The sequence below is a fragment of the uncultured Bacteroides sp. genome (assembly GCF_937912035.1).
Lineage (GTDB): Bacteria > Bacteroidota > Bacteroidia > Bacteroidales > Bacteroidaceae > Phocaeicola.
In genome coordinates this window covers 1-57,671 of sequence record NZ_CALDPF010000015.1, presented here as the reverse complement: position 1 = coordinate 57,671, position 57,671 = coordinate 1, and the positions used below count along the sequence as shown (strand labels likewise).

Annotated in this window: 51 protein-coding genes, 1 other RNA gene and 1 riboswitch (1 of these 53 running past the window's edge); of the genes, 23 read left to right on the top strand and 29 right to left on the bottom strand. The window is 41.3% G+C overall.

From position 1 onward, the window contains the following. Positions 1–213 carry the final stretch of a flavodoxin gene (locus Q0486_RS02265; protein ID WP_299230080.1) on the top strand. Its footprint begins 345 nt before the window's first position, so 213 of the gene's 558 nt are visible here — the last part of the coding sequence; its start codon lies off the left edge, out of view; the stop codon is at positions 211–213. Positions 214–271: 58 nt separating this feature from the next. Here the strand turns inward: Q0486_RS02265 and Q0486_RS02260 are convergent, their stop codons facing one another. Continuing rightward, the gene (locus Q0486_RS02260; RefSeq protein WP_299230078.1) at positions 272–2,557 is read right to left on the bottom strand and encodes an outer membrane beta-barrel family protein; all 2,286 of its coding nucleotides are present in this window, start codon (positions 2,555–2,557) and stop codon (positions 272–274) included. 150 nt (positions 2,558–2,707) lie between these two features. Here Q0486_RS02260 and Q0486_RS02255 point away from each other — a divergent pair, with 150 nt between their 5' ends. Both Q0486_RS02255 and Q0486_RS02250 read left to right on the top strand, forming a co-directional pair. Then, positions 2,708–4,045 carry a HAMP domain-containing sensor histidine kinase gene (locus Q0486_RS02255; protein ID WP_299230076.1) on the top strand — a complete coding sequence of 446 codons (1,338 nt, stop codon included), beginning with the start codon at positions 2,708–2,710 and terminating at the stop codon, positions 4,043–4,045. Between the two features lie 3 nt (positions 4,046–4,048). Continuing rightward, positions 4,049–4,756, top strand: coding sequence for a response regulator transcription factor (locus tag Q0486_RS02250; RefSeq protein ID WP_299230074.1), 708 nt, complete (start codon positions 4,049–4,051; stop codon positions 4,754–4,756). A gap of 59 nt (positions 4,757–4,815) precedes the next feature. On the opposite strand, the gene Q0486_RS02245 is transcribed toward Q0486_RS02250, so the two are convergent. The 4 genes from Q0486_RS02245 to Q0486_RS02230 form a co-directional block, all read right to left on the bottom strand. Continuing rightward, on the bottom strand, positions 4,816–6,156 hold the full coding sequence (locus Q0486_RS02245; RefSeq protein ID WP_299230072.1) for a citrate/2-methylcitrate synthase: 1,341 nt from the start codon (positions 6,154–6,156) through the stop codon (positions 4,816–4,818). A gap of 21 nt (positions 6,157–6,177) precedes the next feature. After that, positions 6,178–7,437 carry an NADP-dependent isocitrate dehydrogenase gene (gene icd / locus Q0486_RS02240; protein ID WP_299230070.1) on the bottom strand — a complete coding sequence of 420 codons (1,260 nt, stop codon included), beginning with the start codon at positions 7,435–7,437 and terminating at the stop codon, positions 6,178–6,180. A 36-nt stretch (positions 7,438–7,473) separates the two neighbouring features. Beyond that, on the bottom strand, positions 7,474–9,729 hold the full coding sequence (locus Q0486_RS02235) for an aconitate hydratase (protein ID WP_299230069.1): 2,256 nt from the start codon (positions 9,727–9,729) through the stop codon (positions 7,474–7,476). Between the two features lie 268 nt (positions 9,730–9,997). Next, the gene (locus tag Q0486_RS02230; protein ID WP_299230067.1) at positions 9,998–10,702 is read right to left on the bottom strand and encodes a hypothetical protein; all 705 of its coding nucleotides are present in this window, start codon (positions 10,700–10,702) and stop codon (positions 9,998–10,000) included. 422 nt (positions 10,703–11,124) lie between these two features. On the opposite strand from Q0486_RS02230, the gene Q0486_RS02225 reads away from it, so the two are divergent. The 11 genes from Q0486_RS02225 to Q0486_RS02175 all read left to right on the top strand — a co-directional run bounded on the left by Q0486_RS02225 (position 11,125) and on the right by Q0486_RS02175 (position 23,554). After that, positions 11,125–11,940, top strand: coding sequence for a GLPGLI family protein (locus tag Q0486_RS02225; RefSeq protein WP_299230065.1), 816 nt, complete (start codon positions 11,125–11,127; stop codon positions 11,938–11,940). Positions 11,941–11,999: 59 nt separating this feature from the next. Then, positions 12,000–14,567 carry a hypothetical protein gene (locus Q0486_RS02220; protein WP_299230063.1) on the top strand — a complete coding sequence of 856 codons (2,568 nt, stop codon included), beginning with the start codon at positions 12,000–12,002 and terminating at the stop codon, positions 14,565–14,567. Positions 14,568–14,640: 73 nt separating this feature from the next. Then, a riboswitch (TPP riboswitch) is annotated at positions 14,641–14,742 on the top strand. A gap of 84 nt (positions 14,743–14,826) precedes the next feature. Beyond that, complete coding sequence (gene thiS, locus Q0486_RS02215) at positions 14,827–15,027, top strand: sulfur carrier protein ThiS (RefSeq protein ID WP_204390857.1); 201 nt, start codon at positions 14,827–14,829, stop codon at positions 15,025–15,027. A gap of 4 nt (positions 15,028–15,031) precedes the next feature. Further along, positions 15,032–15,682, top strand: a complete 651-nt coding sequence (locus Q0486_RS02210; RefSeq protein WP_299230060.1) for a thiamine phosphate synthase — start codon at positions 15,032–15,034, stop codon at positions 15,680–15,682. A gap of 24 nt (positions 15,683–15,706) precedes the next feature. Beyond that, positions 15,707–16,483, top strand: coding sequence for a thiazole synthase (locus Q0486_RS02205; RefSeq protein WP_299230058.1), 777 nt, complete (start codon positions 15,707–15,709; stop codon positions 16,481–16,483). 14 nt (positions 16,484–16,497) lie between these two features. Then, a complete protein-coding gene (thiC, locus tag Q0486_RS02200) occupies positions 16,498–18,189 on the top strand; it encodes a phosphomethylpyrimidine synthase ThiC (protein WP_204402387.1) in 1,692 nt (563 codons plus the stop codon). Positions 18,190–18,200: 11 nt separating this feature from the next. Further along, a complete protein-coding gene (gene thiH, locus Q0486_RS02195) occupies positions 18,201–19,337 on the top strand; it encodes a 2-iminoacetate synthase ThiH (protein ID WP_299230054.1) in 1,137 nt (378 codons plus the stop codon). An 80-nt stretch (positions 19,338–19,417) separates the two neighbouring features. Beyond that, positions 19,418–20,110 carry a HesA/MoeB/ThiF family protein gene (locus Q0486_RS02190; RefSeq protein WP_299230052.1) on the top strand — a complete coding sequence of 231 codons (693 nt, stop codon included), beginning with the start codon at positions 19,418–19,420 and terminating at the stop codon, positions 20,108–20,110. 58 nt (positions 20,111–20,168) lie between these two features. Next, positions 20,169–20,777 (top strand): thiamine phosphate synthase, encoded by a 609-nt coding sequence (locus Q0486_RS02185; protein WP_299230050.1) that lies wholly within the window; start codon positions 20,169–20,171, stop codon positions 20,775–20,777. 91 nt (positions 20,778–20,868) lie between these two features. Then, a complete protein-coding gene (locus Q0486_RS02180) occupies positions 20,869–21,810 on the top strand; it encodes a ribose-phosphate pyrophosphokinase (RefSeq protein WP_299230048.1) in 942 nt (313 codons plus the stop codon). 112 nt (positions 21,811–21,922) lie between these two features. Beyond that, positions 21,923–23,554 carry a radical SAM protein gene (locus tag Q0486_RS02175; protein WP_299230046.1) on the top strand — a complete coding sequence of 544 codons (1,632 nt, stop codon included), beginning with the start codon at positions 21,923–21,925 and terminating at the stop codon, positions 23,552–23,554. Positions 23,555–23,624: 70 nt separating this feature from the next. On the opposite strand, the gene Q0486_RS02170 is transcribed toward Q0486_RS02175, so the two are convergent. Together Q0486_RS02170 and Q0486_RS02165 are read right to left on the bottom strand one after the other, a co-directional pair. After that, a complete protein-coding gene (locus Q0486_RS02170; protein ID WP_154044396.1) occupies positions 23,625–23,966 on the bottom strand; it encodes a hypothetical protein in 342 nt (113 codons plus the stop codon). Beyond that, complete coding sequence (locus Q0486_RS02165; protein WP_154044395.1) at positions 23,959–24,273, bottom strand: septum formation initiator family protein; 315 nt, start codon at positions 24,271–24,273, stop codon at positions 23,959–23,961. Before Q0486_RS02165 ends, Q0486_RS02170 begins: the two co-directional genes overlap by 8 nt. Positions 24,274–24,409: 136 nt before the next feature. On the opposite strand from Q0486_RS02165, the gene Q0486_RS02160 reads away from it, so the two are divergent. Beyond that, the gene (locus Q0486_RS02160) at positions 24,410–26,233 is read left to right on the top strand and encodes a DNA polymerase III subunit gamma/tau (protein WP_299230041.1); all 1,824 of its coding nucleotides are present in this window, start codon (positions 24,410–24,412) and stop codon (positions 26,231–26,233) included. Between the two features lie 89 nt (positions 26,234–26,322). On the opposite strand, the gene queF is transcribed toward Q0486_RS02160, so the two are convergent. The 4 genes from queF to Q0486_RS02140 all read right to left on the bottom strand — a co-directional run bounded on the left by queF (position 26,323) and on the right by Q0486_RS02140 (position 31,031). Continuing rightward, a complete protein-coding gene (gene queF, locus Q0486_RS02155) occupies positions 26,323–26,778 on the bottom strand; it encodes a preQ(1) synthase (RefSeq protein ID WP_287677485.1) in 456 nt (151 codons plus the stop codon). A gap of 175 nt (positions 26,779–26,953) precedes the next feature. Continuing rightward, a complete protein-coding gene (gene queC / locus Q0486_RS02150) occupies positions 26,954–27,613 on the bottom strand; it encodes a 7-cyano-7-deazaguanine synthase QueC (protein WP_299230125.1) in 660 nt (219 codons plus the stop codon). Positions 27,614–27,621: 8 nt separating this feature from the next. Then, positions 27,622–28,308 carry a queuosine precursor transporter gene (locus Q0486_RS02145; protein ID WP_299230036.1) on the bottom strand — a complete coding sequence of 229 codons (687 nt, stop codon included), beginning with the start codon at positions 28,306–28,308 and terminating at the stop codon, positions 27,622–27,624. Between the two features lie 533 nt (positions 28,309–28,841). Continuing rightward, a complete protein-coding gene (locus Q0486_RS02140) occupies positions 28,842–31,031 on the bottom strand; it encodes an ATP-dependent RecD-like DNA helicase (protein WP_299230034.1) in 2,190 nt (729 codons plus the stop codon). Between the two features lie 258 nt (positions 31,032–31,289). On the opposite strand from Q0486_RS02140, the gene corA reads away from it, so the two are divergent. From corA to Q0486_RS02120, 4 genes are read left to right on the top strand one after another with little or no spacing between them, the layout of a single operon-like run. Next, on the top strand, positions 31,290–32,327 hold the full coding sequence (gene corA / locus Q0486_RS02135) for a magnesium/cobalt transporter CorA (protein WP_299230032.1): 1,038 nt from the start codon (positions 31,290–31,292) through the stop codon (positions 32,325–32,327). Between the two features lie 6 nt (positions 32,328–32,333). After that, positions 32,334–32,981 carry an endonuclease III gene (nth, locus tag Q0486_RS02130; protein ID WP_299230030.1) on the top strand — a complete coding sequence of 216 codons (648 nt, stop codon included), beginning with the start codon at positions 32,334–32,336 and terminating at the stop codon, positions 32,979–32,981. A 40-nt stretch (positions 32,982–33,021) separates the two neighbouring features. Continuing rightward, positions 33,022–34,215 (top strand): esterase, encoded by a 1,194-nt coding sequence (locus Q0486_RS02125; RefSeq protein ID WP_299230028.1) that lies wholly within the window; start codon positions 33,022–33,024, stop codon positions 34,213–34,215. 16 nt (positions 34,216–34,231) lie between these two features. Further along, positions 34,232–35,380 carry a site-2 protease family protein gene (locus tag Q0486_RS02120; protein ID WP_299230026.1) on the top strand — a complete coding sequence of 383 codons (1,149 nt, stop codon included), beginning with the start codon at positions 34,232–34,234 and terminating at the stop codon, positions 35,378–35,380. A gap of 68 nt (positions 35,381–35,448) precedes the next feature. Here Q0486_RS02120 and Q0486_RS02115 read toward each other — a convergent pair whose 3' ends face one another. From Q0486_RS02115 to Q0486_RS02100, 4 genes are read right to left on the bottom strand one after another with little or no spacing between them, the layout of a single operon-like run. Continuing rightward, positions 35,449–36,336 (bottom strand): hypothetical protein, encoded by an 888-nt coding sequence (locus Q0486_RS02115; protein WP_299230025.1) that lies wholly within the window; start codon positions 36,334–36,336, stop codon positions 35,449–35,451. A gap of 28 nt (positions 36,337–36,364) precedes the next feature. Beyond that, on the bottom strand, positions 36,365–36,814 hold the full coding sequence (locus Q0486_RS02110; protein WP_299230024.1) for a DUF6108 family protein: 450 nt from the start codon (positions 36,812–36,814) through the stop codon (positions 36,365–36,367). Positions 36,815–36,828: 14 nt separating this feature from the next. Beyond that, a complete protein-coding gene (locus tag Q0486_RS02105) occupies positions 36,829–37,287 on the bottom strand; it encodes a hypothetical protein (RefSeq protein WP_299230023.1) in 459 nt (152 codons plus the stop codon). Continuing rightward, positions 37,284–37,790, bottom strand: coding sequence for a sigma-70 family RNA polymerase sigma factor (locus Q0486_RS02100; protein ID WP_299230022.1), 507 nt, complete (start codon positions 37,788–37,790; stop codon positions 37,284–37,286). Before Q0486_RS02100 ends, Q0486_RS02105 begins: the two co-directional genes overlap by 4 nt. A gap of 239 nt (positions 37,791–38,029) precedes the next feature. On the opposite strand from Q0486_RS02100, the gene Q0486_RS02095 reads away from it, so the two are divergent. Both Q0486_RS02095 and Q0486_RS02090 read left to right on the top strand, forming a co-directional pair. Continuing rightward, positions 38,030–38,749, top strand: a complete 720-nt coding sequence (locus Q0486_RS02095) for a hypothetical protein (protein WP_299230020.1) — start codon at positions 38,030–38,032, stop codon at positions 38,747–38,749. Between the two features lies 1 nt (position 38,750). Further along, on the top strand, positions 38,751–39,752 hold the full coding sequence (locus Q0486_RS02090) for an agmatine deiminase family protein (RefSeq protein ID WP_299230018.1): 1,002 nt from the start codon (positions 38,751–38,753) through the stop codon (positions 39,750–39,752). 180 nt (positions 39,753–39,932) lie between these two features. Here Q0486_RS02090 and Q0486_RS02085 read toward each other — a convergent pair whose 3' ends face one another. The 12 genes from Q0486_RS02085 to Q0486_RS02030 form a co-directional block, all read right to left on the bottom strand. Beyond that, the gene (locus tag Q0486_RS02085; protein ID WP_299230016.1) at positions 39,933–41,666 is read right to left on the bottom strand and encodes an arylsulfatase; all 1,734 of its coding nucleotides are present in this window, start codon (positions 41,664–41,666) and stop codon (positions 39,933–39,935) included. Positions 41,667–41,898: 232 nt separating this feature from the next. Beyond that, positions 41,899–42,273, bottom strand: coding sequence for a NifB/NifX family molybdenum-iron cluster-binding protein (locus Q0486_RS02080; protein WP_235336535.1), 375 nt, complete (start codon positions 42,271–42,273; stop codon positions 41,899–41,901). A 24-nt stretch (positions 42,274–42,297) separates the two neighbouring features. Continuing rightward, positions 42,298–42,675, bottom strand: a complete 378-nt coding sequence (locus Q0486_RS02075) for a winged helix DNA-binding protein (RefSeq protein ID WP_204404806.1) — start codon at positions 42,673–42,675, stop codon at positions 42,298–42,300. A 3-nt stretch (positions 42,676–42,678) separates the two neighbouring features. Then, a complete protein-coding gene (locus Q0486_RS02070) occupies positions 42,679–45,138 on the bottom strand; it encodes an FAD-dependent oxidoreductase (protein ID WP_299230010.1) in 2,460 nt (819 codons plus the stop codon). A 380-nt stretch (positions 45,139–45,518) separates the two neighbouring features. After that, positions 45,519–47,207, bottom strand: coding sequence for an energy-dependent translational throttle protein EttA (gene ettA / locus Q0486_RS02065; protein ID WP_289089690.1), 1,689 nt, complete (start codon positions 47,205–47,207; stop codon positions 45,519–45,521). A gap of 9 nt (positions 47,208–47,216) precedes the next feature. Then, a complete protein-coding gene (locus Q0486_RS02060) occupies positions 47,217–48,389 on the bottom strand; it encodes an MFS transporter (protein WP_299230006.1) in 1,173 nt (390 codons plus the stop codon). A 107-nt stretch (positions 48,390–48,496) separates the two neighbouring features. Then, on the bottom strand, positions 48,497–49,318 hold the full coding sequence (gene panB / locus Q0486_RS02055) for a 3-methyl-2-oxobutanoate hydroxymethyltransferase (RefSeq protein ID WP_204392692.1): 822 nt from the start codon (positions 49,316–49,318) through the stop codon (positions 48,497–48,499). Between the two features lie 93 nt (positions 49,319–49,411). After that, complete coding sequence (locus Q0486_RS02050) at positions 49,412–50,065, bottom strand: HAD family hydrolase (protein WP_299230001.1); 654 nt, start codon at positions 50,063–50,065, stop codon at positions 49,412–49,414. 36 nt (positions 50,066–50,101) lie between these two features. Next, on the bottom strand, positions 50,102–51,340 hold the full coding sequence (locus tag Q0486_RS02045) for a clostripain-related cysteine peptidase (protein WP_299229999.1): 1,239 nt from the start codon (positions 51,338–51,340) through the stop codon (positions 50,102–50,104). Between the two features lie 82 nt (positions 51,341–51,422). After that, on the bottom strand, positions 51,423–51,830 hold the full coding sequence (locus tag Q0486_RS02040) for a hypothetical protein (RefSeq protein WP_299229997.1): 408 nt from the start codon (positions 51,828–51,830) through the stop codon (positions 51,423–51,425). 148 nt (positions 51,831–51,978) lie between these two features. Then, positions 51,979–52,839 carry an RNA polymerase sigma factor RpoD/SigA gene (locus Q0486_RS02035; RefSeq protein ID WP_289105433.1) on the bottom strand — a complete coding sequence of 287 codons (861 nt, stop codon included), beginning with the start codon at positions 52,837–52,839 and terminating at the stop codon, positions 51,979–51,981. Positions 52,840–53,038: 199 nt separating this feature from the next. Then, on the bottom strand, positions 53,039–54,547 hold the full coding sequence (locus Q0486_RS02030; RefSeq protein WP_299229993.1) for a trypsin-like peptidase domain-containing protein: 1,509 nt from the start codon (positions 54,545–54,547) through the stop codon (positions 53,039–53,041). 260 nt (positions 54,548–54,807) lie between these two features. Between Q0486_RS02030 and rnpB the strand changes: the two genes are divergently transcribed. Next, positions 54,808–55,161, top strand: an RNA gene (gene rnpB, locus Q0486_RS02025) — RNase P RNA component class A. A 36-nt stretch (positions 55,162–55,197) separates the two neighbouring features. Beyond that, positions 55,198–56,514 (top strand): YihY/virulence factor BrkB family protein, encoded by a 1,317-nt coding sequence (locus tag Q0486_RS02020; protein ID WP_299229991.1) that lies wholly within the window; start codon positions 55,198–55,200, stop codon positions 56,512–56,514. Positions 56,515–56,595: 81 nt separating this feature from the next. Here the strand turns inward: Q0486_RS02020 and Q0486_RS02015 are convergent, their stop codons facing one another. After that, on the bottom strand, positions 56,596–57,204 hold the full coding sequence (locus Q0486_RS02015) for a riboflavin synthase (protein ID WP_299229989.1): 609 nt from the start codon (positions 57,202–57,204) through the stop codon (positions 56,596–56,598). Between the two features lie 36 nt (positions 57,205–57,240). Then, entirely contained in the window at positions 57,241–57,444 is a 204-nt protein-coding gene (locus Q0486_RS02010; protein WP_299229987.1) for a hypothetical protein, read from the bottom strand. Between the last annotated feature and the right edge of the window lie 227 nt (positions 57,445–57,671).

Below are 57,671 nucleotides of genomic sequence, written 5' to 3'. Positions count from 1 at the left end.
TTATGTCCGCGTCCGGTAAATACATTCATTGAGAAGTATAATCTTTCCGACAAGACAGTTATTCCTTTTGCTACGTCAGGCGGAAGCTCCATCAACAACAGTGTGAAACAACTGAAGAAGCTGTATCCAGAAGTGGATTGGAAAGAAGGCCGCTTGTTCAACAGAGGAAGCAAACAGGCTGAAGAATGGGCTAAACAGATTATCACAAAATGATATATCCATTATATAGATTTAGGACTGACTTTCTTTTAGGGAAGCCAGTCCTTTTTTATTAATATCCAAACCTTGAAGTGTCAACCTTCTTGCGTTCCTTAGATTTAAATCCGCCAAACCTGTACGTAAACGAGAGCGAAACGTAACGGCTGTCTGCATGCTGTATTATTTCAAAGCGTTGTCCTCTGTCATTTACGGTTGCATTCGGCGTAGCTGTATTAAACAGGTCATTACCTGTCAGACGAAACTCGGCATTCCTGTTTGTAAATTTCCATTTCAAGCCGGCATCCACTTTCCATATTGACGACAGGTCGTAATTGCCTTGAATTGACGGACTGACATACATAGCATTCAGTTCCAGACTCATGGCTGGTTTGGAAGACAAAGTAAATGTATTGTTCATCATAGCCACTCCTCGCCATACAGAGTTGTCGAAGCCTATACCATGATAATCACGACACACATGCCTGAAGTAGGAACCATCAAGTGTGATACGCGAATTCCAAAAACTTCCTATTGTAAATGGTATTATTACAGATATTCCGTAGTTCCTCTGATAGTCATAGTTTACAGACTGATATATCATAACCAGTTCGTCAGGACTCTGATATGCCAACTGTCCGAAAAGGCCCTTTATATGGGTATAATATACACTAAACATATATTTGCTTTTAAGCACATAAGTTAGGTCTGCAATATAATCAGTAGAAGGACGCAATTGCGGATTTCCCAACACTTTTGAATATCCGTTCAGGTAGCTTACAGAATTCTGTATATCCCAGTAATCAGGATATGTCTTGTCGGAAGAGAAAGACAATTGAAAGATGTGTTCAGCAGAAGGAACATAACTTAACTGCATTGTGGGATATACAGACCAGTCTGTATAATCGGCAAGTCTATAGTATTCTCCTGCAAGCGACATAGATAAGGAAAGTTTTTCATTAAATGACTTTTCAAAACCTCCGTAAAAATTATAAGTCTTTTCCTCAAGATTTGATGATGAATTCATATCCGACATATCTGTTCCGTCTGCAGGAGTATATTTCTGTAAGCTTTTTTCATTGGCAAATGAGAAGTTGATACCATAATTTACACTCCATTCCTTTGGTAACGCATGAGTCTGACCTGCATATACATTCCAACGGTTTACATACTGACTGCTGTTGAGAATAAATTTCTGCTCTTTCCGGGATGATTTATCAATAAAGTTCTGCACACTAGGATAAGCATAGTAAGTATAATCCATACCTACATTCGTACCCCACCCTGAAGTATAATCAGCGCTGAAGTTATGCATCTGTTCATCTCCCGTCCTTATATTTGAAGATTCGGAGAGACTCCCATTAGAATTTTCTGTAGATTTACTATTTGGACTTATAGCCGATGTATATGCCACACTCAGATTATCATCATCAGTTATTCTATAATCAATGGAAGCGCGCATATTATGAGTAAGCTTCTGTCGATTACCGGTATTATACTGTGATATATCATACACTCTATCGCCTAATGTATGATGTGAGATAAAATCGTTTGAAGATCTGATTTTTGAATAATCTGCGGAATAAAGTACATCTGCCGACAGTTTCTCACCTGAAAAGGACAGACTCATATTACCTCCACCTCGTGAATATATACCTTGAGTAAAGTTACCTCCTACTTCACCACGCAACAAAGACTCTTCAGACTTATTTTTTTTCAATACGATATTTATAACAGCTCCCCTAACACGATATTTTGCAGGAGCACTGTACATCACTTCCGCTTTCTCTACATTCGAAACAGGAGTATTCTTCAGAAGATTTACCAACTGTTCGGCAGTCATGGACGATGGACGTCCATTCAATATTATGGTTGGTGCACCTGCTCCTATAAGCTGCAATCCGCCATCCTGTTCCATCACTCCGGGTAGACGTGTTACGGCCTCATAGGCATTGCTTACCGATGATTTTTCTGCTATTACAGAAACATCGTATGACAGTAATCCGTTTTCAGCCTTCACCAAAGGACGTTCTCCTTTAATCACTACTTCATCAAGACTATAATTCTGTTCCTCCATTGTTACTACACCGACGTTCGGTTCGTTGAATTCTCTGGAAATTGTTTCGTAAAGAATATGCTGGAATATCAGACGAAACGATTTAAAACCAGTGTCGAACACAAACCGTCCTTGTGCATCAGTTATCACTGCATCCACAAACACCGAGTCTTCAGACTGCATCACTACAGTTACAGCCTCAACCGGTTGCTGATTTCTATTGACCACTTTTCCATTCACATTCTGCGACATGACATTGTTTATGCATATAATCATGCAAGAGATAATAATCACTAAAGTTTTCATAAAGCATATTTATTTGTTTTCGTGATGCAAAGTAAGACCAAACGCTCGTCATAATACGTTATACGGCTGTTATGCTTTTGTTATATTATTGTTATCATATTCAGTATTGTTAATTTATTGTTATATCTTTGTGCGACAAAATATCAATATATGAACGGAAAGTATATCAAAATAATAACATTTCTTGGATTGCTTGTAATTGTGATTATCCAGAGTGTATGGCTGGTAAAAACATATCAGCTGATAGAGCTGCAATTAACCCAATCCGGGAACCGTATATTTCCCAAATCCGTATTGAACGAAGTGTTGGAAAGGCTCAGTATCATAACAGAATCATACGGTGAAGATAAGACCTTAAACCTGTCAACCAACATGGACTATGACGAAACCATCAGCGACAAGACTCTGAAAGAACACCTTATATCCTTTCTGAACAATTATGCCGATTCATTATACCAGTCGCACGTATCCATCCAACTATTGGACTCTATCTTCAAAGCTGACATGAAAGAAGAAGGATATAATGCCGAGTTATACTGCATGAAGGTAGATTCTACAGGAGCTCCTATTGACGGTGAAAAGAAGATTTCCGGAATAAATGCTGTGAGGACTATAAAGACTTCAGTAGTAGCACTTAACAAGGACAAGACAGAATGTGTACAGGCTGTTATCGTAAACCCTTACTGGATAGCAATCCGCGAAATGAGCGTACTGCTCATTGCTACAGCGCTACTTATCTGCTTTGTAGCCGGATGCATAATCTATCAGATAAAAATCATCATAAAACAGAACAAGATAGCCATGCTGCGACAGGACTTCACATATGCCATGATTCACGACATGAAAACGCCGATAAACACTATCACTATGGCCGGACATGTACTTGAAAGCGGTATGATGGACAGTAATCCGGCACTGAAAAAGCAATATTTCTCCATACTGAAAGAAGAGAGTATGCATCTTCTGAATCTTGCAGAAAAAATACTTACAATAGCCAAGATAGAACAGTCAAGGCTCAAACTTGCTGACGAAGAAATAGATGTGAACTCGATGTTTGATGAACTGATACAGAAATTCAGTCTGAAATCGGACAAGAATGTTTCTTTCATAAAAGATGTCAATATCACATCAAGCCTGATGGCAGACAAGGAATATCTGAAAGAAGCAATAAGCAATCTGATAGACAATTCACTGAAATACTCTGACGAAAAAGTAACTGTTAAACTGACAGCCGAAGAACATGGAAATTCAATCCTGATAAAAGTCCGTGATAACGGATGGGGTATTCCACTGAAAGAACAGAAACGAATATTTGAAAAGTTCCAACGTGGCGGACTGGAATTTAGAAAAGACAATAAAGTATCAGGTTTCGGACTTGGCCTGAACTACGTCTATAAAGTCATAACAGCAATGAACGGTAGCGTCTCGCTAAACAGCATAGAAGGAGAATACAGTGAATTCATATTGACTTTACCTATAAAAAACTGATGAATGATGACAAAAGTATTATTGGTGGAAGATGACAAAAATCTGAGTTTCATACTAAAAAGCAGCTTGGAACAGATGATTGGAGGTTATGATGTAGTATCCGTCGCCAACGGTAAGGACGGATTGGATATACTTACAAAGGAAAACTTCGATGTAATAGTTTCGGACGTGGAAATGCCTATAATGGACGGAGTGACTATGGTACAGCATATCAGAAAGAATCATCCGTCGTTGGCAATAATCTTTATTACAGGTCTTACTACGGCCCGCGATGTGATAAACGGATATCAGGCTGGAGCCGATTTCTATATAAAGAAACCTTTCCTTCCAGAGGAACTTGACGCACACATTCAGGCAGTATTAAGAATGAGGCATAATACTCAGGTAGAAAGTCCTACCGATAATGATGAAGATACTATATTTACAATTGGCAAATACAGTTTCGACCCGACTCAAAACCTGTTAATATTCGAAAATGAACAACACAACCTGACAGCCAAAGAGAGTAAAATACTTGAAATGCTTTGTCGCGAAAAAGGAAAAATTGTAAGCAGGGAAAACATCCTTAATGGAATCTGGGGTAATTCTGATTTCTACTCATCCAGAAGCCTTGATGTTTTCATTACGAAACTCAGAAAATATCTATCTAAAGACACTGATATATCACTGAATGTACTGAAGGGTGTAGGGATATGCCTTAAAGTTCAATAATAACCAAACAGCCGACTGTTCACACCACGAACCAGCCGGCTGTTTTATATTATCAACTCTTATCTTTCTGATATAGGTTTATAAGGTACTTCATTAAGTACATTCTTGTATGCAGGACGTATGATACGGCGACCGTCGAAATGCAATTCCTCGATACGATGAGCCGTCCAGCCGACAATTCTGGCCATAGCAAACAGAGGAGTATATATCTCATGAGGCAATCCCATCATCTCATATATGAATCCTGAATAGAAGTCAACATTAGAGCATACCTTCTTCTTGTCTCCCTTAACTTTCTTGAAACAAGCGATTGCACGTTTTTCTATCAACTCCAAAAAGGCAAATTCTTTTTCACAGCCTTTTTCAGCAACAAGTTCACTTGCCAACTCTTTCAGAAGAACTGCACGCGGATCGGAAATGGTATATACTGCATGGCCTATACCATAGATAAGACCACTCTTATCGTAAGCCTCTTTATTCAGCATGCGAGTGAGGTAAGTATCTATCTCATCTACATTTGTCCAGTCTGAAATGACTTCCTTCAAGTGATGAAACATATTTACAACCTGTATATTTGCTCCACCATGCAATGAACCTTTTAGCGAACCGATTCCCGCTGCGATACTTGAATATGTATCTGTGCGTGTAGAACTTGTAACCCTGACAGTGAATGTAGAGTTGTTACCACCACCGTGCTCAGCCTGAAGGACAAGCAGAAGGTCAAGCATACGTGCCTCAAGAGGAGTGTAATCTTTCTTAATCATGTAAAGAAAATTCTCTGCCAACGAGAGTTTCTCATCCGGATAGCGGATATGCAATGAGCGTCCGTGTGTACTGTGACGGTAGATGCTATATGCGTATGCTATGACTGTTGGGAACTTTGAGATAAGTTCGATAGACTGACGCATAAGATTGTCGCGAGAGATGTCATCCGGATTAGGGTCGAATGTGTACATTTCCAGAACACTACGGGCCAGGATATTCATTATGTTATGACCTTCAAGGTCGATGATATTCATTGTAGTCTTCTTGTCAAGAGGCATATTGTCGTTTATAAGTTCCTTGAAAGAAGCCAGTTGCTCCTTATCAGGAAGCTCGCCCGACAAAAGCAAATATGCAACCTCTTCGAAGCCGAAACGTTTCTCTTTCAAAAGAGCATGAACAATATCATCCAAATCATATCCCCTATAAAAGAGTTTACCCGGAATAGGTTTCAGGCCTTCTTCCGTTTTCTCATATCCCACTACGTTTCCTATCTTGGTTAGTCCTACAAGCACACCTGTTCCGTCTTCATTACGAAGTCCGCGCTTAACATTAAAACTCGTAAATAAACTGTTGTCTATTCTGCACGCCTGTTTAGCACATTCGGAAAGTTTGTAAACTATATATTCTTTTTTCATGTTCAGTTCGTTATAGTTGAATTAAAGACTTTGTATTATTCTTTCAGTAAACTCTTCTGTACTCAATACTTTACCGTCCGGCATAAATCTAGCCAAATCAATAGTTGCCTCAGAATTTTCAAAAACCTGTTCAAGGGCAGATGTTATAAGGTCGGCTGCTTCCTGCCATCCCAAATACTCAAGCATCATTACTGATGACAGAAGAAGAGAACATGGGTTAACCATATTCTTACCTGCAATATCCGGAGCTGTTCCGTGGGTAGCCTCGAAAATGGCATGACCGCTATTGTAGTTTATGTTTGCTCCCGGAGCAATACCTATACCGCCTACCATGGCAGCCAGCTGATCGGAAACATAGTCACCGTTAAGATTCAAAGTTGCAATAACAGAATAGTCTTCCGGTTTCAGCAATGTATTCTGAAGGAAAGCATCTGCAATACAGTCTTTTATTATTACTTTTCCCTTGTTGATAGCCTCAGCCATGGCGGCTTTTGCAGATTCTTCGCCCAAATCTTTCTTCAACTGCTGATAATAGTTCATGGTGAATGTCTGTTCTGCAAACTCAGTTTCAGCCACTTCATATCCCCATTTCTTGAAACCGCCTTCGGTGAACTTCATGATGTTTCCCTTATGAACAAGTGTTACCGACGGAAGCTTATGATCCAAGGCATATTGTATGGCAGAACGAACAAGACGTTTTGTACCTTCTACAGAGACAGGCTTTACTCCAAAAGAAGAAGTTTCAGGGAATCTCACCTTGGTAACTTTCATCTCATTATAAAGGAAATCATAGAATTTCTTTGCTTCAGGAGTGCCCTGTTCCCATTCTATTCCGGCATATATATCTTCTGTATTCTCTCTGAAAATACACATGTCAACTTTCTGAGGCTCTTTCAAAGGAGATACTACACCTTTGAACCATCTTACAGGACGCAGACAAACATACAAGTCCAATGTCTGGCGCAATGCCACGTTGAGTGAACGTATTCCACCTCCTACAGGTGTTGTAAGCGGGCCTTTGATTCCTATCAGATATTCTCTAAATACATCCATTGTAGATTGCGGGAGCCACTCTCCCACCTGTTTATAAGCCTTTTCACCGGCCAGGACTTCCCTCCATTCTATAGAGCGTTCATCTTTATAAGCTAATTTCACTGCTTCGTTTACAATTTTCTGGCAAGCCGGAGTTATCTCAGCTCCTACACCATCTCCTTCAATAAAAGGTATAGTAACATTTGAAGGTACTACAAGTTTACCTTCTTCCATACGAACTTTACTCATTGTCTAGTTTCTCCTATATTAGTTGTATATTGATTGTTATTTTCTAAATGTATTAAGTGCCGAACCGGCCTTGAACCATTCAATCTGCATTTCATTATATGTATGTACAGCCTCGAAAGAATCCTGAGTACCGTCTTCATGAGTTAATACCACTTTCAGATTACGTCCAGGCGCGAATGTTTCAAGCCCAACGATTGAAATCCTGTCATGTTCCTGCACTTTGTCATAGTCATCCTTATCGGCAAAAGTCAGCGCAAGCATACCTTGTTTCTTCAGATTTGTTTCGTGGATACGTGCGAAACTCTTTGCAAGGATAACCTTTACGTTAAGGAATCGAGGTTCCATGGCAGCATGTTCACGGCTTGAACCTTCACCATAGTTTTCTTCTGCCACTACAATTGATGAAATGCCTTTAGCCTTATATCCGCCGGCTACAGCTGATACTTCGCCATAACTGTCGTCCGCTGAGTTCCAAACCTTATTCGTCTCACCATTGAATGCATTCACAGCTCCCATCAGCATATTCTTAGATATATTTTCCAGATGTCCGCGGAATCGAAGCCATGGACCTGCCATTGAGATATGGTCTGTGGTACACTTGCCTTTGGTCTTGATAAGAAGAGGCATGTCCAATAAATCCTTTCCATCCCATGGAGCAAACGGCTGGAGCTTCTGCAGACGTTCTGATTTCGAATCAATGATAACTTCAATATTACATCCGTCAGCCGAAGGAGCTACATAACCATTATCATCAACTGTAAATCCTTTCACAGGGAGCTTGTCACCAGTAGGGGCATCCAGTTTCACCTGCTCGCCTTTATCGTTTATCAGAGTATCTGTCATAGGATTAAAGCACAGATTTCCTGCTATGGCAAATGCTGTAGCAATCTCCGGCGATGCCACAAAAGCATGTGTATTAGGATTGCCATCCGCACGCTTTGCAAAGTTTCTGTTGAACGAAGTCACAATGGAATTAGGTCTTGTAGGATCATCTGTCTCACGTTTCCACTGACCGATGCAAGGACCGCAGGCATTTGTCATTATTACGGCACCTGCTTCTTCAAAATCGGCAATCATACCATCGCGCTTTGATGTGCAGTACACTAGTTCAGAACCCGGATTGACCAGCAATGGTGATTTCATCTTAAGCCCTTTGTCCTTCAATTGTCTTACCAACGAAGCAGCCCTTCCCAAATCCTGATATGAAGAGTTGGTACATGAACCGATAAGTCCTACTTCCATACGTTGAGGATAACCGTTTGCAATGACCTTGTCTTTAAACTCAGACAACGGACATGCAGCATCCGGTGTAAACGGACCATTAAGATACGGTTCCAATGCAGACAAATCTATCTCAATAACTTTGTCGTAATACTTTTCAGGAGATGACAGAACTTCATTATCTGCTTTCAGGTCATCTGCTACTTTTAGAGCCATATCGGCTACTTCCTCACGTCCTGTAGCTCTGAGATATTCAACTATTTCATAATCGAACGGAAATACAGATGTAGTCGCTCCAACCTCGGCTCCCATATTGCAGATAGTAGCCTTTCCTGTAGCCGAAATTGAAGAAGTACCTTCCCCGAAGTACTCTATTATGGCATTTGTACCACCCTTGACAGTCAGTATGCCGGCCAATTTTAGAATAACATCCTTTGGTGCTGCCCATCCGTTCAGTTTTCCTTTAAGGTGTACACCTATTATTCTCGGCATCTTCAATTCCCATTCCATACCGGTCATCACGTCAACGGCATCGGCACCTCCGACACCAATGGCAATCATTCCAAGACCACCGGCATTCGGTGTATGCGAATCCGTACCTACCATCATTCCTCCTGGGAAAGCATAATTTTCCAAAACGACCTGATGTATGATTCCTGCTCCCGGCTTCCAGAAACCGATTCCATATTTCGATGCTACACTCTTCAGAAAATCATATACTTCCTTGTTGGTTGTCTGTGCAACAGGCAAATCAACAGAAGCGCCTTTATATGCCTGTATAAGATGATCGCAATGTACAGTTGCTGGTACAGCAGAAACATTCTTACCGGCATTCATAAACTGAAGCAATGCCATTTGCGCGGTAGCATCCTGCATTGCGACTCTGTCAGGACGAAAGTTCACATAGTCCACACCTCTCTCAAAACACTTGATGGAATTAGCATCGTAGAGATGACTATACAAAATCTTTTCTGCCAAAGTCAATGCCCTACCTAATTTTTTTCGTGTATCCTGTACTTTACCGTTATATGAAACATAAAACTGTTTCATCATTTCCAAATCATACATCATAGTAACTAAATCCTATTTATTGTGTAAATACCTTTTATAATTAAAGCTCAAAACTTTATACAGTCTGTCAGATAAATAAGCATTTCATTATACTATTATCATCTATAGCAGATTTTAACTACCAAAAATCTACCATAGTACTGTTTTTAATTAAAGTTGTGCAATATTCGGTATTAAAATTGAAATATGCAAGCAATATACAATATTTAATTGATAAAAGACATAATTTTTCAGAATACAAGCACAAATAGTTACATAAATATACAATTTAAAAACGAACACCAATTCCAATAAAAACAGAATGCATCATACTGACTTTAGGTAATGATAGTTTACCTCCCTCAACTGTAATATTCCTGCTTCCACCATAAATATCAAAATCAGAGAAAGTATAACCAACCGAAAACACTAATCTTTCATCCATTTCCAATGATATGGCTGTACGGACATTGTAATATACCTTTCTTGCACCAGTGTTTCTCACCTCTTCCCTTTTTATTGCAGACCATTCTCCCTGCTGATTGGGAAAGTAATCAATGGTAAATCTTCTGTCGGAAGGAAGAGGTATTGTCAGTCCGGGCGAAACAGAAAGATATAGGGCATAGTCTTTGTCTTTACCTATCCATAGTTTTGGGGAATTCAAACGCAAAGCTGGACGGAAAGCAAAAAAGTAACTAACCGAATTGTCATTGGTTTCACTCCACCTAAATTGTTTGTTTACAGCAACTCCACCTAAAGATTTCGACGGGTATGGAGAAGTAAACACCAAGCCCGCCGTCAGACCTACATAGTCAATAGGCAGAAAAGTAACCGAAGGTTCAACCTCCCATGAACTTTGACTGGTTAATGCTCCGTTTAGCTCCACTAGCCAAAGTTGCTTCTCTTTTATGTCCTGAGAATTTAGTGAAGCAAAACTATACACAAGAAAAATAGAAATAGTAAATCTTAGAATTTGTGTTCTGAAACGACTCATAAATAAACTGTTTTAACTTTATAATTATAATCAAATGTCAATATATAGATTAAGCTCTAAACACTCCTTTAAAAACGTGCTGTCATTCTCATTAAAACGATACCGCGTTAAAACTTAAACGCGGCCATGTTTTATTTTAAGTTCCAGCAAAGCCTTTTTCTATACTGATTTATTAATGCAAATATATAGAATTGCGATATATCATAAAAAACTTGACAATGTACATTGACACGCAACAGCAACCCTGATTATCAATATATTAGATAAAAATACGATGTACATTTACAATAGGATAAACTAATCTAGCATACTCATGATATTATAAATTAGAGTTTAACAAAAAATTTTCTTTTCTATTCAACACAAATTACAAAGAAAAATATTACTTTTGACACATATTTACTAACATCTAATATATATATATGAGAAAATACTTACTTTTTGCTTTACTTTCCTCCTTTTACGCTATCAGCTTGCATGCACAGTCTTCAAACAATTCTATCCGATGCATATATTTGGAAAACTACATCAAAGATTCAGCTAAGCCCAAGGATATCCGTCAGGATGAATTTGCACTTGATATTTACCAGGATGGGAAATCAGCTTTTTACAGTGTTTATGAGAGAGCTATCCGCACATCGCGCGACAGTATGTTACGTATTGGTATGACTGCCACTGAAATAATAAACCAACAGGCAGATATGCCACGAACACATCAATATTTTGAATATTATAAAAACAGTCCTGACAAAGGTACTTACAAGTGCTATGACAAAGTAGTGAAAATGTATTGTTATGAAGAAAAACTCCCTTCACTGCAATGGAACATTGTTCCGGAAACCAAAAAACTTTTGGGACACACTTGCCAAAAAGCTATCGCAACTATTGACGGTCGTACTTGGGAAGTATGGTTCACACCTCAAATACCTGTTGCCGAAGGTCCATGGCTCCTAGGAGGTTTACCTGGACTGATACTTGAAGCTGTAGATACAGAAGGAATTTTCCACTTCAAGGCAATTGAGCTGAAAAACTTTTCAGAAACCATAAAAGAACCTGATACAAAACAAATCATACGTTGCACCCGCAAAGAATTCCTTACTCTCCGACAGAATTATGAGAAAGATCCCAACAGCGGACTGAAAGCCATAACAGGCAGAAATCTGCAAATCATGGGCGCAGACGGCAAACCGTTGAAAAGCAAAAAGAAACAGATCAACTTCTTTGAGAAACAGCCTTAATAAGTCTTGAATTTCTTTTTGGATCAAAATTGTATAACCATGTAAGCAGGTAGATTTATATGAAAAGATATGCTGTCATTTTCTTTCTGATACTGAGTGTTATTTCCGGTTTCAGCCAAAGCTATGTGGGAACTGTTGTCAATCAGGACTCCGGTAAGACTATTGATGGAGTATCTCTCTGCGTGCTCTCTTCCGACAGTCTGATTATCAGTTATGCCATTACCGACCAGAAAGGACGGTTTGAAATCAAGGCACCGGAAACAAAGATGCAACCTGCTTTACTTTCTTTTCAGGCATTAGGGTTCAAGAGAAAAACAGTGAAAATCGTTCCGGGACAGTCTGAATACAATGTGTCACTTCAGGAAGAGGTGTATCAGCTACAAGCTGTAAAAGTATCTGCACAGAGGATTCAGCAAAAACAGGATACACTGGTATATTCGGTAGCAGGATTTGCCCAACCTCAAGACAGGAGCATAGCCGATGTCCTTGCCAAGATGCCCGGTATCGAAGTGAAACCGGACGGAATGATCAGTTTTCAAGGGAAAAACATCAACAAGTTCTACATCGAAGGTATGGACTTGATGAATGACCGTTACGCTTTGGCTTCGAATAACATATCAAGCAAGAGAGTGAAAGCTGTAGAAGTACTGCAGAACCATCAACCCATTGAACTTTTGAAAGGAAAACTTTTCAGTGAGCAGGCTGCCATAAACCTAATTCTGGAAGATGACAGCAAGATGAATCTAGTAGGTACCGCCGATGTAGGTTTAGGAGCTAATGCTGATGATATGCTCTATAGCAATCGTCTGCTTGCTATGCTCTTCAAGAAAAAATACCAGACTCTTTCACTTTATAAGAACGACAACACTGGTCTCGACCTGTATAACGAGATCAATCCGATACGGCTTTCTGATCTGTTGGAAAAACGTACTACGGAAGAAGATGCTTTGATTTCTTCTGTCACTACACAAAGGCCGGACATAGACCAGAACAGATACCGTTTCAACCGCTCTCATCTGGTGGCTACCAACCATCTTTTCCAACTTGCTCCAAAGAGTACGCTACGTGCACAGGTAAGTTATTTCAATGATGTAGCCGAACGTAACAACTGGGTGGAGACCGACTATCTCCTTGCCGAGAATGCATCCGGTGCCTTGATTGAAAGCCACTCCTTACACGAACGCAGAAACAGGCTGGATGCAAGCCTGAATTTCGAAATAAACCGTAAGGAACTTTATCTGAAAAATGAAAGCAAGGGAGCATTCGACTGGCTGGACTCTAAGAGTAACACTATATGGAATGACAACAGTTTGCAGCTTTCTTCTTCTCCGGACAGAAGATATTTTTCGGATATACTTGATATAAAACTCCCGATTTCCGATGATAAGTATCTGTCTGTTTCTTCCATAAACGGATATAATTATCACCCGCAGGAACTTTCCCTTTACTCCGGTGAGAATCAGAGGGTGGATTATACCTCTTTTCAGACATATACAACGGCTACCTTCCGTCACAAATTCTTCGGTATGTATGCCAACTATCAGGTTGGTTTTCAGGGACTTTTTCAGTCCCTTTCGGCTCAGACAGGAAATAATGAGACTTTGCCGTCGCAGCGTTTCAACCGCTATCTGCCACATATTGGATTAGGGTTGAACTATCAGACATCCGACTTTCAGGTGGAAGCGGAAGCCAAACTCCAAAGAATGGATATAAGGTTCCGACAACCTGAAACTTTGCAGCGCCGGGGTGAGTTCTATCCTGATGCAAAGCTGTTCTTGAAATATACGTTTTCAGGTACTTCCTTTATAAGTATGACTTATCAATACGACAAGCAGTTGGAAGATTTGAGGGATTTATATTCCGGATATCTTTTTACATCTTATCGCACAATAGTAGATAATACACATGCTCCGGAAGCCAACAGCAATCACCGTGTCACGATGAATTATCAGTACAGCCACCCTATCAAGGGACTGTTCTTCTCTGTCTCTGCAACGGCCAGAAGAGCACAAAAGAAAACAGCCTACGAAAGTCGTCTGACGGAAGGTAATGAAGTGCTGGTACGTAGCCTGACTGCTGCACCTCACCATGCCGATATGTATCTGGTTACTTCACGGCTCAGCAAATCATTCAGTGCATGGAAGAGTCTTCTGACACTTTCGGGTACATACATGCGCAATCAGGATGCCCTGCTTTATGGCGGAACGCTTACAGACTATGATATGGACAGCTATTCTGCAGTCATTTCCTATTCAGGCCGTCCGTTATCCTGGCTTTCGGTAGAGTTGTGTTCTTTATGGCAACAGAACCGCATGCACTCACCTTCTACCGATTCACGCGTCAACCAACTGAAGCATAGCATAGACCTTAATTTCCCTGTTACAGAGAAACTGATGTTCAGTGTTTCCAATGCCTGTCACCAATCACTGGAAACCGACGAAAATTCCTGGTTTACTGACTTTGCGGCCAGTTATACTTATAAAAGACTGGAATTTCAACTGAAAGCCAATAACATTTTAGGAAAATCCGTTTACGAACGTGAGTTTGTCTCCTCTATCGAGCGGAATTATTATCGCTTCACGCTTCGTCCGCGTGAATTTCTGGCAGGTGTATCATTTACGTTCTGAATATCAAGAGGTATCGTAAAAAATATAAATTATTGTCAGCTTTTTGAATCTTTTGTTTAACTTTGCGTCCGAAGTAAAGACAAAGGGGTGCCCAAAGAATAAAACCCGGGCTGAGATTATACCCTATGAACCTGATGCGGTTAATACCGACGAAGGGATTGTCCTCAAAAAAGACATCCGTCATAAGATATTCTCTCAAACTGTAATTCTTACATTCTCTTTGTGTTTGCTTTGACTAACATTTTAAAACAAGTCATTTATGAAAATACAAGTAAACAACAAAGAGACAGAGCTCACTCAAGGCAATAATGTTGCATCGCTTGCACAACAGCTTGAACTTCCACAGCAGGGAGTGGCAGTTGCTCTTAATAACCGTATGATTCCCCGTAGCCAGTGGGCTGAACAGGAAATCAAGGAAGGCGACAGTCTTGTCATAATAAAAGCAGCTTGCGGAGGATAATAATATGGATACTAAAGCATTCAAATTACAGCTCATCACTCATTTCACAGAACAGTATTCTTATCTGGATTCGGCACGTATGGCTCTTGAAGGCGGTTGCCGATGGATTCAATTGCGCATGAAGGATGCTTCCGACGAGGAAGTAGAGGCAATTGCCGTAAAGGTTCAGGAATTATGCAGACAGCATAATGCAACCTTCATCATAGACGACCGTGTGGAACTTGTCAAGAAACTGAAGGTAGATGGTGTGCATCTCGGGAAGAACGACATGCCTATAGCTGAAGCAAGAAGAATATTGGGAAATGAATTCATTATAGGTGGAACAGCCAATACTTTCGATGACGTAAAGGCACATTACCTTTCAGGTGCCGACTATATTGGTTGCGGCCCGTTCCGTTTCACAACCACGAAGAAGAAATTAAGCCCGATATTAGGTCTTGAAGGCTACCGTTCAATCACCAGTCAGATGAAAGCTGAAGGAATCAACCTGCCGATAGTCGCAATAGGCGGTATCACGATTGATGATATTCCTGAAATAATGCAAACCGGAGTGACTGGTATTGCGCTGAGCGGAACTATACTAAGAGCTGAAAATCCGGTGGAAGAAACTAGTAGAATTGTAGAAATGGTAGAAAGAAGTAGCCGTCAGATTTAAGAACTCAAAAAACTCATAATATATATGGAAAAACTTATTATTGCGGGTCGTGAATTCGATTCCCGCCTTTTCCTGGGAACAGGAAAATTCAACTCAAACCAGCAGATGGAAGAAGCCATCCTGGCATCAGGCACAGAAATGGTGACTGTAGCCATGAAACGTATCGAACTTGATGACAAGGAAGACGACATGTTGCGCCATATCGTTCATCCTCATATACAGCTGTTGCCAAACACTTCAGGTGTGCGTACAGCGGAAGAAGCTGTCTTTGCCGCACAGATGGCCCGTGAAGCATTCGGCACAAACTGGCTGAAACTGGAAATACATCCGGACCCTCGCTACCTGTTGCCGGACTCAACAGAAACACTTAAGGCTACAGAAGAACTGGTAAAACTCGGTTTCGTAGTCCTTCCTTACTGCCAGGCCGACCCTACACTCTGCAAGCGTCTGGAAGAAGCAGGTGCGGCTACTGTGATGCCCCTTGCTGCTCCTATAGGTACAAACAAAGGTTTGCAGACTCGCGATTTCCTTCGCATCATCATCGAACAGAGCAATGTTCCTGTAGTAGTCGATGCTGGTATTGGCGCTCCAAGCCATGCTGCCGAAGCTATGGAAATGGGTGCGGCAGCCTGCCTTGTAAACACAGCAATCGCAGTTGCTGGTAATCCAGTGGAAATGGCCATAGCATTCAAGGAAGCTGTCATCGCCGGCCGCCGTGCATACGAAGCAGGATTAGGCATTCAGGCTGACAACCTTGTAGCTTCTGCTTCATCTCCTTTAACTTCATTTTTAAACGAATAAACTCAACAAATTACATGGACCAGGAAAAAGATAAAAAAGCATACGCCCATGCAGAAAAAGCCTACATGCAAGGCACAATGTTCCCTTTCATTAAAGTAGGTATGCAGAAAGTAAACCTCACTCCTACTGTCAACATCGTTGACGGCGAGAAAGTGATGACACCGAACGCCCCTGTATATATATATGATACAAGCGGTCCTTTCAGCGATCCTAATATTGAGATTGACCTGAAGAAAGGATTGCCACGTATGCGTGAGAGCTGGATTACATCACGAGGTGACGTGGAGCAGTTGCCTTCAATCACTTCAGAATACGGAAAGATGCGCCGTGACGATAAATCTCTCGATCATCTCCGTTTCGAACATATCGCATTGCCATACCGTGCCAAGGAAGGTAAGTGCTGTACTCAGATGTATTATGCAAAGCAGGGTATCGTAACTCCTGAAATGGAATATGTAGCCATCCGCGAGAACATGAACTGCCGCGAACTAGGTATCGAAACATATATCACTCCGGAATTTGTACGCGACGAGATTGCTGCCGGACGTGCCGTATTGCCTGCAAACATCAATCACCCGGAATCGGAACCTATGATTATTGGACGCAATTTCCTTGTGAAAATCAATACCAACATCGGCAACTCTGCCACTACTTCAAGCATCGACGAAGAAGTGGACAAGGCTGTGTGGAGCTGCAAATGGGGTGGCGACACTCTGATGGACCTTTCTACAGGTGCAAACATCCACGAGACTCGCGAATGGATTGTACGCAACTGTCCTGTTCCGGTAGGTACAGTGCCTATCTATCAGGCTTTGGAGAAAGTAAACGGTAAGGTAGAAGACCTCAACTGGGAGATATATAAGGACACACTGATAGAGCAGTGCGAGCAGGGTGTTGACTACTTCACTATTCATGCCGGAATTCGTCTACACAATGTACATCTAGCAGACAAGCGCCTTTGCGGTATCGTTAGCCGTGGCGGAAGTATCATGAGCAAGTGGTGCAAGATATATAATAAGGAGTCTTTCCTTTATGAACATTTCGACGAGATTTGCGATATCCTTGCTCAGTATGACGTAGCAGTTTCATTGGGCGACGGTCTCCGCCCGGGCTCTATCTACGATGCCAACGACGAGGCACAGTTTGCAGAACTTGACACACTGGGTGAACTTGTACTCCGCGCATGGAACAAAAACGTACAGGCATTCATCGAAGGACCGGGACATGTACCTTTGCACAAGATACAGGAGAACATGGAACGCCAGATCAAGTCCTGTCACAATGCCCCGTTCTATACACTCGGCCCTCTTGTAACAGATATCGCTCCGGGTTACGACCATATCACATCAGCCATCGGTGCTGCCCAGATTGGTTGGCTTGGTACTGCAATGCTCTGCTATGTAACTCCAAAGGAACACCTCGGCTTGCCTAACCGCGAGGATGTACGTACAGGTGTAATCACATACAAGATTGCCGCTCATGCTGCCGACCTTGCAAAAGGACATCCGGGAGCACAGATTCGCGACAACGCCCTCAGCAAGGCCCGCTACGAATTCCGTTGGCGCGACCAGTTCCACCTTTCACTGGACCCTGACCGTGCCCTTGAATATTTCAATGAAGGACGCCACACAGACGGTGAATACTGTACAATGTGCGGTCCTAACTTCTGCGCGATGAAATTAAGTCGCGATTTAAAGAATATTTAAAACTAAGAAACATGTTTAGTGACGAACTTGAAAAAATAAGCTGGGAGGAAACGACCAAAGCCATATACTCAAAAACCGAGGCAGACGTTATACGCGCACTCGGCAAAAGTCGTTGTGACGTAGATGACTTTATGGCACTCATCTCTCCGGCTGCCGAAAAATTTCTTGAACCGATGGCGCGACTCAGTAAAAAATACACTGAGGAACGTTTCGGACGTACAATGTCTATGTTCATACCATTGTATATAACAAATTCATGTACAAACTCATGCGTGTATTGCGGATTCCACATCAGCAACCCGATGGCACGTACCATACTTACACCAGAAGAAATTGAGAACGAATACAAAGCCATTAAGAAACTCGGCCCGTTCGAAAATCTGCTTATCGTAACAGGAGAAAACCCGGCAAAAGCAGGTGTTCCTTATATTGCCAAAGCACTGGATCTAGCAAAGCCTTACTTCTCAAACCTTAAAATAGAGGTAATGCCTCTTAAGACTGAGGAATATGCAGAACTGGTAACACACGGATTGAACGGAGTTATCTGTTTCCAGGAAACATATAACAAAGCCAGATACAATATCTACCACCCTAGGGGAATGAAATCGAAATTCGAATGGCGTGTAAACGGTTTTGACCGTATGGGACAAGCTGGTGTTCACTCTATCGGCATGGGGGTACTAATAGGACTGGAAGACTGGCGTACAGACGTAACCATGATGGCATATCATCTTCGTTATCTGCAGAAACATTACTGGAAGACTAAATACAGCGTAAACTTCCCGCGTATGCGTCCGGCAGAGAATGAAGGTTTCCAGCCTAACGTCATCATGAGTGACAAGGAGCTGGCTCAGGTAACTTTCGCCATGCGTATATTCGACCACGATGTAGATATCTCCTACTCTACACGCGAGCCGGCACATATCCGCGATAACATGGCTTCATTAGGTGTTACAACCATGAGTGCAGAAAGCAAGACCGAACCCGGAGGTTACTACACATATCCTCAGGCACTTGAACAATTCCATGTAAGCGACGAACGTACAGCCGTAGAAATAGATAAAGCTTTAAAAGCATTGGGACGTGAACCGGTATGGAAGGACTGGGATGCATCGTTCGACTGCATAAAGACAAGAAAGGCTGTCTGATTACACACATTCAGTACCGACAGCATCGATATAATCAAAATATCTGATGCCGCCGGTATTTTTTTTACTTTAATATAAAAATGGAAAGATACAACAGACAAATCATTCTACCGGAATTAGGAGAAAGCGGGCAAGAAAAACTAAAAAACGCAAAGGTACTTATTGTAGGTGTGGGTGGTCTCGGTTCGCCTATAGCATTATATCTTACAGGTGCAGGAGTAGGAAACATAGGCCTGATAGACGATGATGTGGTTAGCGAAAGCAATCTGCAAAGACAAGTTCTGTATTCAGAAATCGAAATCGGTCAGTCTAAAGCTATTCAAGCACAAAAAAAGCTGAATGCACTGAACAGTCTGATAAAGATTGATACTTACAATACTCGCCTTACCGCAGAAAATGCTGAAGATATAATCGGTAAATATGATATAGTAGTTGACGGCTGCGATAATTTCGAGACTCGCTACATCATAAATGATACATGCGTCAAACTGGGGAAAACGTATGTTTACGGTGCAATAAGGGCCTTCGACGGGCAGGTATCCGTATTCAACTACCAGGGCGGGAAAAACTATAGAGACCTGTTTCCCGATGAAGAAGAAATGCTGTCAATGCCAGCCCCTCCCAAAGGAGTAATTGGAGTAACCCCAGGTCTGGTAGGCTGCGTGCAGGCAAACGAAGTAATCAAGATAATTTGCGGTTTTGGAGAAATTCTTTCAGACAAACTATGGTTTATAGACCTGAAAACATTGCAAACAAATACGATTTTACTGTAAAGATTAGGAATATTTCATTTTGGTTACTAACTTTGCGTCCAGATTTAGTGGTACACACATGAAACTGATATTGATAACAACTCCAGAATATTTTGTAGAGGAGGACCAAATATTAAATGCACTCTTCGAAGAAGGGTTAGACACATTGCATCTTCGCAAACCCGGAACAGAAGCGGTTTACGCAGAAAGACTGCTCACGCTCATTCCGGAAAAATATCATAAGAAAATCGTAATACACGACCATTTCTACTTATGTAATGAATATAAGTTGAAAGGTATTCACCTGAACAGCCGCAATCCTATAGCACCGGACAATTATTCCGGACATATAAGCGCTTCCTGTCATACACTCGAAGAAGTAAAGGAAGACAAAAAGACTTGCGACTATGTTTTTCTCAGTCCTATATTCGACAGTATATCAAAAGAAGGATATTCATCAAAGTTCACTCCTGAAGCTATACGTGAGGCTGTTAAGGCTGACATTATAGACAAGAAAGTCATCGCGTTAGGGGGTATAGATGAAGAGAACATACTAAGAGTCAAGGATTTCGGGTTTGGAGGAGCAGCCGTTTTGGGAGGGCTGTGGTCTAAATTCAACCATAGTTCAGACAACAATTATCAAGAACTTATAGACCATTTCAGAAAGTTAAAACGTCTTGCTGACTAAATACTTATTGTATTTTTCCTGCAAAACGTTTGACATACTTATATAAATGGTATAACTTTGCAAACAAATCAAGGCAATATATCTATTTACAATGAACGTACAATCACCTTTTAAAGTATTCTCTGGTACAAACTCGAGATACTTGGCAGAAAAAATCTGCAACAGTTTAGGATGCGAACTTGGTAACATGAAAATTACTCACTTTGCTGACGGAGAGTTCGCTGTATCTTATGAAGAGTCAATCCGTGGTCAGCACGTATTCCTTGTTCAGTCAACATTCCCTAACTCAGACAATCTTATGGAGCTTCTCCTTATGATTGATGCTGCTAAGCGTGCTTCTGCAAAGAGTATTATTGCAGTAGTTCCTTACTTTGGTTGGGCTCGCCAGGACCGCAAGGACAAACCACGTGTTTCTATCGGTGCCAAGCTTGTAGCGAACCTTCTCAGCGTAGCAGGAATCGATCGTCTGATTACAATGGACCTTCATGCAGACCAGATCCAGGGATTCTTCGATATTCCTGTTGACCACTTGTATGCATCTACAATCTTCGCTCCATACATTCAGTCATTGAATCTGGAGAATCTTGTAATAGCTACTCCTGACGTTGGAGGTTCTAAGCGTGCCAGCACATACGCTAAATTCCTCGATGTTCCATTGGTTCTTTGCCACAAGACTCGTGAAAAAGCCAACGTAGTAGCTTCTATGCAGATTATCGGTGACGTAAAAGGAAAAGATGTTGTTCTTGTTGACGACATGGTTGATACAGCCGGCACTATCACTAAGGCTGCAGACATCATGAAAGAAGCCGGAGCAAACTCAGTCAGAGCTATCGCTTCACACTGCGTTATGTCAGGTCCTGCTTCTGAACGTGTACAGAACTCTCAGTTGGAAGAAATTGTATTTACAGACAGTATTCCATACGCAAACCGTTGCGCTAAGGTTAAACAGCTTTCAATTGCAGACATGTTCGCTGAAACTATCCGTCGCGTGATGACTAACGAATCAATCAGCTCACAGTACCTGATTCCTTAATATTCATCGCAATATAAAAATATAAAGCGAAGAATCATAAAGCCTGATACAGCCGGCTTATTGTGGTTCTTCGCTTTCTTTTGTAATATATTCTTACTCTCATTTTTGATATATGAAATTACTCTGGTTAGACTTGAACAGTTCGTATGCACATTCATCACTTGCACTGCCGGCCTTGCACGCCCAGCTGGCAGACGACAAAAGCATCGTTTGGGTTAAGGTTTCGGCTACTATAAACGAAAATCCGGGAATGGTAGCAGAACAGATCTATAAACACAAGCCTGATATCGTTGCATCTACTTGCTGGCTCTTCAACCACGAAGCACTATTGCATATAACATGCCGTGTGAAATCACTATTGCCACAATGCCGGATAATCCTAGGAGGCCCGGAGTTTCTTGGAGATAACAGAAAATTCCTTACAACAAATGATTTTATAGAAGCGGTATTCAGGGGTGAAGGTGAAATAGGATTCAAGCAGTGGATGAAGCATTTCGACAATAAGGAGGAATGGAAGAACATTGCCGGACTATGCTATATGGATGATAATGGAGAATACCACGACAACGGTATGGCAAGAGTTGCGGACTTCACTGCTCTGGAATATCCTGAAAAGAGCGAACTGTTCAACTGGGACAAACCATTCGTACAACTGGAGACAACCAGAGGATGTTTCAACACTTGTGCCTTTTGCGTCAGTGGAGGTGACAAACCTGTACGAAACCTAAGCATAGACACAATCAGAGAAAGGATAGAAATCATTCACAGTCATGGCATTAAAAACATAAGGGTGCTGGATCGCACTTTCAACTACAACACCCGTTATGCAAAAGCCTTGCTTGCCCTATTTCGTGAGTATCCGGACATGAATTTCCATCTTGAAATACATCCGGCATTACTGTCAGAAGAGCTGAAAGCAGAATTGATGTCAATGCCTAAAGGACTTCTGCATCTGGAAGCAGGAATACAAAGTCTGAGAGAAATAGTACTAACCACAAGCCGACGTGCCGGAAAACTTGAAGATGCGATGAAAGGACTGAAATTCCTGTGCTCACTCGAGAATATGGAAACTCATGCAGACCTTATAGCAGGATTGCCACACTATCATCTGAACGAGATATTCGAAGACGTGCGCACACTTGCAGAACTTAATGCAGGAGAGATTCAGCTGGAATCACTGAAACTGCTTCCGGGAACTGAAATGAGAAGAAGAGCTGAAGAGCTAGGAATAAGATATTCTCCCCTGCCACCATACGAAGTACTCAAGACGAACGATATTACATCTGACGAACTGCAGACAGCCAGACTTCTTTCACGACTTTTGGACGGTTTCTACAATGCCAAGGCATGGCAGAGACTTACACGCCGACTGATAGTAGAGAATGAAGATTTCCTGTACCGTTTCCTTGATCATCTCACAAACATCGGAGTGATAGACCAACCAATGGGACTGGAAAGAAGAGGAATTATTCTTTACAAATTCTGCAAGAGTAATTATCCGAAATACACCTTGGATGCCACTCAGGCATGGATAGAAGCAGGAATGTCGCTCAAGAAAGAACCTGCAGAGGCAATAAGGACAAAACATGTCACACCGCCAGATTCATGGGAAGTCGCCTACGGAACATACAACGAACGTCTGCGTCTGTGCAAACTGCCTGTTAATGATAACGACCATTATATATGGTATGCCTTCAATCCTGACGAACAGGGAGGTATCCCTATATTCAAGGCAACAAACTGATATAAAATTCGAGAGCCGCTCTACACAATACTTGCATAGAACGGCTCTTTAATATTTTCTGAATGTCGTGTTATTCTTCTTTCTTCTCCTCGTACGGGATACGATATGCAGTATATAGTTCAAGCACTGCTGCTACACTCAGGCATAAAATCCATTCGTTGTGATGCCACACAATCATCATCACTCCTGCTATAACAAGCAGCATAGCCCCTATCAACTGCTGACGTTTCAGTCGTTTTAGAACTATGTTCTTACCAAAGTATCTTCCTGTCTTTGCCTGAATCCACCCGAACATCAGTGCCCCGACAATGTAAATATACGGTGCGTATTCAAACTTTACGAACTGCAATATCAGTCCAACAAACAACACTACCGCACCAGCAACAGCTATTATATTATCCAGTTTATTCATCTTCCAAATCCTGCTCAAAAATAAATATATCTTCGTTTTCCTTCTTCATCATGTATTTTTCGCGCGCCACTTTCTCCAGTGCCTCCGGATTGGTAGAGATTTCCTTCAGCAATTTGCTGTCCTCTTCAAACTGCTTTCTGTAATGCCTGATTTCCGTATTCAGTCTGTTTATTTCAGCGCGATGTTCCAAACGGCGAATCCAGCTGTTCTCATCCAGAACACCAATTATCAGCACAAATACAGCCAATGTGACACCGTATTTGTGAAGACGCACAAAATTCCATATATTTTCCAACTTCTCTTTCATGATAAAGAATATTTATTGGTGCAAATATAAGAATAAATGCTGTAAGCCCCAATTCTTTCATATAGCATAATGAATTGTCGGCAGAAATAATTATCTTTGTCATAACTTAACAAAACAAGAAAAACCAATCCTGATTATGGACAACTATATTGTATCAGCACGTAAATACCGCCCTGCCACGTTCGACACCGTAGTAGGACAGCGTGCGCTCACAACGACTCTGAAGAATGCCATTGCCAACAACAAGCTGGCCCACGCCTACCTTTTCTGCGGACCGCGAGGAGTAGGAAAAACCACATGCGCACGTATTTTTGCTAAAACCATCAACTGTCTCTCACCGAAACCTGACGGCGAGGCTTGCAACGAATGCGAATCATGTAAGGCATTCAACGAACAGCGTTCATACAATATCCATGAGCTGGATGCCGCATCTAACAACTCTGTGGAAGATATCCGCTCGCTGATAGAGCAGGTACGTATCCCGCCACAGATAGGCAAATACAAGGTATATATCATCGACGAGGTACACATGCTGTCAACGGCTGCCTTCAATGCTTTTCTGAAAACACTTGAAGAGCCGCCTCATCATGCCATATTCATCCTTGCCACAACAGAGAAACATAAGATTCTGCCTACTATCCTGAGCCGATGTCAGATATATGACTTCAGCCGTATCAGCGTTACTGATACAGTGGAACATCTTCAGGGAGTAGCACAGAAAGAAGGTATAGACGTTGAACCTGAAGCACTGACCGTAATAGCACAGAAAGCAGACGGAGGTATGCGCGACGCCTTATCAATCTTCGACCAGGTGACAAGTTTCTCAAACGGACACATCACTTACAAGAGTGTCATCGAAAACCTCAACGTACTTGACTACGAATATTATTTCAAACTGACAGATTATATTCTGGAAAATAAGGTTTCGGAATGTATGCTTCTGTTCAACGAAGTATTGAAAAAAGGATTCGACGGCAATCACTTCATCACCGGATTGAGTTCACACTTCCGCGACCTCCTCGTGAGCCGAGACGAACAAACACTCCAGCTTCTGGAAGTAGGCGCCTCAATCAGAGAAAGATATAAGACTCAGGCACAGAAATGCGAACAGAAGTTCCTCTACAAGGCTATGAAACTGTGTAATGACTGCGATCTGAACTACAGACAGAGCAAGAACAAGCGACTTCTGGTAGAGCTGACACTGATACAACTGGCACAGATAACATCCGAAGAAGACGATATCAGCAATGGGCGTAGCCCTAAAGTGATAAAACCTATCTTCAACCAGCAGACTGCTCCGGCAGCAACACAGCAACAACCTGTAGCCCAGCAGCAACCGGCTAATGTACAGAACGTGCAGCAACCGATACAGCAGAACACTTCAGAGCCTCAACCACAATACGGCAACAACCCCGTACAACAGCAGATGCATAAGCTACCAGACGGACTGAAAGTTACCCAGGAAAAGAAAATACCTGTTGTAAAAGCGGGAATACTAGGACCGTCAATAAAGAAAAGGCCACAGCATCAGGAGGAAGTTGCAGCACAGAAACCTGCAGCACAAGTCCAGCAGGTAGAAAAGGAATGGGAAGACTACGATGTGTATGAAAAAGACCTGAACTACTATTGGAGAGAGTTTGCCACCCGACTTCCTAAAGAGGAAAGAGCAAATGCAGGACGAATGATGAACATGTCACCGAAACTTCTTGACGACCAGACTACATTCGAAGTGGCAGTAGACAACGAAATGGTTCAGAAATACATGCAGCAGCTGGCACCGCAGATAGAGAATCACTTGAGAGAGCAGCTTCACAACAGAAAAATCAGGATGACTGTACGCGTAAGTGCAGCCGATGAGAATATCAGAGCCTACAGCCATGTGGAACGTTTCCAGATGATGAGCAAGAAAAATCCTAATCTGCTGAAACTGAAAGAAGAATTCGGACTGGAGTTATCATAGAAACAAACATATATAAAAGCGAAACAGCTTAATAAACTATCATCAAAGATGTTTATTAAGCTGTTTCGTTTTTGTTGTATACAATAAAATTACAAATCATGGTTGCGCATACGGTACTCAGCCAGTTCCTCATATTTAGTACCCGGACGTCCGTAGTTACAATAAGGATAAATAGAGATACCTCCACGCGGAGTGAATATACCTGTCACCTCAATATACTTTGGATCCATCAGTTTGATAAGGTCCTTCATTATTATATTCACACAGTCCTCATGGAAGTCACCGTGATTTCTGAAACTGAACAGATAGAGTTTCAGACTCTTGCTTTCCACCATCTTCACGTCAGGCAGATAGCTAATACGGATTTCAGCAAAGTCAGGCTGTCCGGTGATAGGACAAAGACTTGTAAACTCAGGGCAGTTGAAACGTACCCAATAATCATTCTCCGGATGCTTGTTTACAAAAGCCTCAAGTACTTCCGGAGCATAGTCCTGACGATAGACAGTGTTACCGCCAAGCAATGTCAGTTCTTCTTTTCTTTCCATTGTATGTATAATTTTTCTTTTTATTCGATATAACGTCCTCAAACAATTATCTCCACACGTTCGTGTGGAGTACTTGACACGCTCGTGTGGAGAACTCGACACGGCCGTGTGGAGATCTCATCACGTACGTGTGGAGATAAATATCCTTTATCTGCAACCAGCAATAAAAGGCAAATTATTTGTTTTTCGAGTTCAAATACTTTTCAAGTCCCTCGCGACGCAACTTACACGCCGGGCAATGTCCACATCCGTCGCCCTGCACACCGTTATAGCATGTCAGAGTTTCGTTTCTTATCAGATCAAGCACTCCAAGCTCGTCCGCCAAAGCCCATGTCTGCGCCTTGTCTATCCACATCAGCGGAGTGTGAATCACGAACTGCTCGTCCATTGCAAGATTGAGAGTGACGTTGAGCGACTTGATAAACGAATCCCTGCAGTCGGGATAACCGCTGAAGTCTGTCTGCGAAACTCCTGTAACCAGATGACTGATGCCATGCTCACGCGCATAAACGGCAGCTATACTGAGGAAGAACAGGTTTCTTCCCGGCACGAAAGTATTAGGAAAAGAATCTTCAGGCTTCTCCTCGTCCATCACTATGGAAGTATCAGTAAGAGAATTCTTGCCAAGATGACCGATGAACGATACATCCATTGCGTGAAAATGCACTCCTGCCCTTTCGGCAATCCCTCTCGCCAGTTCCACCTCTTTCACATGTTTCTGACCATATATGAAACTAAGCGCATAAACTTCCTTGAAATGTTTCTTTGCCCAGAACAGACAAGTAGTAGAATCCTGACCGCCACTGAACACTACCAGTGCGGCCTCATTATTCATAGTCATAATCAAATCTCCTTAATCTTCAATACATTATAAGAGATATTCTCATCATACACATCGCTATCGTCCACACGCTTGATGTAGTTCACCACCCTGATAGTCACAGGGAGAATGATGATTTCATAAAGCGTTTTCAGAACTACCTGCACAACCATCATCTTCAACAACTCGTTCACAGGCATCAATCCACCGAAAGCCAACGGGAAGAAAATGATTGAATCGGCACCTTCACCAGCCAAAGTTGAAACAATGGCACGGGCAGAAAAGTTCTTTCCGTGCGAAGCTATCTTCATCTTACTCATAACGAAAGCATTGATGAATGAACCTACAAGAAAGGCTGTAAGACTGGCTGCCGCAATACGCGGAGCAAGACCGAACACGAAATCGAATGCCTGTTCGCCTTCCCAGAAAGGAGCCGCAGGAAGAGCCACTGCCACTTTACCTAGGGCTACTACCATGAAGTTCATAAGGAAACCCATCCAGATGATAAGACGCGCCTTGCGGAAGCCCCATACTTCGGCAATACAGTCATTGATAATGTAAGAGATTGGAAAAACTATCAGTCCAGCAGTTACGGAAATCGGACCGAATTGTACGACTTTGGCCTCTAAAAGATTGGCTGCCACCAGGCAGACACAAAACACAATACCCAAGACCATGAAAGGTACTGATACGAGATTTTCTTTTTTCATCGTTCCTGTTTTTTACGTGGTGTTCTAGAATACACGGCCGCTATTCACGGCATCGCATGTTAATGATCTCTGTTTTTTTAATTCGGGCGCAAAAGTACTTAGTATTTACGATATATGCAAGATGTTGCTGAAAAATTAAATTTTAAATGGTCAGTTCTAATCCCACCATAAGAACATCTTGTAAGTACGGATTAGATTATATAAATGCCAGGCTTTACAAATACGAAGACGTTCTTTGTAAATTACTGACAGGGTATAATCTAAGTTGGGATTCGTAAAATCATATTCAACGAAACGTCTGGCATTCTTTGTATTGACATACAGTTTCCTGCATGACAATATTCGGGAAGATCCATCCGCTCTATAAAGTTTACACCCTTTTCCATCCTTATACGGAACCAAGTTTAGAGGACTGAGTTCGATATTGAGATCGTCTTTTAATTTTTCTCCTTAAATGTCCAGACTCTGAACGGTCACGTTTCCTTTTCATAGAAAATCATATTTTGAATTAGATGCTTCAAATATTATATACATTATCCACGCTTTCCATAATCTGCGTCCGATTCAGCAGCCATATATATTTTTGCAGATTGACTTTCAAGCGCATTCAGGCGTTCCTTCAACTTTGTATTTCGTTTCAGTACCGACAAGTTACGTATAGCGAAGCTCAATGCTTTTTTTGTACCTACCAGCACACAGATTTTTTTAGCACGTGTAATTCCGGTATAGATCAGATTGCGCTGAAGCATTACATAGTGAGTCATCAGCACAGGCATTACTACAATGGGATATTCGGAACCTTGCGACTTATGAATGGTAGTAGCATAAGCCAGTGTCAGCTCGTCAAGTTCAGATACATCATATTCCACCATTCTCCCGTCGAAGCAGACAAACAATGTTCTGTCTTCCATATCTACTCTCTCGATATAGCCCAAATCACCGTTGAATACCTCTTTATCATAATTATTACGCAGCTGCATCACACGGTCTCCCTGACGGAATGAATACCCACTGCGGTTCAATGACACCTGCCCGGGATTCAAGACAGTCTGTAACGCCATGTTGAGATTGGCGGCCCCCACTACCCCTCTCTGCATTGGTGTAAGGACCTGTATATCACTTGTCGCACGCTTATACGCATTAGGCAGACGCTCTTTTACCAACTTGACTATTGTATCTACTGCCTGTTCCGGATCCTCTTGTTGGATAAAGAAAAAATCAGTGTTCTTACCATTGCTTGTATCAGGGAATACACCTTTATTTATGGCATGCGCACTCATGACGATACGGCTTTCCTGTGCCTGACGGAAAATACGTGTCAGACGGATGACGGGTATTCTCTTGCTGTCTATGATGTCACGCAGCACATTTCCGGCACCCACGCTTGGCAACTGGTCGATGTCGCCTACCAATACAAGACGCATGCCTCCCGGAATTGCCTTCATCAGATTGTTCATCAGCAGGAGGTCTATCATTGAGCACTCGTCCACAATGAGCACATCTCCCTCCAATGGATTATCATCATTCCGTTTATATCCATCTTTAGGATTGTACTCCAACAGACGGTGGATGGTCTTGGCCTCCATCCCGGTAGCCTCACTCATGCGCTTGGCGGCACGACCGGTCGGCGCTGCAAGCAGAATACGTAGGCCCATAGCTTTCAAGGCCGCTATAATACCTTGTGTGGTAGTAGTTTTTCCTGTTCCGGGACCTCCTGTAAGGACCATCACTTTAGAAGATACAGCCTCACGAATGGCTTCTGCCTGCACTTCGTCATACTCTATCCCCGTTTGTTTTGATATAACTGAAATATCAGGAATTATATTGAACAGACTGCCTTCCACACAGTCTAGCAATTTGTTCAGGCGATTCGCCGTACCGACTTCGGCATAATAGAACGGTGGCATATATATGGCTTCGGCATCAGCTATAAGGTCTTCAGTCTGTAGCATCTCGGATATAGCCTGACGAACGGGAGCCTCATCGGCATCTAGCAGTTCAATTGCAGATTTTACTAGCTGCTCTTCCTCGGCATAGACATTACCTTCCTCAGCCATATGGCTCAATGTGTATGTGACTCCACTTTTCAGTCTGCGCAGGTCATTCTTCTCATAACCCATTTTAGAGGCAATAGTGTCGGCTGTCTTGAAACCTATTCCCCAAATATCATCCGCCAGTTTATATGGATTGGTTTTCACGGTGTCAATACTTTCCTTGCCGTATTGTCTGTAAATCTTTGCGGCATAAGCGGTACTCACCCCATATCCCTGCAGGAAGAGCATTACATTTTTAATGTCCTTCTGTTTTTCCCAACTCTCAGCTATTTTCTCTACCCGTTTCTGGCCTATTCCCGGCACTTCATAGAGGCGTTTTATATCTGTCTCAATGATTTCGATAGTATCAAGACCGAAACGGTTCACGATGAGCTGTGCAAACTTAGGTCCGATACCTTTTACCAGTCCGCTTCCCAGATACTTTTCTATGCCGTAAAGAGTGGCAGGCATCACCTCTTCCCATGTCTGAGCCACAAACTGACTGCCATAGCGTTTATCTACCTTCCAGTCGCCCTCACACAAAAGAACACTCCCTGCCGGTACCTCCAGGAGATTTCCCACCAGAGTAACCAATTCATCATAACCTTTTACCTTCACCCTCATCACCGAATATCCATTCTCAGGATTCTGGTATGTGATACGTTCTACTACACAACGCAGTTTTTGCATTTCCGTCTTCTCTTATAATTCTTATAATACTTCAGGATTCTTCTGAATCCCGCTACTATAACACAAAAATAGAGGTTATTTCAAAAAAATGCAACATTTTTCAACTCGCAGCAAAAAAGTAATAAAGAAACTAAATCAAAAATATTGACTGATAAATGTTTGAATTTTAACAGGAATATTCAAATAGCCAATAGCAAATATTTATAATCTCACATATTATTTTTACTTTTGAAGCTGTATTAAAAAAGAGTTTCCACCATGACCAAAAACAACCTACTTACAGAACAACTGAGATATACAGGCGAGAACATATGTCCTACCAAAATCAATCTGTGCTCTTATAAGAAAGACTCAATCACGTATCACAAGGATATAGAACTAGAGCATCTTCAGGAATTAATGAACGAAGACGAAATAAACTGGATACAGATTACCGGTATGCAGGATACTGATAAAATAAAAAATATATGTCAGATGTTCTGCATAGATTTTCTGACTACTCAGGATATCCTTAATCCGGAACACCTTACAAAAGTGGAAGAGCACGATGATTACAATGTAATTATCATCAAGCTCCTTACGATGAATAAGGATAGAGATTATGAATCGATGCAATTGTGCATCATTCAAGGCAGATCATATGTTCTTACATTCGTAGAAAAAGAAACAGACTTCTTCAATGAAATTCTTTCGGCGCTGAACAAAAACACATTGAAGATCCGTCACCGCCAATCGGACTATCTGCTAAGTGTAATACTGAACAGCTCTATGGCAAACTTCATGTCCGTGCTGACAACAATGGAAGATGAGCTGGAAGATATGGAAGAAGCTTTAATCGTTCCTCACAATCCGGATGCGCCGGGGATAGAGAACATACAGAAATACAGGAAAAACTACCGTATCATTAAGAAATGCATTTTCCCGATGAAGGAACACATAAACAAACTTTTCCATGCCGACAACGAACTGCTGAACGAACAACAACGTCCGTTCTTCAACGATGTGAACGACCACCTGCAATTCGTACTTCAGACAATGGAAAGCTGTCGTGACCTGATAACGGCTATCGTAGACCTATATATTTCAAGAAATGACCAGCGACTGAACGACATAATGAAACAACTCACCATAGTTTCAACAATCTTCATCCCTCTGACATTCCTTGCAGGAATTTGGGGAATGAACTTCGAATGGATGCCCGAACTTCACTGGGAATACGGATACCTTTTTGCTTGGGGACTTATGCTGACTATGGGTATTTCACTTTTCTTCTTTTTCAGACACAAAAAATGGTAACAGACTATGCGTAAACAGGAATTATACAATAAAGTTATAGAATATTTTGAGAAGGCAATGCCGGTGGCAGAAACAGAGTTACATTACTCAAACCCTTTTGAACTGCTCATTGCAGTAATACTTAGTGCGCAATGTACTGACAAGCGTGTGAACATGATAACTCCACCGTTGTTTCACGACTTCCCTACTCCCGAAGCACTTGCTGCAAGCACTCCAGAAGTGATATTCGAGTATATCCGCAGTGTGAGCTACCCCAACAATAAAGCCAAACACCTCGTCGGAATGGCAAAGATGCTCGTAAGCGAATATAACAGCACTGTGCCGGATACACTGGAAAAACTTGTGAAACTACCTGGTGTGGGCCGCAAGACCGCCAATGTAATACAAAGCGTGGTATTCAATAAAGCAGCAATGGCAGTAGATACACATGTGTTCCGCGTGAGCCACAGAATCGGTCTGGTACCGAAATCATGCACCACTCCGCTCGCCACTGAGAATTATCTGATGAAATATATTCCAAAGGATATTGTTCCTAAAGCTCATCACTGGCTGATACTGCACGGAAGATATGTCTGCATTGCACGTTCACCCAAATGTGCGGAATGCGGATTGAACGGAATATGCAAGGAATCTCTGAAAATCAAGCCGGAATAACTCATAACAACCTGGTTCAAAGAAAAATATTTATAGCATCATGAGAAAAATAAATCTTTTATTATCAGCCTTATTTATAAGTCTGACTTGTTCCGCCCAAGAATCATTATGGGGTGGACAGAACATCACTTCGCCAGAAATACATCCCGACAATACCGTAACTTTCCGTTTTCATGCACCTAAAGCTGTTCAGGTAAAGGTTACTGGCGACTTCCTGCCTACTGAAAAAATGGATACTAAGTTCGGCAAGGTGGACGTTCCGGGAGATGCCGAGCTGAAAGAAGGCAAGAACGGTGTTTGGGAATATACCACTCCACAACCTCTGGCTTCAGAGCTTTACAATTATTCGTTCATAGTTGACGGTCTGAAAGTGACAGATCCGAACAATGTCTATGTAAGCCGTGATGTAGCATCAGTTTTCAATATATTCATTGTCAAGGGAGAGCCGGGCGACTTGTACAGTGTAAACAAAGTCCCTCACGGAACTGTAACAAAGCGCTGGTATCACAGCGACGCCTTAGGCTATGACCGCCGACTGACAGTCTATACTCCTGCAGGCTATGAAAACAGCAACAAGCGCTATCCGGTGCTTTATCTGCTTCACGGAATGGGTGGCGACGAAGATGCCTGGACCACTCTTGGAAGGACAGCACAGATAATGGATAATCTGATAGCCCAGGGAAAGGCAGAACCTATGATAGTGGTGATGCCAAACGGAAATGTAGATCAGGAAGCTGCTCCTGGAGAATCGTCTTTAGGAATGTACAAACCTACAATGAATCTTCCAAGAACAATGGAAGGTACCATGGAGACTACCTTCCCTGAAATAATGAAATTCATCGAAAAGAATTATAGGGTTGAGAATAAAAAATCAGGACGCGCCATAGCTGGTCTTTCAATGGGTGGATATCATTCACTTCATATCTCCAAAGAATATCCGGACAAATTCGATTATGTAGGTCTTTTCTCTGCAGCAATACTTCCCGATAAGGAAAAAGATTCAGATATCTACAAAAACATGGAAGAGAAACTGGCTAAACAGTTCAGCAAAGCCCCTAAACTTTACTGGATTGCGATAGGAAAGACAGACTTCCTGTATGATGCCAACGTGGAGTACAGAAAGTTGCTTGACAAACACAACTACAAATATGTGTATAGAGAAAGTGACGGCGGACACATCTGGCGCAACTGGAGAATATATCTGTCTGAATTTGCTACAATGATTTTCAAATAATACTTCCGAAAATAGCATGATTAGTTTTTTAAAGAAAAACATTGCCTTAATACTGTTTATAGTATTGTCATTGATTTTTGGAGGATGCATCGGATATTCATTAATATTTTTTTTCGGCAAGGAACAAGGTTTTGTTTCTCTCATAACAAATCTGTTGCTTTCATTCCTGATAATGATTGTATGTATCTTCATGCAGATAATAATACATGAAACGGGACATCTTACTATTGCTCTGATGCGTGGATGGAAATTCATTTCCTTTATGGCATTCGGTTTTATACTGACCAAGCGTGACGGACACTACAGACTCTCTACCATGAAACTTGCGGGTGCCGGAGGGCAATGCCTTCTGCTCCCACCCGAAAATGGAGACTCAGATTTCGGGATTATGCTTTACAATCTTGGAGGCGTAATATTCAATCTGATATTTTCTGTCATTAGCGGGGTGTTGCTGTGGACATGCCACGAGTCGCTGAACCCATATATGAATATATTCCTGATGCTGTTTTCCGGTGTTGGAATATGCTTTTTTCTGGTAAACGGTATTCCTTCCACTTTCTCAGGTATCCCAAACGACGGTTACAATATATTGCGACTAAGAGAAGACAAGTTCTCCACACAGGTGTTTCTGGATTCACTCCGTTTTCTGGCAAAAACACAAAGCGGCAAAAGGCCTCACGAAGCTATGGAAGAGTATTATTCCGACAATAAGCGGCTTGACATGTCGTCTCCGTTTCATGTCTGTGCCCTTACCATGGATCTGGCTGTGGCACTTGACAGGCTGGACTTCGATAAAGCACATAGTCTGATAGCCTTAGCTGAAGAAAGATGGAATGAAATAATTCAGATATACAAAAACGAAATAGCAATGGAACGTCTGTTCCTGAATCTGATAAACAATGGCGAGATAAGCAAAATCGAAGAGGCAATCAATGACAAGAACATTATGAATTACTTGAACCAGAATGCCACATTCCGGCCTTCCGCGTTAAGAATACAATATGCCATTGCCCTGATTTACGATAAAGACCGTGAAAAGGCAGACAAGATTATGGAACGTTTCAACACAATTTCCGAGAGTTATTATAACGTAGGCGATGCCTTATGCGAGAAAGCTCTGATGAAATACACTTCCGGACTTTATGGAGACATAAGCAAGCAGTAAATTTTCTTTATAAAAAGCGGAAAGAGCAACCAAAGCCCTAAAACCTTGGTTGCTCTTTTGGGTTTATATCAGAATATTACAAGTCCTACAGACAATGCCGAAAACTCCGGACCATACGTAGTGTCAAGCATCTTACATGGACTATACTTTACATAGAACCCTAAAGTATTGAAACCGAAGGCAGCCTGAATGTCAACTGTTACAGGAGTCTGATGAATATTATCATCTGTCAGCTTAAACTTTTCTCCATTTAGTTTGTAACGCGTTTTCATGCTGGCATGCGTATTGAAATTGATAATCGGTCCGAAACTGAAGTTGAAGTTATTTTTCGTTTTATGAGTAAACATAACCGGAACGGACCAACTGAATACCTTGATACGTGAGAATTGAATATCAGCACCTTCTGGATAAGCGCCGATAGACATATCCGTACCAGGCTCTTTTATGAAGCGCTGTTTGCCGGTCATACGGTAATTTCGCCAACTGCAAGCCACCCCTATGGAAAGTGATGTATTTGTTCGCCATGGATAATATTCCCAACCCACAGTAGGTGTTGTGATTTCCCACGAAGACCCCATGCTTACGTCCATATTGTCAGGGGCTCCCTGAACTGTGGAAAGTCCTATTTTGAAGTTCTTGACTACAAATGCGTTACGTTTGCGCTTCTGTTCTTCAGTATGCTTTCTGAACGGGATATTAAAATCCCAGTCACTTCTACGTTCTTTTGTGACTGAAATATCTGAAGAAGATATTTCAACCTCACGGACATAACGGAAACCCGGATTGTCTTTCTTTCCATCAATTTCGACCTTCATGCGGTTGTTTGACTCTGTTATTGTTACCCTATCAGGGTTATCAATACTAATTACATTCTCAACCTTCAATGAGTCTTTACTTTCAGCGTACCCACTTGCAGTAATCATCAGTGTTGCTACAAGCAAAATCATTTTCTTCATATCTTTATAATGTTTTATTTGTTTCTTCCTATTTAAACATCTGCTTCAGTTCCTCCAGAGTAACTTGTCCTTCCATATATACCACCGTAACTTCCGGTTTCTTTGCACCGTCTGGAACAACAGAGGTATTTCTGTAGAACAGATATCGGTAACTTTCATCCTGTGGCGGGAAACAATAGAAACCATAATACAACTGTGTACCAATTTTCCCAACTTCCTTGTCAACAGCCGTTTCCGCATCCTTTACGACAAGTGCCTCTATCTCATCCGACAATGCCGGAGCATCTGTCACTGTCAGACTACGGAAAAGCGTCAGATGATATTTCTTCAGTTCCTTACCTTTGATAAGAACCTCTACCGCCCTCTTGTCATGCTTGAAGCGACCGTCGAACAAGGTTTCCACATGCATGCCCTTCTGTGCCGAAATAGGCAGCACAGCCAGCATGGTAATTCCCAGTATAATCAATCGTCTTATCATATCTCATTATTTTTTTAGTTTTCAACTGATGTTCCAATTGTCTGAAAGATGTCCGACAATTGTTCCTGAACCGTTTCCTGCGGCAAATCATGTCGCACTTTATCTATGGATTTCATAGCCTCCGAAAAAACTATCTCCTTATCAGTGTAACGCTCGCCGTTGATATAGGCCACACAGACGTTAGTTCTTGCAGCCATCTGCCATACAGCAGTCAAGGCCAGTACACCCGTAATAGCTGCGGCTGCCGCATAATATCTCAACCGTACTCTACGCATACGCTGCCTGTTATGTATTGCACGTCCTGTAGCGACAAATCCCATAACGGCACGAAGTTCGTCGAACTCCTTCCCTTGCGAAGCCGGTGTGGCGAGAAAACGTGCCAATGCTTCTTCTTCAACATCTGTTGTATGGGCTTCAAAGTAGCGTTCCACCAACTCTTTCCACTGCTGATAAGTTCGTTCGTTTTCTTTCATCGTTCCATCTGTTTTAAATAACAATCCCTGATTTCTTTTCTAGCTCTCGACAGTTGCATCCGCACAGCCGGTTCCTGCATTCTGAGTATATCGGCTATTTCATTATACTTTTTTCCTTCATACTCTTTCATTCGCAGAATCTGTTGCTGCAGAGGTGTCAACCTGAGTTCTATGATACGTTCCAGCATCTGAAAACGCTCTTCTCTCTCAATACTCTCATCCGCCTGGTCGCAAACGGATTCATCCCTGTTCTCATCCAACTCTACAGTAGGAATATTATTCCTTTTGCGCAGTGTGTCAATACACAGATTCTTCACCGTCACTACCGTAAGCGCCTCCGCTTCTTCGCGCGAACCGATCTGGTCAGCATGTCGCCACAACCGGAAGAAAGCCTCCTGAAGTGCATCGTCGGCATCCTCCTTATTTGGAAGGAAACGCATTGCAATCCTGAGAAAATTTTTCCTCAGTTCTGTAAAAGTCAATGTCAGTGTTTCTTTACTCATGCTTTTTATCGGGTCCGTTCTATTCGTTTTCAAAAAGGTAAACGTAAAGATATTGGTTTTGTAACAGAGAAGATGAATATTTTTTATTTTTATCTGGAAATTTCATTATTTGGCAGCAATTACATTCCTGATAAAAAATATCCTCAAAGCTTTGTCGAATTCAAGGAAAGGACATACATTTGTAAATGTAACACATTGATAATTAATTATATTAAATATAATAATAAATAAAAATGCATATGGAATTAAAGAAAAAAACAAAGGAGTTCAATTTAAGAAACTTTGAAGGAATAGATAAGGATGACAAGAACGGTAAAATATCTGAAGCTTTCAAGCCTATAGCAGAAACTATACTATCGGGATATTTTAAAGTCACAAAAAACAACAGTGATTCTTTTGTAACAGTCCACCCTACTTGCGTTGAGATGTATTACCATGAGGAAGGAGAAGGTGAAGATAAGATTAAGGACTATATTGTTTATCATAGAGACAGTAATGATGGGAAAAGAATGCCTGTATTTCCAATAGGAGTATTACACAACCACGTTTCAGGAATAGACATAACTTTTGAAAAGGTGGTCGATGACTTACCAGTTAGATTCTCCGCTTTGATAAGAGAATTTTGGATAGATAAAAGCAATAAGAAAGAGGAACAGACTGAAAAGTACGGTGAGGAAAACATCAAAGTATACACAGAATCAGATCCTGAAAAAAGATCTACTTACCTATATGAGGCATTATATTCTCAATATTCTGTATTTGATGGCTTTAGTGTACAATGGGTTGACGGCAATGAGGATGACAAAAAAGAAATACGCTGTGTAAAAACAAGATTGAATGTTGCTGAGTATGATCATTTTAAGAAGATACCTGCATCAAAGACTACAGAACAACTAACAAAAAATAATAAATACAAGCAATGCCAAAGAATGTGGAGATACTCAATAAACGAAGATTGATATGATACCCGATTACCAATGTAACGCAGTCTATTTTTCAGAATGGCTTAAAAACGATTATCCTGATATATACCATGGATTGGCAAAGATATTGAACAGGCATAATGTAGCTTATGACATAATTCCAAACACAAAGGATGTCTGGTGCAGGGATTATATGCCACTACAGCTTGACAAAGATAGATACTTATGCTATGATTACAAGCCTGATTATCTGATAAAGAGTGCAAACAATCGGAAATACATTACAGACCCACTGAATGTATGTCGGGATATGGAATTAAAGATAAAGGAATCTTCCTTGATTATAGACGGTGGCAATGTTGTAAAGGTAGGAAACAAAGCAATAATGACAGAAAAGGTCTTTGTAGAAAATCCGACAGTAAATGAGAATACTCTAAAAAATCTTCTGGAGGAACAGATGGAATGCGAAATCATCTTCATTCCTTGGGACAAAGCCGAAAAATATGGTCATTCCGACGGAATAATCAAGCCTATTTCCGACAATTCCATACTTATGACAAACTATCACGACTTTGACAAAGAATACAGCAATGAAGTGATAAATAGGCTTTCCGATAAGTTTGAAATAAAGATACTATCTTACAATGTCAATAAAATATCACCGGAAAGTTGGGCTTACATTAATTTCCTGACTGTTGGAAATTTAATTGTCTTGCCAACTTTAGGGAAGGAAGAAGATAATCAGGCATTAGAACAGATTAAAATGTATTACCCGGATTCTATAATTGAACAGCTTAGCATTTCGGAGCTTGTAAAGGCTGGCGGTGGTCTCAACTGCGTAAGTTGGTGCAAGCTGTTGGCTGATGATGAAAGAAGATTTCTGAAATTGTACAATGGTCTTGACTGTGAAAAGAAATTGACCAAAGAAAATATGTTCACAGATGAAGAAATAATCTTTATGTGTAAACATAGCATAAGGAGGTTTGCCGACAAATTTCCTGGTATTGCTGAATATTATATGAAATGTTTGGATGATTAAACAATCAGCTCCTAATACAACATGAAATCGTAATTCAAACTGTGTCAATCCTTAAAAGCCTGTTTAACTCTAATCTTACTTTCGGATAAACACCTGAATAACAGATGCATCCGAGGTAATCATATACTTAAGGAATGACAAGCTAAAGGTTTGACACAGTTCTATCTACATAGTCTGAAATCAGTTTTTATTTTCCAACTTATATTCATCCAGCACATTTTTTTCATCATATTTATAGAATTCTGTACTTCCAATTCTGGATATAGTAGATTTACCATTACTCTTGATATATCCAACTGACTTTGAATACTTATCCCACTCTGTAATAAGTTCCTTAAGAATTTCAGGATAAACATTTGCAATGTCTTTCTCTTCAGACAAGTCGTGTTTAATATTGTACAGTTTCCAAGTTACTCCATCGCCGTAAGGTTTCTTCAATTGAACAGCCTTCCAGTCTCCACGGATGACAGCTTTATTCTCTATCATCTCAAAACATAGTGTTCTATTGCTATTGATTTCTGAATTAAGCTTAGTGAGAAATGACTCTCCGTACAAAGGAGCAAGCTGTATCCCGTTTCGTGTTTCAGGACGTTTAGCGTTTGTCAACTCCAATATAGTAGGAACAATATCTGTAACATGCAATAATGAATTTGTATCAATATGACTTTTCTTAATAAACTTCTTTCCCGAAACAATCAGCGGTGTGCATATGCCTCCTTCATTAGTTGTCATCTTATATCTTTTATAAGGAGTATTACTGATTTCCGCCCATGCAGCTCCCTGAGATATGAAGGAAGTAGGATTGCCGTAATTCTCAAGTTCGTTATTATAATGCTTATCGATATATTCTTCTGAACTTCCAGGATAATTATATGGTTCTTTAGGATTAGCCCCATTATCACTCATAAATATCACTATTGTATTATCCAGTTTACCATCAAGCTCAAGTCTATCAAGCAATCTCCCTATATTATAGTCCATACATTCTACCATTGAAGCATATATTTCCATCTTAGCTGACTGCTCTCTTTTTTTCTCATCCGATAGTGCCTCCCACTTGGGATTGTCACCAGTCAAAACTGGAAATTCAGCATCTTCAGAAACAATTCCCATCTGCTGCTGTCTGGCAAATCTTGCCACACGGATACTGTCATAACCACAATCGTAAACACCTTTGTATCTGTCTTTCCAGTCATCAGGCACCTGAAGAGGGTCATGGGGAGCCGTATATGCCAAATACGCAAAGAAAGGTTTGTCTGCAGGACATTTGTCAATATACTCCATAATCTTGTCGGTATAGTCTGTAGAAGAATAGAAATCATCAGGAAGTTTGTCTATTCGTTTTCCATTCTCAATATAGAATGTTACAGGATTTTCCGATTCGGACAATGGGAAAACATTGGCAAAATGGCAAGCTCCTCCGGCAAGCATCGTAAAACTATTCTGAAAGCCTTTATCATCCGGAGTATGTCCGTCCAATGCTCCAAGATGCCACTTCCCAGCCATACAGGTATAATATCCGTTTTCTTTAAGAACCTCTGCAATAGTTATTGCTCTATCGTTAATGTATCCCTCATAGCCACTTTGCATATACTGGTTCTCGCCATGCCCCGGAGGCATATTTCCCAATCCACACTGATGATTGTCATTTCCAGTTAGAAGCATTGCACGTGTAGGTGCACTCAGAGAGGAGGTATGAAAACGGGTGAAGCGTACTCCATTATCAGATAGTCTGGTTAGGTTCGGTGTACGAATTTCACCACCGAAAGGCTGAATGTCTGAAAATCCCAAGTCATCAGCAACTATCAGTAAAATGTTAGGATTTGAGTCTTTTTTCGTAGTAGCACAGCAATCAAGTGCACTCATACAAGCCATCCCAATCAAGGAACAGGCACATACATTATATTTGTCCATAATCTCAATTATTAAAAATGTATTATCAGAATTTCATCTCTATTTCTACGGACAAATATAACCAAATATAAATACAGAAAATATTTATGTTGACAGACGAGAGGATTTACCTGACTAATATTGGGGTTTGATTGACGAATTTTAAATTTCACTAGTAGAAAAAGTGCCGCAATATGGAACACCCTATATTGCAACACCCTAAAGAATTTATATATATCAAAATTGTAACATATCAATGATTATGGCACTCATGTCCATCGTCACCATGATGGCTACATGCCTCGCCAGAGTCTTTCAACTCACCTTTGAGATAAGCCTCAACCACATCCATTACAGGACCGCTGCAACCTCTCACAACCTCGATTCCGCAAGACGATAATTTGTTTAGGGCACCCATACCCATATTACCTGCCAGCATAAGTGTCACGCCGTCTTCCTGAAGCTGGTACGCAATGTTAGACTTGCATCCGCATCCTTCCGGAGAAGGCATGATCTCTGTTTTTGCAACTTCATTATTATCATTGACAGTTATAATCGTGTAGAACGCACAATGTCCGAAATGGTCGTCAATATTGCCATTTCTTGTCGGTAATGCTATTTTCTTCATATATCTATAAAATTAAAATAATACTTACATTTTTTCTCCATGACCGCACGCGAAGAACTCACTCAAGAGTTCCGGTACGGGCAGACCTTCGCACTTCAGTTTCTCCATACAGTGCATGGCCTCCGTTGTGAGAGAGAAATAAATCTGACGTTTGTCCTTGTCGCCAAAATCCCTTATCAGAAATCCCTTGTCCTCTATCGAGCGAAGAACCTTTGAGAGGTGCGACGACTTAAAACCAGTGATTTGTGAAATCTCTCCTGCGGCAACTTTCCTGCTGCCAATGCTGCACATCACCATAGCCTCGTTGAGTGATATGCCGTAAATCTCCATAAGGCTATCCTCCAGTTCGGTGATAGCCTTATAAAGTTCACGCATCTTGCATATACATGATATTTTCTCCATGCGTCAGATAAACAGATTTACGTTTGACTCCTGTGCCCGGTCCATGTATGTGGCTACTCCACCTATCGTTACATTGTCGAGCAACTCTTCTTTCTTCACTCCCATTACGTCCATCGACATCTGGCAGGCAATGAACTCTACACCATTGTCGATAGCCTGTTGTCTGAGGGATTCCAGCGATTCGATACCCTTGTTCTTCATGATGTATCTCATCATCTTCGATCCGATACCGCCCATATTCATCTTCGAGAGTTTGAGTTTCTTCGAGCTTGAAGGCAACATCATGCCGAACATCTTGCCGAAGATGTCTTTCTGAACACTCGGCTTGCGTTCCTTCTTGATGGCATTCAGTCCCCAGAATGTGAAGAAGATGGTAACTTTTTTTCCTGTGGCAGCAGCTCCGTTTGCCAGTACGAATGTGGCAAGAGCCTTGTCGAGGTCATCACTGAAAAGGATAAATGACTTTCCGTCTGCCGAAGGTTGCTGCTTTACAGCCTCTGCTGCACATGCCGTAGCCTTCTCGATTACCACCTTATATATACCTGCAGAAGGTGAAGAAGATATGAACTTATTACCCGTAGTGCGGCACCATGATTCCGCATCTCTCGGGAAACCGGCATCTGTAGCCGATATCTCAAGTCTTTCGCCCGGTTTGAGTCCTTCCATTGTCTTTTTCAGTTTCAATATAGGACCAGGGCACTGCATACCGCATGCATCAACCTTAATGGTCTTTGCTTCGCTCTGCTCCACCACACACGAACATGCCTCCTTTGCCTCAGCAGCACACTTCATGGCATCATCACCTGGAGTGCAGACTTTTGTCACGGCTGCCTTGTATGTCTTTACACCACCTATCAGATTACGTACATCCTTGAATCCGTTTTCCTTCAGGATGTTAGATGCCAGATAACCTCTCAACCCTACTCCGCAATACAGGAACACAGGTTTGTCTGTCGGTATCTCACCCATTCTGTCACGCATATCGTCAAGAGGGATATTTATCGAGCCGTGGATATTGCCCAAAGAATATTCATCAGGAGTTCTCACGTCTATAAGAGTGACTTTCGAAAGATCTGCATCACGAAGTTCACGCCAGTAAAGCGGAGTCATCTTGCCAGAAAGAATGTTTCCTGCCACATAACCGGAGACAGCTACAGGATCTTTGGCTGATGAGAACGGTGGAGCGTACGCATGTTCCAGTCTTGTAAGGTCGTATACTGTACCTCCGTTTTTCAATACCAGCGCATACTCGTCTATACGCTTGTCCACACCGTCATAACCCACTATCTGAGCCCCGTACAGACGACCGTCTTTAGGAGAGAAAGTAATCTTTATATCCATCTGCAATGCTCCCGGATAATAACCGGCGTGTGAACCTGAATGTATTGTAGCCGAAAGATACGGTATTTCCATCTGTTTCAGACGTTTTGCAGGAAGACCTGTAGAAGCTACAGTAAGGTCGAACACCTTGGCAATGGCTGTTCCTATCGAGCCTTCGTATTTTACCTTATTGCCGAACACCATATTGTCGGCCACGATTCTTGCCTGACGGTTTGCCGGTCCTGCAAGGAAGTTTAGCCATGGCTTGCCTGTTACTGGATGAGGGAACTCTATTGCATCACCCACCGCATAAACGTCAGCATCCGATGTCTGAAGATATTCATTCACATAAATACCTTTCATCTCGCCCAACTTCAATCCTGCCTCTGCCGCAAGTCTTGTCTCTGCACGTACACCGATAGAAAGTATCACCAGCTCGGCAGTAAGCGAAATTCCGGACTTGAAGTTTACATCGAGGGAAGTTCCGTTATCCTTGAAAGACTCAACAGCCTGTTCAAGATACAGCTTTACACCCTGCTGTTGCAGATGCTCGTGCACGAGTGCTGCCATGGAATAGTCGATAGGTCCCATCACCTGATTTGCCATTTCCACTACAGCCACTTCCATTCCTGCATGCTTGAGGTTTTCAGCCATCTCAAGACCGATAAAACCACCGCCTACAATAACGGCGCGCTTTACGGTGTTCTTGCTGATATATTCCTTGATTTTATCAGTATCGTTTACATTTCTCAGTGTGAATATCCCCTTGCTGTCTATTCCCTGCAACGGCGGAACCACCGGAGATGCTCCCGGCGACAAAAGAAGCTTGTCGTACTGCTCGGTGTATTCTCTGCCATCCTTGGTACGCACAGCAACTGTCTTGTTCTTCACGTCAACCGATACAACCTCCGAATTTGTCCTTACGTCGATATTAAATCTCTTACCGAAAGCCTCCGGAGTCTGCACGAAAAGTTTATTTCTGTCGTCTATCACTCCACCTATATAATATGGCAATCCACAGTTGGCATACGATATATACTGCCCTTTCTCGAACATGATAATCTCAGCCTTCTCCGTGTTTCTGCGAATTCTTGCCGCTGCAGTGGCACCTCCTGCCACACCTCCTACTATTAGATACTTCATAATGTATTATTGTTTTATTATTTTATTTACTACTTAAAATATTTTCCATTGGAAACTTTTGCAAAGAAATAACTATTTTCCCAATAAACAAAATAATTAACATTTATTACGTGTGTTATAGAAAGAATTAATCACAAGGCGAAAAACTTATCCTGGGCATGAAACAAAACTTTTTTGATTTTTCATTTTCTATAAATATATATTATTTATATGTAAATACAACTTATATTTATATAGATACAACTTGTGTTTTTATAAATATAAATTGTATTTATAGATTTGGTAAGGTTATTTGCATGTTTATGACTTGAAGACATATAATAGAAAAGCCGCTGAAGAACTATCTCCAACGGCTTTAATCATATTTATCATTATATCTATCAATCTTCCATCAGCTTGCGGTAACGTACCCTCTTAGGTTCCACATTACCCATGCGCTTCATCTTGTTTTCTTCGTATTCAGTATATGAACCCTCGAAATAGAACACTTCGCTATTACCTTCGAAAGCAAGGATATGAGTACAGATACGGTCGAGGAACCAACGGTCGTGGCTGATTACTACGGCACATCCTGCAAAATCCTCAAGACCTTCTTCAAGGGCACGAAGAGTATTTACGTCGATATCGTTGGTAGGCTCGTCGAGAAGCAATACGTTGCCCTCTTCCTTCAGTGCCATAGCAAGGTGAAGACGGTTTCTCTCACCACCTGAAAGCATTCCGCAAAGTTTTTCCTGATCGGCACCTGAGAAATTGAAGCGGCTCAGATATGCGCGGGCATTGACATCGCGGTTACCCATACGGATAAGGTCGTTTCCACCGCTTATCACCTGATATACAGACTTGTTAGGGTCGATATCCTTATGCTGCTGGTCAACGTATGCCACTTTTACAGTCTCTCCTACTTCGAATTCTCCCTTGTCAGGTGTTTCAAGTCCCATAATCAGACGGAAGAGAGTTGTCTTACCGGCACCGTTAGGTCCGATGACACCTACTATACCGTTAGGTGGAAGCATGAAGTTGAGGTCGTCGAACAGAAGCTTGTCGCCGTATGCCTTAGCCACATGCTTGGCTTCGATAACTTTGTTACCGAGACGTGGTCCGTTAGGTATGAAGATTTCAAGTTTTTCTTCCTTAGCCTTAACGTCCTCGTTGAGAAGTTTGTCATATGAGTTAAGACGTGCCTTACCTTTGGCCTGACGTGCCTTAGGAGCCATGCGCACCCACTCAAGCTCGCGTTCGAGAGTCTTGCGGCGCTTGCTGGCAGTCTTTTCTTCCATCTCCATACGTTTAGTCTTCTGTTCAAGCCAGCTTGAATAGTTACCCTTCCATGGAATACCTTCGCCACGGTCGAGTTCAAGAATCCATCCTGCAACGTGGTCGAGGAAGTAACGGTCGTGAGTAACGGCAATTACTGTACCTTCATACTGCTGCAAGTGCTGTTCCAGCCAGTCGATACTTTCTGCGTCAAGGTGGTTGGTAGGCTCGTCAAGAAGGAGGATATCAGGTTTCTGAAGAAGGAGACGGCACAATGCCACACGGCGACGTTCACCTCCGGAAAGATTCTTCACCAACTGGTCTTCAGGAGGACAACGCAGTGCGTCCATAGCACGTTCCAGCTTGCTGTCGAGGTTCCATGCATCGGTAGCATCGATAATGTCCTGCAGTTCTGCCTGGCGCGCGAAGAGTGCGTCCATCTTCTCAGGATCTTCGTAATATTCCGGCAGACCGAATTTATTGTTGATTTCTTCATACTCTGCCAGTGTATCTACGACCTGTTGAACACCTTCCATTACTACTTCTTTCACTGTCTTTGTATCGTCCAGCTGCGGTTCCTGAGCAAGATATCCCACTGAATATCCAGGCGAGAATACCACTTCGCCCTGATAGCTTTTCTCGATACCGGCAATGATTTTCATCAAAGTTGACTTACCGGAACCGTTCAAACCGATGATACCGATTTTGGCTCCATAGAAAAAGGATAGGTAGATGTCTTTCAATACCTGCTTGTTGTTCTGGAATGACTTGCTCACTCCGACCATTGAAAAGATAATTTTTTTGTCGTCTGCCATATTCTTTATTTATTTAATTGTTGAATTGCTTAGTGTTCTTTTCTGATAATATCTGCGTGTAAACAGAAGATAGCCTAACAGACCTGCCATACATATTCCGCCTGCCAGTGTCAACGGATCGGATTCATAATATCTGCATACAAAAAATCCTAATGCCACTCCCATCATTATGCCAATTTCCCACATCAGCTGATATGTGTGATATCCCGTACCGCGCTCACAATGTTTAGGCAACTTTATCATTATCTTCAGGTACTGGCACATAGCGGAAGCCACACCAAGTCCCATCATTACTCCGGCAGCACAGAGGACTATATGATGCTGATATGACGAAACCAGATAAACTGATAATGTCATGAATATATATCCTGTCACGATCCGCACTATATCATCGGCTTTCCTCTTTATCTGCTTGGGTATAAGCCAGAAGATTGCAAACCCAAGGACAATACAAAGATAGAAAAAATAATCGGGTTTACTGGCAACTACCGTTCCCAAAACAAAAGGTACAGTCATCATATTTATTCCCGGAGGGATATTACGGAAAAGAATAAACCTGTCGAAAGAAAACAATGGTGGTTCAAGCGGAGCACGGAAACAGATTTCTATCATCGACACAAGAAACAATGCCACTCCGGCAAAGGCTGCCGAAATGTACATCATATTGTTCAACGATAAAATGGAAGACAGATACAGTCCTCCTGACAAGCCCAGCAACATACCGACTCCTCCCGAAAATGCAAATACCCAATTGGCCTTGCTCCTGAACGAGCTAGGTGTAACATCAATCACCAGAGTGCTTCCTGTCACCATAAGTGCTATAGCGAACAATGCTCCCTGAAGGGCTCGCAAGGCATATACCATCCATATCTGATCGGCGTACGGATAAAGCAATCCGAGAAGCGCAAACAGCATTATGCTCCTTGTACATACATTTTTACGCTTAAATGTATCTACAAGGTAGTTGTTGACTGCTCCTGGTAAAAACAAAGCTATGCCGAACAAAGATGACACCAAAGATGCACCTGTAGGAGAATATCCCCATTTGCCTACAATCCAAGTCTGCAACACCGGAAAGAGCATGTAAACGCTTATGTACAATAATACATTGGAAAGAATAAGAAGTATGAAGTTCTTATTCCAGAAAATCTGTTCCGAAGTATTGTAAGAAGTACTAAACATACATTATATCTTATAGAAAAACACAGGACCAATAAATGAAGATATAGAAACCTTTTAAATAAGGCCTTACGTTCTTCATTTATTAGTCCTTTTCTTATATTTTAGAATTAGTATTGTTCTGATTCATTAGGGAAATCACTTGATTTCACATCACTTACATATTGACCTATGGCATCTGTCATGACAGTATGAAGGTCGGCATAACGACGGAGGAACTTAGGGCTGAAGCCTTTTGTCATTCCAAGCATATCGGTTACTACCAATACCTGTCCGTCAACTCCACCTCCTGCACCGATACCTATTACAGGAATTGTAAGCTCCGAAGCTACTCTTGTAGCAAGTTCAGCCGGTATTTTTTCAAGTACGAGCGCAAAGCATCCTGCTTCTTCCAAAAGATGAGCGTCGCGGATAAGCTTTTCAGCTTCTGCATCTTCCTTTGCGCGCACTGTATATGTTCCGTATTTATTGATAGACTGAGGCATAAGTCCCAAATGTCCCATCACTGGCATTCCGGCACCGATTATCTTCTTTACAGTATCTATGATTTCTTCGCCACCTTCCAGCTTCAAGGCATCAGCATGAGTTTCCTTCATGATACGGATAGCATTGCGCACACCATCGTATGCATCTGCCTGATATGTTCCGAAAGGCATATCTACAACCACCAATGCACGTTTCACGCCTCTCATAACAGACTTGCCATGATAAATCATCTGTTCTATTGTTATAGGGAGTGTTGTGACATTTCCTGCCATAACATTTGATGCAGAGTCTCCCACAAGGATAACATCAACTCCGGCACCGTCAACAATCTGTGCCATCGTGTAGTCGTATGAGGTAAGCATAGAAATCTTCTCGCCTCTCTGTTTCATTTCTGTCAAACGGTGTGTGGTAACCTTACGCACATCACCTGATAAATATCCTGCCATACTTTCTTTTTAATTTAAGTCAGTTTAAAAACTCGGCAAAATTAGATGTTTTATATCATTTAAGCAAATTAAGTGTGATTTTACTTGCTGATGTCACTTTTCAAGCAGTGAAATCATGTCCTGATAAGTATAACCAGTGAAGTCAGGAATAACCAGATTACATTTGTCCTTTATAGCTTCCGCAGGATTGGTAGTACTCAATCCCACAACTGCCATTTGTGCCGATGTACCAGCTTGCAAGCCATGGAACGAATCTTCGAAAACCACACAATTGGAAGGAACGGTTTCAAAAACCTCAGCACCAAGCAGGAAACAGTCAGGTGCCGGTTTAGAGCGGGTAAACATCTCTGCCGTAAGGATTCTGTCAACCAAACTCTTCAGTTCCGGATGGGATGAATATACATTCGCCATCTTCTTTTCGTTGGAGCTTGTCACAATGGCTATCTTAACACCATTCTTGCGAAGTTCCTTCATAAAATCAGCCACACCAGGTACATATTCATATTTCATTTCACTCTCGAACTTGTTCAGTCCGGCAGTAATCTCTGCCTGAGCAGCATCCATACCTTTAAAGTAACGGTCGTATATCTGCGCCAAAGTCTGGCCCTTAATCAGCAACCCGAAATTCTCCATCTCGGGATGATATATACGCCCTACTTCATTCCAATATATTGTATATTGAGATTCCGTATCCATCACCACACCGTCAAAATCGAAAAGCGCGGCTATAGTTTTAGTTTTATCCATTGTTTAGGTTCCGTTTAATCACTGTTTAAATTAAAATCAAAAGCGATCCCATCCCACTGCCTTGTACCATGAAAGGGTTTTATAATAAGAATTCCAATTAGAATTATTCAGTTTGTTAGGAATATACATACCAATACCACAGAAACGGTCTTCCTCAATTACACATGAAGGGTCACCTACAATAGGATATTTTACTCCATACAAAGCATCCTTGGCAACAACGACCTTGTTCATTACATCTTCTAATCCTTCAGGAGTATTTCCAGCGTTCAGATTTTTAAAATAATCAACAATATCAAAAGAGAAATACTTAAATGAGTTAACTCCATATTGCTGAACATCATCCTTATCCAAAGAATATAACTTATCTGAATAAACCTCCAGATTAGCGCCAACCCATTCTGCCAAATCATCCATCTTGCTACAATCAACAGCAGCACAAGTACCCCAAGCATTCAATTCCTTACTATATTTAATATATTCCTCACAAACCTCATTATACGGAACTTCTTTCTCATACAACTTTGGCAATACTATATCGTATGGATGACCATAAACATGAGTCTCAACTACAGCACCAATCAAATAATCAGTCACATCCTTGAATTCATAGCACACTTCGGCTGTAGCCATCATACATGCATCAAACAATATAAAATCCAACTGTTTTCCGCCAAAAACATTTTCCAATACATCAGCCATTTCAGGGATATTGATGTTATAACCAGCATCATCTCCAAACGAACGGCCTGAAACTGTATTTCCCGGCATCCAGCTCGTACCATGCGAACCGAAAACCACCCCATAGCTCTGCGAAGGAGACATATTTACCATAAGATTCAAAATACGTTTCATCGTTTCAGGAGAAGTGGATATATGATTCTGCTCTTCTTTAAAACATGAAATGCCATCCGATTCCTGAATAACTCTTCTTGCATTCAGGTCACCACCATTCAATGAAGAATGTCCGTTTATATTACCATTTCCATCTGAGCTGTATTTCAATATTGCTGGTCCTTCCAGACCATCACCATCATTATTATAAGGACGATAATAAACAAGTAATGTACAGGAGTCTTTACTCTGTGCCAATCCGGAATACATATCCACAAGATTCTGTTTTAAATTTCTATCAAGATTTCCAGACCTATTATTAGATATTAAATACGCCAACACAGTTCTTCCCGACTTTACCGGTAAGCTTTCCTCAGGTATTTCATCCGAACATGCTGTAAAAACAAATACAGACAATAAAAGAAATAATATTTTTTTCATCACACTAAAAATTCATTTAAAAACAAAAATGACGTACCACTCTGCTATTCATAAAAGCAAAACGGTACGCCACAAACGAAGACTAATAAAGTTCAGCCTTCTCAAATTTGAAATCAGGGTTTACAGTTTTGAGAACCATGTTGTTACCCTTTTTATATTTCTCTTTAAGTTTCGTCAACTCTTTCTGCAGTTTGGCCTTCTTTACGTTGAAAAACATAAAGCAAGTACGGTTCTTACCACCCTCTTTTGTCTCAAGGTAGTCCTTCAATTGCACACTGTACTGCTGACGTCCAACCAAAAAGCCTTTTCCATCGACCATTGCACTATCCAGGAACTGAATGTCAGTGAAATAGACTAAAGAGTCAGTAAACGAGGCAGAGACACCTGCCATATACACCCCATATTTATTCTTATCTTTTGATTTCTTTGCTGCAGCTCCAACAAACACAGAAACTGCAAACAGAAAGCATAATAATTTTATATATCGCATATTATATTATTTATATTGCGACAAAAATAATCATTTATAGTCAATATAGGAAAAAGGAAGCCTATTATTTAACATACAGAAACAAAAAACAGAACCAAACCATGTTGAAGTCTGATTCTGTTATTCTTTTCGGAAACCAATCTTTATCTTATCCTAAATAAGATTTGAGCAACTTGCTACGCGAATTGTTTCTTAATCTTCTGATAGCTTTTTCCTTAATCTGACGAACGCGCTCACGTGTAAGCCCGAATTTATCGCCGATTTCTTCCAACGTCATTTCCTGCGTGTTAATACCGAAAAACATTTGAATAATATCCTTTTCTCTTTCGGTCAGCGTAGAGAGTGCTCTGTCGATTTCCTTCGAAAGTGACTCATTAACCAAAGAACGGTCCGCCATAGGCGAATCATCGTTCACCAACACGTCGAGCAGACTATTGTCTTCACCCTCAACAAAAGGTGCATCTACTGAGATATGACGTCCTGATACTTTCAGAGTATCGGATATCTTATCTACAGGAATTTCAAGTTCGTCAGCAAGCTCTTCCGGCGACGGGCGACGTTCGTTTTCTTGTTCGAACTTAGAGAAAGCCTTACTGATCTTATTCAACGAACCCACCTGGTTCAATGGCAATCTTACGATTCTTGACTGTTCTGCCAAAGCTTGAAGAATGGACTGGCGAATCCACCATACGGCATAACTGATAAATTTAAAACCACGTGTTTCATCAAATTTTTCAGCTGCCTTGATAAGTCCAAGATTTCCTTCATTAATCAAGTCAGGCAAACTTAATCCTTGATTCTGATACTGTTTTGCAACAGAAACAACAAATCGCAAATTGGCTCTAGTAAGTTTCTCTAACGCAATTCTGTCCCCCTTACGAATACGCTGAGCAAGCTCTACTTCTTCTTCGACTGTAATCAAGTCCTCACGACCAATTTCCTGCAAATACTTATCCAGAGAAGCGCTCTCTCGGTTAGTGATACTTTTGGTAATCTTTAATTGTCTCATTCTTTAAAATCGATTTGGATGCAAAGTTATAAAAAATATCAAGAATACGACAATTATTCTATTCATTATTATAACTTTTTATTACAATAAATGATAAAGAGAGGCGTATATGCTATTTTTCACATAAAACGCCTCTCATAATCTTTTACCTTAAATCAATACCTATGCAATAATATCCTATTATTATCCTGTGTTATGATTATTCAGTCTGTGACAAATCTACTGCATAATTTGCACGCTTTCCTGAAGGATAAACACCTGTCATGAACAATACCTGATCTGGTGACTGCGATGCAGCCTTCATTACATCTTCAAGATCCTGAACTGTCTTAAGCTGTTTTCCGTTAGCCTTCAGGATAATGAATCCTTTACGGATACCGCTGTCTGCCATTCTACCGTCTGTAACGCCTGTAACCTGAACACCGTATCCAAGGTTCAACTGGCGTTTCAATTCGTCAGGCACTGTACGGAATGCCGCTCCAAGCATCTCCATATCAGCTTTCTTAACCACCTTTGTATTACCCTGTGCATTCTTCAATGTTATAGTGAATTCTTTTTCTTTCTTGTCACGCAACACTGTCACTTTAACTTTTTCACCAGGACGATACTGTGCAAGCATACCCTGAAGGTCGGCCATTGTCTTGACTTTCTTACCGTTAAGACCAATTATTACATCATCCACCTCAAGTATACCCTCAACAGAACTTCCTTCTGTTATCGTCATTACCTGTACACCTTCATTTGCTCCTAATTCTTTCTGTTTCTTACGGATTTCTTCCGGATAATCCCTATTTTCATCTCCAACATTAATACCTTCAATTCCGAGCAATGCACGCTGAACAGTTCCATACTGCTTCAAGTCTGTTACTACTTTAGTCATAATGCTTGTTGGAATAGCAAATCCGTATCCTGAATAAGCCCCTGTCGGAGAGAACAACATAGCATTGATACCAACAAGTTCACCACGAGCATTAACCAATGCGCCACCACTATTACCCTGATTGATTGCGGCATCAGTCTGAATGAATGATTCTACCTGATTTGCACCAAGACCTCTTGATTTGGCGCTAACCACACCGGCAGTAACAGTAGAACCCAAATTGAACGGATTACCAACAGCCAATACCCATTCACCTACTTTCAGTTTTTCTGAATCGCCTACCGGAATTGCAGGAAAATCATCACCTTCAATCTTAACCAGAGCAAGGTCTGTAGTCGGGTCTGTACCTATTACCCTACCCTTAAGTTCTCTGCTATCCTGAAGCTTTACACTGATTTCATCCGCTCCGTCAATTACGTGATTGTTGGTTACTATATATCCATCTTTAGAGATAATTACACCAGAGCCAAAACCTTTCTGTTCAGGAGTCTGTATCTGACGCTGACGTCCACGACCGTCTCCAAAGAAATAATCGAAAATGTCAGGCATCTGCTGCACTGTCTGCACCTTACTTCTTTGTGTAGCAACAATATGTACTACAGAATTCAATGAACTTTCTGCCGCCTTTGTCAAATCAACAGGCTGCATGCTGTTTGAATCCATCGCAACAGCGCGAGTCAAAGGCATTGTATTGAATGATTCGTAAAATGTCTTACTTTCTTCCGGTTGATTATTCTGAGAAACGACGTATGCCGTAACACCTGCAACTCCTGCACTTACTGCAACCATTGAAGCTGCTCCTATCGCAAATTTAGTTACTGTTTTCATAATCTTATCTATATTAAATTGTTAATTTCACTACTTGTTTAACATTTCATCCGCTAAAGTATAACAAATTCCATACGGTTGTACTCCTAAGTATCAGTTTTTTCCCTCTTTTAACATTGGAATTATCCCGATTAACCCGTGTTAACGAGGAAAACTGACAAATTTACATTCATTACAAGTAACTGACAACACAAAAATAAAAGTATTTCTGCCAAGTCTGCCGTTTTTTCAGTTTATTTCCATACCTTTGCAATAAGAAAGCAGCAGACCGGTCTGTCGCTGGTATTCTATACAAGAGGAAAGTCCGGGCAACACAGAGCATCCTACTTCCTAACAGAAAGCTGTCCGCGAGGGTGGAGTAATGTAGAAGAAAACAACCGCTCCTTCGGGAGTAAGGGTGAGAAGGTGGGGTAAGAGCCCACCAGCCGCATAGCGATATGCGGGCTGTACATCTTAGGAGTTGTAAGGTCATGTAAACCGGCATTAACGAGGGTTGCTCGCCCCACGTCGGAGGGTAGACCGCTAGAGCCCGTCGGTGACGGCGGGAGTAGATAAATGACAGACGTCCCTGCCAGTCAGGGAAACAGAACCCGGCTTACAGGTTTGCTGCCTTCTTTTTTTCATTATGACAATCATCATTAATACATACTATGCCAAAACTTCCAATAAACAAATGGAAAAAGTTTCTTCAGAAAGACCTATGGATAGCCGATGAAGAAAAATACCCTCCTATAATCAAAAACATAATAAAAACCATAAGAATTATAATACTTTCCACAGAACAGTTCAACAACAACAGAATAGCCGTACGTGCCTCAGCACTCACATACAGCACCCTGTTGTCTATTATTCCAATACTTGCAATTCTCTTTGCAATAGCTAGAGGATTCGGCTTCGACTCAATCATAGAAGGACTTTTCAGGAAAAACATGAATGCAAGTCAGGCCGAACTTGTCTTTACATGGATAAATTCCTATCTCCAGCATGCCAAAAGTGGAATTTTCATCGGAGTAGGCATCGTAATGTTGCTTTGGACGATACTAATCCTTACAGACAATATAGAACGCAGCTTCAATACGATTTGGCAGGTTAAACGTCCTCGCACAGTTTTCAGAAAAATTACCGATTATTTTTCAATGATACTGCTACTGCCGCTACTGATAGTAGTTTCAAGCGGAATTTCCATATTCATGACTACCTTCATGAAGGAAATGGAAACATTCACTCTCCTGGCACCAATCATGAAATTTTTCATCCAGCTCCTGCCCTACGCAATAATCTGGATAATGTTCATCGGACTTTTTGTATTTATTCCAAACACAAAAGTAAAACTTGCACATGCCATAATACCGGGAATACTGGCAGGAAGCGCATTCCAGATCTTCCAGTATATATATATAAACAGCCAGATATGGGTATCAAACTACAATGCCATCTACGGAAGCTTTGCTGCCATACCGATGTTCCTGCTCTGGACACAGATATCCTGGAGCATCTGTCTCTTTGGAGCTGAGATGAACTACGTCAGCCAGAATCTGGAATCGTTCAAATACGGAAAAGAATCAAAAAATATTAGCCGCAGATATCACGACTTTTTCTGCACAATAATATTATCCAGAATATGTAAACGTTTTGAAAACGGCGACGATCCGTATACCGCCGAAGAAATAAGTAAAGAAAACAAGATACCTATAAGACTAACAAAAGACATTCTTTATGAGCTGCAGGACTTGCAGCTGATATATGAAGGAGTAAAGGAAAAAGGTAACACTGAAGAAGTGTGTTATCTTCCCGGAATGACCGTGCACAAGCTGACATTGGGAGTAATGCTCAACAAACTCGATTCTAAAGGATTCGAAGAATTCAATATAGACAAAAGCCAATACACAGCTTCGTGGAATGCAATGATTAAAGCACGAGAGGAATACACCTCACAAAATAACCAGATATTACTAAAAGATTTATAATAACAGACTTATAGCAAAAAAGAAAACGGCTCTCAAGCAAAATCAATGTTCGGGAGCCGTTTCATCATATATCAAAAAGAATTACTCTGCAGTGAGTTTCATCATTCTGCTCAAATACTTGCCAATAATATCAAACTCGATATTTACCACGCTTCCAGGCTTTATGGTATGAAAATTGGTATGTTCGAAAGTGTAAGGAATAATAGCTACCTGAAACGAATCCTCCGTAGGATTACATACAGTAAGGCTCACACCGTTTACAGTCACAGAACCTTTGTCAACAGTAAAATAACCTCTCTTCGCCATTTCCTTGTCAAATTTGTATTTGAAAGTAAAATACCAGCTACCTTCGGCATCATCTACAGCCACACAGGTTGCAGTCTGATCAACATGTCCCTGAACGATATGACCGTCCAATCGTCCGTTCATCATCATACTTCTTTCCACATTAACCTTATCACCAACCTTCAGTAATCCGATATTAGAACGTTCTATAGTCTCTTTCATGGCAGTAACGGTATAAGTACCATTCTGAATACTTACCACAGTAAGACATACACCGTTATGAGCAACACTCTGGTCTATTTTCAATTCATCAACAAAAGAACATTTCAATGTGAGATGCAGGTTTTCCTGTTCTTTCACCACATTTACTACCTCTGCAAATTCTTCTACGATTCCTGAGAACATAAGTATATATTTAATAGTTAATCAATAAAACATATTCTATTCCGGAATAGGCTTGCTCCACACAGTCTCACCGTCCGAATCTACCACTGATATAGTTCCACCGGCATACTGTTCAGTAAAAGCATTTCCCTTTTCCAGCATATCTTCAGCCATGTGTATGGCTTTTTCCATAGTTTTCAATGAGAATCCTTTATTGTCGTAAGACTCATCATCAGAAAAATAGATGTCATAAGTTTTCATGTAAGTCAATCTTTAATATTTTGCGTGGCAAATATAGTGAAAGTAGAATTCAAAATAAACAAAGAACAAGGTTATTTTTTCACAAGGTAAAACTATCCGAAAAAGAATTGCCAAAACACACAGCAGAAATATATAAAACAAAAAAGAGAAACCGGCATATCACCGATTTCTCTCTCTGAGCGGAAAACGAGACTCGAACTCGCGACCCTAACCTTGGCAAGGTTATG

Bases quoted from the DNA above. Each gene is read 5' to 3' on its own strand.
- Q0486_RS02045 (WP_299229999.1), bottom strand. From the start codon at position 51,340: ATGAAAAAAATATTATTTCTTTTATTGTCTGTATTTGTTTTTACAGCA.
- Q0486_RS02070 (WP_299230010.1), bottom strand. From the start codon at position 45,138: ATGAAGTATCTAATAGTAGGAGGTGTGGCAGGAGGTGCCACTGCAGCG.
- Q0486_RS02255 (WP_299230076.1), top strand. From the start codon at position 2,708: ATGAACGGAAAGTATATCAAAATAATAACATTTCTTGGATTGCTTGTA.
- Q0486_RS02010 (WP_299229987.1), bottom strand. From the start codon at position 57,444: ATGAAAACTTATGACATCTATTTTTCTGATGATGAGTCTTACGACAAT.
- thiS (WP_204390857.1), top strand. From the start codon at position 14,827: ATGAAAATACAAGTAAACAACAAAGAGACAGAGCTCACTCAAGGCAAT.
- Q0486_RS02245 (WP_299230072.1), bottom strand. From the start codon at position 6,156: ATGAAAAAAGAATATATAGTTTACAAACTTTCCGAATGTGCTAAACAG.
- Q0486_RS02035 (WP_289105433.1), bottom strand. From the start codon at position 52,839: ATGAGACAATTAAAGATTACCAAAAGTATCACTAACCGAGAGAGCGCT.
- Q0486_RS02160 (WP_299230041.1), top strand. From the start codon at position 24,410: ATGGACAACTATATTGTATCAGCACGTAAATACCGCCCTGCCACGTTC.
- Q0486_RS02105 (WP_299230023.1), bottom strand. From the start codon at position 37,287: ATGAAAGAAAACGAACGAACTTATCAGCAGTGGAAAGAGTTGGTGGAA.
- Q0486_RS02170 (WP_154044396.1), bottom strand. From the start codon at position 23,966: ATGAATAAACTGGATAATATAATAGCTGTTGCTGGTGCGGTAGTGTTG.
- Q0486_RS02205 (WP_299230058.1), top strand. From the start codon at position 15,707: ATGGAAAAACTTATTATTGCGGGTCGTGAATTCGATTCCCGCCTTTTC.
- Q0486_RS02230 (WP_299230067.1), bottom strand. From the start codon at position 10,702: ATGAGTCGTTTCAGAACACAAATTCTAAGATTTACTATTTCTATTTTT.
- corA (WP_299230032.1), top strand. From the start codon at position 31,290: ATGACCAAAAACAACCTACTTACAGAACAACTGAGATATACAGGCGAG.
- ettA (WP_289089690.1), bottom strand. From the start codon at position 47,207: ATGGCAGACGACAAAAAAATTATCTTTTCAATGGTCGGAGTGAGCAAG.
- Q0486_RS02085 (WP_299230016.1), bottom strand. From the start codon at position 41,666: ATGGACAAATATAATGTATGTGCCTGTTCCTTGATTGGGATGGCTTGT.
- Q0486_RS02050 (WP_299230001.1), bottom strand. From the start codon at position 50,065: ATGGATAAAACTAAAACTATAGCCGCGCTTTTCGATTTTGACGGTGTG.
- Q0486_RS02090 (WP_299230018.1), top strand. From the start codon at position 38,751: ATGATACCCGATTACCAATGTAACGCAGTCTATTTTTCAGAATGGCTT.
- Q0486_RS02185 (WP_299230050.1), top strand. From the start codon at position 20,169: ATGAAACTGATATTGATAACAACTCCAGAATATTTTGTAGAGGAGGAC.
- Q0486_RS02120 (WP_299230026.1), top strand. From the start codon at position 34,232: ATGATTAGTTTTTTAAAGAAAAACATTGCCTTAATACTGTTTATAGTA.
- thiC (WP_204402387.1), top strand. From the start codon at position 16,498: ATGGACCAGGAAAAAGATAAAAAAGCATACGCCCATGCAGAAAAAGCC.
- icd (WP_299230070.1), bottom strand. From the start codon at position 7,437: ATGAGTAAAGTTCGTATGGAAGAAGGTAAACTTGTAGTACCTTCAAAT.
- panB (WP_204392692.1), bottom strand. From the start codon at position 49,318: ATGGCAGGATATTTATCAGGTGATGTGCGTAAGGTTACCACACACCGT.
- Q0486_RS02175 (WP_299230046.1), top strand. From the start codon at position 21,923: ATGAAATTACTCTGGTTAGACTTGAACAGTTCGTATGCACATTCATCA.
- Q0486_RS02235 (WP_299230069.1), bottom strand. From the start codon at position 9,729: ATGATGTATGATTTGGAAATGATGAAACAGTTTTATGTTTCATATAAC.
- Q0486_RS02190 (WP_299230052.1), top strand. From the start codon at position 19,418: ATGGAAAGATACAACAGACAAATCATTCTACCGGAATTAGGAGAAAGC.
- Q0486_RS02075 (WP_204404806.1), bottom strand. From the start codon at position 42,675: ATGGAGAAAATATCATGTATATGCAAGATGCGTGAACTTTATAAGGCT.
- queC (WP_299230125.1), bottom strand. From the start codon at position 27,613: ATGAATAATGAGGCCGCACTGGTAGTGTTCAGTGGCGGTCAGGATTCT.
- Q0486_RS02115 (WP_299230025.1), bottom strand. From the start codon at position 36,336: ATGAAGAAAATGATTTTGCTTGTAGCAACACTGATGATTACTGCAAGT.
- Q0486_RS02080 (WP_235336535.1), bottom strand. From the start codon at position 42,273: ATGAAGAAAATAGCATTACCGACAAGAAATGGCAATATTGACGACCAT.
- Q0486_RS02095 (WP_299230020.1), top strand. From the start codon at position 38,030: ATGGAATTAAAGAAAAAAACAAAGGAGTTCAATTTAAGAAACTTTGAA.
- Q0486_RS02020 (WP_299229991.1), top strand. From the start codon at position 55,198: ATGCCAAAACTTCCAATAAACAAATGGAAAAAGTTTCTTCAGAAAGAC.
- thiH (WP_299230054.1), top strand. From the start codon at position 18,201: ATGTTTAGTGACGAACTTGAAAAAATAAGCTGGGAGGAAACGACCAAA.
- Q0486_RS02225 (WP_299230065.1), top strand. From the start codon at position 11,125: ATGAGAAAATACTTACTTTTTGCTTTACTTTCCTCCTTTTACGCTATC.
- Q0486_RS02250 (WP_299230074.1), top strand. From the start codon at position 4,049: ATGATGACAAAAGTATTATTGGTGGAAGATGACAAAAATCTGAGTTTC.
- nth (WP_299230030.1), top strand. From the start codon at position 32,334: ATGCGTAAACAGGAATTATACAATAAAGTTATAGAATATTTTGAGAAG.
- Q0486_RS02140 (WP_299230034.1), bottom strand. From the start codon at position 31,031: ATGCAAAAACTGCGTTGTGTAGTAGAACGTATCACATACCAGAATCCT.
- Q0486_RS02060 (WP_299230006.1), bottom strand. From the start codon at position 48,389: ATGTTTAGTACTTCTTACAATACTTCGGAACAGATTTTCTGGAATAAG.
- Q0486_RS02125 (WP_299230028.1), top strand. From the start codon at position 33,022: ATGAGAAAAATAAATCTTTTATTATCAGCCTTATTTATAAGTCTGACT.
- Q0486_RS02260 (WP_299230078.1), bottom strand. From the start codon at position 2,557: ATGAAAACTTTAGTGATTATTATCTCTTGCATGATTATATGCATAAAC.
- Q0486_RS02030 (WP_299229993.1), bottom strand. From the start codon at position 54,547: ATGAAAACAGTAACTAAATTTGCGATAGGAGCAGCTTCAATGGTTGCA.
- Q0486_RS02100 (WP_299230022.1), bottom strand. From the start codon at position 37,790: ATGAGTAAAGAAACACTGACATTGACTTTTACAGAACTGAGGAAAAAT.
- Q0486_RS02145 (WP_299230036.1), bottom strand. From the start codon at position 28,308: ATGAAAAAAGAAAATCTCGTATCAGTACCTTTCATGGTCTTGGGTATT.
- Q0486_RS02040 (WP_299229997.1), bottom strand. From the start codon at position 51,830: ATGCGATATATAAAATTATTATGCTTTCTGTTTGCAGTTTCTGTGTTT.
- queF (WP_287677485.1), bottom strand. From the start codon at position 26,778: ATGGAAAGAAAAGAAGAACTGACATTGCTTGGCGGTAACACTGTCTAT.
- Q0486_RS02220 (WP_299230063.1), top strand. From the start codon at position 12,000: ATGAAAAGATATGCTGTCATTTTCTTTCTGATACTGAGTGTTATTTCC.
- Q0486_RS02165 (WP_154044395.1), bottom strand. From the start codon at position 24,273: ATGAAAGAGAAGTTGGAAAATATATGGAATTTTGTGCGTCTTCACAAA.
- Q0486_RS02110 (WP_299230024.1), bottom strand. From the start codon at position 36,814: ATGATAAGACGATTGATTATACTGGGAATTACCATGCTGGCTGTGCTG.
- Q0486_RS02210 (WP_299230060.1), top strand. From the start codon at position 15,032: ATGGATACTAAAGCATTCAAATTACAGCTCATCACTCATTTCACAGAA.
- Q0486_RS02180 (WP_299230048.1), top strand. From the start codon at position 20,869: ATGAACGTACAATCACCTTTTAAAGTATTCTCTGGTACAAACTCGAGA.
- Q0486_RS02015 (WP_299229989.1), bottom strand. From the start codon at position 57,204: ATGTTCTCAGGAATCGTAGAAGAATTTGCAGAGGTAGTAAATGTGGTG.